This window comes from Sphaerisporangium sp. NPDC004334 (genome assembly GCF_053602655.1).
Genome location: NZ_JBSGDZ010000012.1, coordinates 114,071 through 170,398 on the forward strand (window position 1 = coordinate 114,071; position 56,328 = coordinate 170,398).

Consider the following 56,328-nt stretch of genomic DNA (forward strand, 5'->3'; position numbering starts at 1 on the left):
ATGCCCTGCACCATCCCCGCGTCGGGCGTCCGCCGGTAGGCCCTGACCGCGTTGTGGACGGCGTCCGGCGCGAGCGCGGTGTCGGAGTCCACGAAGAACAGCAGCGGGGCGGAACTGCTCGCCACGCCGAGGTTGCGCGCGCCGGCCGGGCCCTGGTTGCGCGGCGGCTCGACGATCGTGCACGGGAACTTCCGCGCGATGTCCAGCGAGCCGTCGGTGCTGACGTCGTCGACGACGATCACCTCGGCCGCCGGGTAGGTCTGCGCGTACACCGATTCCAGGCAGGCGCGGAGGGTCTTGTTCTTGTTGTAGTTGGGCACGATGACCGCGACATCACCACGCCAGGCCATCTCGTCAGGCATATCCGTTCCCTTCGTCGGTAAGGTCCCCGGCCGTGCCCCGCGCGCCGGTCAGGACACCGACATGACCACGCGCTGGGCCCGATGGTCGGACAGCCCCGCCGAGCCGGGCAGCTCGTAGCGGTGCACGGCCACGTCCGGGGTGGTGTACAGCCAGTCGATCCGCCACAGCTCGGCGGTCCCGGCCAGGTAGGTCGCCGGATAGAGGGACGAGAGCGCCGGCGTCCGGTCGACCAGCCGCTCGGGGAGCAGGCGGCGGATGCCCATCGCCGGGGAGGTGTTGAGGTCGCCGGCGAGCACCACGGGGTTGCGGTTGGCCGCGATGTCCGCGCTGATCGCCCGGAAGCTCGCCTCGCGCCGCAGGGTGTGACTGTGATCGAGGTCGCGCGACTCGGCGCTCCACAGCCGCCATTCGGTCGGCGGCTGGGAGATCTGGCCGTCGTAGAAGGAGACCACCTTCCCGCCGACCTCGATGTCGGTGCGCAGCGTCTCGACCGTGTAGCCCTCGGTCCAGGCGCGCAGCGCCTCGGGGATCGGCTTCTGGTCGGCCGGCAGCCACGGGCGCACGTCCAGGCCGCGGTGGGCGACGATGGGGAACCGCGACAGCGTGATCTGCTCGCCGGACACCGCGATGTGGTAGCCGGGGAACTCCCGGCGCAGCTCGGCCGTCTTGTCAATGCGCTTGGCCAGGTCGGCCGTCCAGCGCTGCGAGGACATGTCGCCCGCCGCGGTGTCGACGTAGAGGTACTCCATCAGCAGGTAGACATCGGCGTTCAGGCTGTGCAGGTAGGCGTAGAACTCGGGGGAATACCGGTCGCCCTCGGCGGTGCGCCAGTCCTGGTCCCAGAACTCGGTGTTCCAGGCGGCCACGGTGATGGCCCCCGGCGGCGCGGGCGGCGGCGTGTACCACAGGGTTTCGTAGTTCACCCCGCTGCGCCCGGCGCCGAGCAGCACGGTGACCAGCAGCAGCGACATGATGCGCCAGCGGACCGGACGGGCCAGCGGCGCCACGAGCATCAGCGCCACCGGGACCGCGAGGAACAGCAGCGGCGGGATCAGGTCGATCGGCGCCCACACTGAGGTGCGCCCGCTGGCCAGCAGGTGGCACACCACGAACACCAGCCACGCCACGGAGGCGGTCACGACGAGCTTGGTGCCCAGGCACCATCGCCGTCGCGGGCGGACAGCACGCCCGACGCGCGTCGCCCAGCCCGCACCGGGCTCGGACGGCGGGCTGACGGGCTGCTCCTCGATCACGGCGTCCCGGTCGCGCATCGACACCATCCTCGGAGAGATCGACACCATTCTCGGTGCGTGGGTCGGCGTCGAACGTATTGACGCGGTCTTGTCGCATCCTTGTCAGCCGCGCATCCTTGTCAGCCGCGCACCCTTGTCAGCCGCGCCGCCGGAGGCCCGGCCCGGAGGACGGACGCGACAAGAATGGGACAAGCCCCCGTGCTTAGCGTGAAACGGACACGAGGTCGGACACCCCCGTGTCGCGACCACGGCTTCTAGCCACTGGAGCACACCATGAGTCGGGAGCACCCCCTGGTCTCCGTCATCATCCCCAGCTACAACCGGTCCGACGTGTTGCGACTCTGCCTGGATGCGCTGAAGGCACAGACCTACCCGCACATCGAGGTCATCGTGGTGGACGACTGCGGCACCGAGGACGCGGCCGAGGTCGCCGCCTCCAAGGGCGCGAAGGTGCTGCGCACGGAGGTCAACGGCGGGCCGACCCGCGCGCGCAACCTCGGCGCCGAGCACGCCACCGGCGAGATCCTGTTCTTCCTCGACGCCGACATCGCCCTGGACCCCGACGCCGTGCAGAACGCGGTGGAGATCCTCGACGCCCAGCCCTCGGTCGGCGCGCTCGGCGGGATCCTGCTCCCCGAGTCGCTGATGTCCCAGAGCCTCGCCTCCCAATATCGCGCGCTGCAGATGTACCGCTGGTGGATGCCGGCCCACCGCCCGACCCTGGAGCTGCACGCGGCGGTGCTCGCCGTGCCGGCCAAGGTGTTCGCCGAGGTCGGCCCGTTCGACCCCGAGCTGCGCGAGACCGTCTCCTCCGACTACCGCGTGCGGGTGAACCGCGACCACGAGGTGCGGCTCACCGACACGGTGCGCGGGCGCAAGGACCACGACGCCACCGTGCGGACGATCCTGCGCAAGGTGTTCCGCCGCGCCCGCCTCAGCGCGATGGACTGGCGCCAGGGCGAGACGCCCGGCGACTCGGTGCCTCGCGCGGTCGGCGGCGTCCTGCTGCTGGCCGCGGTCCCGGCCCTGGCGCTGCCCCTGGTGGCCGGCCGCGCCGGCGCGCTGGTCCCGCCCGCGCTCGTGGCCGCCGCCGCCGCGCTGGACGGCACGACCTACCGGTTCGCCTTCGCCCAGCGGGGCGTCCCGTTCGGCGTCTACTTCTCCGGCGTCCATCTCGCCGTCACCTTCACCGGCGCCCTCGGCGGGGCGGTGGGCGTCCTGCAACGCCTGGCGCTCTCGCGCCTCACCAAGCCCGCGCAGCTGCTCGCCGCGCAGGACTAGGCGCCATGCGCGTCATCGGCACCGGGTTCGGCAGAACAGGGACGCTGTCGCTGAAGACGGCGCTGGAGCGGCTCGGCCTCGGGCCGTGTCATCACATGGTGGACGTGTTCCACCACCCCGGCCGGATCAGGCCGCTGCTGGAGGCCGGGCTCAGGCACGGACGGGACGTGAACTGGGACGACGTGCTCATCGGCTACGAGTCGTGCGTGGACGGGCCGACCTCCGCGCACTGGCGGGCGCTGGCCGAGTACTACCCCAAGGCGAAGATCGTCCTTACCGTGCGCGATCCCGAGCGGTGGCTGGACAGCATGCGCGGCACGCTGTTCATGCAGCGGCAGCGAATGAACTCGCTGCCGGGCCGGGCGGCGGTCGCGCTGTCGTCGCTGCTGGGCACCGATCTCGCCGCGTTCGTCAAGATGGTGGACACCACCCTCGACGCGCGCACCTTCCGGACCCCGGCCGACCGCGCGCCGGAACGCGCCATCGAACTGTTCAGGGCGCACACGGCCGAGGTCGTCGCCACCATCCCGGCCGAGCGGCTCCTGATCTTCGACGCGCGTGAGGGCTGGGAGCCGCTCTGCGCCTTCCTGGAGGTCCCCGTGCCGGACGAGCCCTTCCCCCGGGTCAACGGAGGCTCGGAGTTCACCAGGACCGGCCGGGGCCGCGCCGCGCCGCTGCTGCTGCGCCGGAGCGGGTGACCGGTGCCGCCGGGGACCGGCCGCCGGAGGCGCCCAGCCCTCGTCTCCGCCGCGCGTCCCGCGACGCCGCCTCCCCCTCTTCCGCGAAGAAGCGGCAAGTAACCGTCATCACCCTGCGGACGGCCCGAAAGGGGTCATCGATCATGGACGAACGAAGGCCGCTCGTCTCGGTCATCGTGCCGAACTACAACTACGCCCGCACGCTCGGGCTGTGCCTGGAGGCACTCGAGCGCCAGACCTATCCCCACATCGAGGTCATCGTCGTCGACGACCGCAGCACCGACGAATCGGTGGAGATCGCCCACCGGCACGGCGTGCGCGTCGTGGTGACCGACACCAACATCGGCGCCCCCGCGGCGCGCAACCTCGGCGTGGGACACGCGCGCGGGGAGGTTCTGTTCTTCCTGGACTCCGACCTGGCGCTCGCCGAGGACGTGGTCGAGCACGCGGTGGACCTGCTCACCGCGGACCCCGCGATCGGGGTGGTGTGCGGCACCTACGACCCCGAGCCGCTGATCGCCGACAGCATGGTGGAGCGGTACCGCAGCCTCCAGCTCCACTACTGGATCTCCGGCGACGAGGGCGACATCACCACCATCTACTCCGCGCTGTTCGCGATGCGGGCGGAGGTCTTCCGCGAGGTGGGGCCGCTCAACCCCGCGCTGCGGCACAGCGAGAACGCCGAGTACGGCCACCGCGTCACGCAGCGGTACCGCATCGTGCTGGACAACAGGATCATCGGCAGGCACGACCACGACGACCGGCTGAGCGTGGTGCTGTCGAAGTTCTTCCACCGCGCCCGCCTGCACATCCCGCTGTACCTGCGCCGCCCCGACTTCAACGGCGGCCCGGCCAACAGCAGCCGCGGGTGGGGGTCGCTGGCCGCGCTGTTCGCCGTGCTCACCGCTCCCCTGCCGGCGCTGCTCGGCCCCCTGTGGCTGGTCGCGCCGATCGCGCTGCTGCTCGGGTCGATCGCCTCCGACCTCGGCATGTACCGGTTCGTCCTGCGCTACGCGGGCCTGCCGTTCACCCTGTACTTCGCCGCGGTGCACTTCCTGGTGAACGTCACCGTCGCGGTGGCGGTGTTCGCCGGCGCCGCCCAATGCGTGCTGTCGAGCCGGTTCCGCCGCACCTACGACATCCCCGCCCGCTCGGCGTCGGTGGAGGTGTGACGATGACCGGCCACTCCCCGCTGGTGTCGGCGATCGTGCCCAACTACAACTACGCCGCCTCGCTGGAGCTGTGCCTGCGCGCGTTGCAGGGGCAGACCTACCGGCCGATCGAGCTGATCGTGGTGGACGACGGCAGCACCGACGACTCGGTCGAGGTGGCGCGGCGGCTCGGCGTGCGAGTCGTGCGCACCGAGCGCAACATGGGCGTGGCCGGCGCGCGCAACCTCGGCGTCGCCCACGCCACCGGTGAGATACTCGTGTTCGTGGACTCCGACGTCGCCGCCTACCCCGACTCGGTCGAGGTGGCGGTGCGGATGCTCGACGGCGATCCCGGGCTCGGCGCCGTGTGCAGCATCCACGACCCCGAGCCGCTGATCCGCGACAGCCTCGTCGAGGAGTACCGCGCCCTGCAGTACTACTACTGGACGGCCAGCTCCGAGGGGCCGATCTCGTTCCTGTTCCCGGCGCTGGTCGCCATGCCCCGCCGCGTGTACGACGAGATCGGGCCGTTCAACACCGAGCTGCGCGAGACCGAGGAGGTCGACTACGGTCACCGCCTCACCCAGCGGTACGAGATGGTGCTCACCACCGCCGTGCGCTCGCGGCACGACCATGACGACAAGCTGTTCAAGCTGCTGCGCAAGCTGTACCGGCGGGGGCGGGCGCGGGTGCCGCTCTACGCGCAGCGGCGGCGCTTCGCCCGCGGGTTCGAGACCGGAAGCCGGGCCGGCGGCAGCCTGGCCGCGCTCGCGGCGCTCGCCGCGGTGCCGGTGGCCGTCCTGCTCGGCCCGGCCGGCGCCGTGCTGCCGGCGCTCGCCCTGGCGGTGTCGCTCCTGGCCGATCTCGGCATGTACCGCTTCGTGCTGCGCAGGCGCGGCCCGTCGTTCCTGCTGTACTTCGGCGCCGTGCACTTCCTGGTGAACGTGACCATCGCGGCCGGGGTGGCGGCCGGGGTGGTGCGGTGGCTGTGCTCGGCGAGGTTCCGCAGGCTCTACGACACCGACCTGCTCGTGCGGCCGGCGGCCGCCGGGGAGGCGGCGACGTGACGGCCCCCCGGGGTCCGCGGCGGGGGCCCGCCGCGGGCCCGCGTCCGGTGCCCGGCCGGCGCCGATGACCGAGGGAACGCGGGTCGCGGCGCGGCCCGGCGGCTCCCGGCGCGTCCCGAGGGCGCGCCGGAGGGTCGGTCCGGTGACGGCGGCGGCGGTGGCCTGGCTGGTCGTCGCGGCGCTGCATCGCGCGCTGTCCGGCCGGGTGTGGTGGTGGCAGGTCCCCGAGCTGGTGCCGCCGCTGACGTTCGCGCTCGTCCCGGCCCTGCTGCTGGTGGCCGTCGTGGCGGCGCGCCTGATACGGCGGGCACAGCGGCCACAGCGGGCACGGCGGCCGGTCGCCGCCGTGGCGGCGCTGGCCTCCCTGGCGCTCGGCGCGGGAGTGAGCGGCATCAACCTCGCGTCGTTGTGGCACCGCGCCGTCCCGGCCCCGCCGGGCGCGATCACGGTGTTCTCCTGGAACACCTGGTACTGGGACCAGCGGGCGGACGCCGGGCGGGAGATGCCCCCGCCCACCGGCACGCCGCCCCAGGACGCCGCCGGCTTCTACCGGTACCTGCGCGCCCAGCACGCCGACGTGCTGCTGCTTCAGGAGTACGTCTACTTCGGCCCGGACTCGCGGCCGATCAGGGTCGACGGCCTGGACCGGCTGCGCCGGGAGTTCCCCGGCTACCACGTCGCCGAGGCCGGGGAGCTGGTGACGCTGTCGCGCTTCCCCATCGTCCTCTCGCGCGGCATCGACCTGCGCCCGTGGGCGGACGGCGACCGGGACGCCGTCGTGCCGGCCGGTTCGCACTGGCCCGGCTTCTACACCGTCAAGACCCTGCGCACCGACGTGCGCGCCGGCGGCGAGACAGTCTCATTCTACAACGCCCACATCAACTCGCCCCTCGACCCGTCCTCGCGCGGCCTGGACCCGCGCCGCCTGGACCGGACTCAGCACCGGGCGCGGGTGGCCAACCTCCGCGCGCTCGCGGCCGACATCGGCGCGAACCCGCACCCGGCCTTCCTGGCCGGCGACTTCAACGCCTCGCCGGCGATGGGCATCCTGCGCCTGCTGCCGGACCGGATGACCGACGCCGCCCCGGCCCTCGGGTCCCTCTACCCCGTCACCTGGGACGAGCGGCTGCCCTGGTGGCGCATCGACTGGGCCTTCACCACGCCCGGACTGACCGTCCACGAGTACCGGCTGGTGCGCTCGAACGGGCAGTCCGACCACAGCGGGCAGCGCCTGGTCATCTCGCCGAGCCGGTGACCTGTGCGAACAGCAGCTCGCGGGCCCCGGCCGCGCCGGCCGCCCGCGTCAGCGGGTCGCGGTCGCCGCGCAGGATGGTCAGGTGCAGGGCGCGCAGTTCAGGACCCGGCTCGATGCCGAGCTGCTCGGCCAGGTACCCGCGCAGGCGGGCGTACAGCGCCACCGCCTCCGCGGTGCGGCCGAGAGCGCACAGGCCGCGCATCAGCATGCTGGCGAGCGGCTCGGCGAGCGGATAGCGCGGAACCAGCGGCGTGAGCTCGGTGACCACCATGTCGGGCCGGCCGAGCCGCAGGTGCGCCTGCGCCCAGGTGACCAGGGCTCCGACGAACTGCTGCTCGATGCTGTAGCGCATCCGCGCGGCCCAGTCTCCGGGGACGCCGGTCAGCGGCGAGCCGCGCCACAGCTCCATCGCCTCGGCCAGCAGCGCGGCCCGGGTGAGGTCGTCCCCGGCGCGGGTCTGCGCCTGCTTGGCCAGCCGGCGAAACCGGTAGGCGTCCACCCGGTCGGGGTCGACCTCCAGGACGTAACCGCCGCCGCGGCGCTCGATGCCGATCCCGGTCGCCGTCAGCGCCTGGCGCAGGCGTGCGATGTGGGCGTAGAGAGAGTCCGTCGCCCGGTCCGGCGGAAGATCCCAGACACGCTCGATCAGCGTCCCCAGTGATACGGGGTGATTGGCGTCGACCGCCAGGGCGGCCAGCACCGCACGCCGCTGGGGAGGCCCCAGCGGAACGTGCCGGTCTTCGACGGTCACCTCGACCGGTCCCAGTAATCGGACGTCCATCGCCTTCCTTTCCGTGTCGCTGTCACAACGTGACCAAGGCCGCCAGGGATGGGTGGTGGACGAGCACGAGCGTCACGCCCAAGGTGGCGGCCCACAACATCGAGTTCGCGACCATGACCCGGTCCCGCAGCAGGATGCGGACCGGGTCACCGCCGTCTTGGTCCACGAGCTGGATCTGCAGGTACCGGAACAGGGCGAACAGCGCGAAGGGCGTGGACAGCATCATCGCCGTCTGGCCGTGCTGCGGCCCGAACGGGCCCTCGTCGCGCAGGTACATCAGCCCCGACACCAGTGACAGCACCGAGGCGATCTGCAGCAGCCAGTTGGTCAGCTCCATCGAGTAGCCGCGAAGCGCCGGCCGGTGCACGGCGCCGGTCCGCAGCAGCTCCTGCCGCCGCTTGCCGATCAGCAGCACCAGCGACATGGAGAACACCGTGATCAGCAGCCAGGCCGGCACCCGTCCTCCGGTCACCTCATACCCCTGGACGACGCGCAGGACGAAGCCGGCCGCCACCGTGCCGACGTCGACCAGCGGGATGTGCTTCAGGACGCGGCTGTAGGCGATGTTGAGCACCAGGTACACGTAGAGCGGCCAGTAGGTGCCCGGCGCGCGGGCGACGATGACCCCGAGCAGCGTCAGCAGGACCGCGCAGCACACCGAGGCGGTGCCGACCCCCACGCGACCGGCCGCGATGGGCCGGTGGCGCTTGACGGGGTGGTGGCGGTCGCGGTGGCGGTCGGCGATGTCGTTGCCGATGTAGACGGCGGCGGAGGCGAGGATGAACGCGACCGTGGCCGCGACGATCCCGGCCACCTCGGCCAAGCTGTAGGAGGCGGCGCCGATGAGCGCCACCGGCACCAGCAGGATCGCCTTGGCCGCGTGCGAGGGACGGATCAGGCCGGCGAGATCCGCTATCAGGTGCGTCCGGGCCTCCGCGGTGCGGCCCGGCGCCGGCTCGGGCCGCTGCGGGCTTTCTGGGACGTCTGCCGATTCGACGACGTGCATGTTTACCCCGGTCAGCTCAGAAGAACACTTTCGCCAGTGAGAGTGCGCCCTGCCGCCACGCGTCGCGGCTGGTCCGTCCCGCGCCGCGCGGTGAGCCGGCCGCGCGGTGTTCCCCGCGGTGTTCCCGCCACCATGAGTAGGTGCGGAGGATCGCGTCCCGGTTGGACAGCCGTGGCCGGAAGCCGAGGCGTTCGCGGGCCTTGTCGATGCTGACGTAGGAGTCGGCGAGCAGTTTGCGCGTCAGCCGCCCGTACACCGGGGACAGCCGGCTGCGCTCCAGCAGCCGCAGCCCGGCCAGCGTCGGGCGGGCGGGCAGCGAGACGACGCGTCCGCCGTGCCCGGCCGCGTCGAGCACCGCCTGGAAGTCCTCCCGCAGCGTGCCGAACTCGGCCGCGGCCAGGTTGTAGGTGTCGCCGGCGACGGCGGGGGGCGCGGTCAGGACGCCGGTCACCGCCTCCACCAGGTCCTCCACGGCGAACATCTGGATGCGCTTGTCGCCGCCGATGACCGGGAAGTTGCGTCCCTCCTCCGCCCATTCGAAGAGCATCGCGAACAGGCCCATGCGGCCCGGGCCGAGGAAGGTCTTGGGACGCAGGATCGGCACGCACATCCCGCCGGAGCGGTACTTCTCGGCCAGTTCCTCGGCCTCGCTCTTGGCCCTGGTGTAGGGGTCGACCGGTTCGCGCGGGTGGTCCTCCGGCGTGGGCACCAGCTTGGGCAGCCCGTACACGGCGGTGGAGGAGATGTGGACCAGTCGCTCCACCCCGGCCCGGCGCCCGGCCTCCAGCACGGCGTGGGTGCCGTTGACGATCAGGTCGTGGATCTGCTCGGCCGGGTAGCTCGGCAGCGCGCCCGCGCAGTGCACCACCGCGTCGGCCCCGGCCATCACCTCGGTCATCAGCGGCAGGTCGCGCACGTCCCCGAGCCGGTGCCGGACCCCGGGAAGCGGGTCGGGCAGCGGGCGCACGTCCACCCCGAGCACGTCGTGGCCGTCGAGCACGAGCCGGCGGGCCAGGTTCCCGCCGAGCATCCCGGCGCTGCCGGTGACTACGACCCGGAGGACCATCGCGACCCCACCTTCTCCCGGACGAACCGGCCGAGCAGCCGCGGCAGGCCCTTGGCCAGGGTCTTGTCCAGGCGGTCCAGGAAGTACTCGAGGTCCTCGGGCTCGACGGCGAGGGTCGGCGCGACGACGAGGGGGTTGTCGGCGTTCGGGCTGTAGTAGGAGACGATCCCGTGCTCGCGGTAGAGCTCGGCGATGACCGACAGGGTGATCAGCTTGGTGCGGAACTGCGGGTCGCCGGAGAAGCCCGGCGCGAGCTTGGCGGCCAGGTCGAGCACCTTGGGGCCGCCGGCCAGGAACACCCCCCACAGTGAGCCCACACCGCTGACCCGGCCGACCACGTCGGGGTGGCGCTTGTGGATGTTCTCCAGGCCCGGCCGCAGGATGCGCTCGATCTGCCGCGCCCGCGCGGGGTAGTCGTCCTCGACGACCACGTTGATCGCCTCGAGCGCGGTGACGGTCTCCTCGCCGAACCCGTAGTAGGTCGTGCTGTGCAGGATGACGTCGGAGAGCCGGTCGTAGGCCTTGCGGAAGACCGGCTCGCGGGCGGTGTACCCCGAGATCGACGCCTTGCCGCCGCCGAGCGACTTGGAGTACACCAGGATGTCGGGCAGCAGGTCGGGGTAGCGCATGAAGTAGAACAGGCTGCCCGTCTTGCCCCACCCGGTGTAGACCTCGTCGAAGATCAGCATGATGTCGTTGACGTCGCAGAGCCGGCGCATCTCGTACAGGTCGGCCTCCGACCACGCGCGCATGCTGGAGGCGCTGTACGGCTCGGCCATGATCGCGTAGACGTCGCACTTGCCGTCGGGGGTGCGCGCGGCCTCGATGGCCTGGCGCAGGGCCGCGATGTCGCCATAGGGGTGGACGACGATGCCCGGGAGCCCGGGGAAGCGGAAGGAGTTCTCGGCCGATCCGGTGAGGCTGCCCGCGCCGAGGGTCTTGCCGTGGAAGCTGATGTCGGAGCGCAGGATGGTGTTGCGCCGGCCCTCGTGGTACTTGTACGCCATCTTGACGGCGCCCTCGTTGGCCTCGGCGCCGGAATTGGGGAAATACGAGATGTTCAGATCCCCCGGCAGCAGTTCGGCCACGTTGTGGCTCAGCGCGGCCACGTACGGGGAGAAGAACGCCTTGTGCACCTCCATTCGCCGGCGTTCGGCGAAGCGGCGCCGCGCCTCGAGGATCCGGGGGTGGTTGTGGCCGTGGTTGAGCACTCCGACGCCGCCCGTGACGTCGAGGACCCGGCGGCCGTCGCGCGTCCAGATCCATGCGCCCTCGGCGCGCTCGACGAGTTCACGGCCGAAGCCGAAGGAGGTCATGAGGTTGACCTGACTGCGGCTGACGTACTTTCTGTAGAGGTCCTGGACCTGTTTCACCGAGAAGTCTTCACACTCGTCGATGCCGATCAGCTCAGACACGTCTGCCCTTCCCTTACGTGTTCGCACGAATTCCGCAAGGCGCCGGCCTTCTCCTCGCCGGGCGAGAAGAGAGGAGACATGTCATCGATGGTGTTGAGTGCGGCTATACCTCGCCCCATACGAATCTGTGTAGGTCGGCGGCATGCGGGCGGCCGCGCAGGAGAAAGAATCGCCCGGAAGGGGGCCGACGCGGATTCACCTGTCAGAACTCACGGTGAATGCGGATGATTTCCGGCGTGGCCGGTCAGCGCCCGTTTCAGCCGCTCGCGGTGGCGCAGGGGACCGGCGGCACGGGCGAGGTCCAGACGGCGTGCAGCGCCCGCCGCACGGCCCGCGCCTGGTCCTCCTCGGCCTCCTCTTCCCTGGCCCTTTCGCGGGCGAACAGGCGCAGCAGGTCGTGCATGTGGTAGCGGTCGTGGTCGCAGGCCTCGAGGAGCTGGGCGTCGGCGAGGTGGTCCAGCAGGTCCGCGGCGCGCGCCTCGGAGCGGTCGGCCAGGGCGGCGGCGACCGCGACGCTGATGTCGGAGCCGCCGAGCAGGCTCAGCAGGCGGAACATCCGCGAGCTCTCGGCGGAAAGGCTCCGGTAGCTCATCATGAAGCACGCCCGTACGGCCCGGTCGTCGGACTGGAGCTCCGACAGGCGGTCGTCCTCGACCGCGAGACGGTCGGCCAGGGCGCGCAGCGCGAGGCCCGGCCGGGCGACCAGCCGGGCGGCGGCGATCCTGATCGCCAGCGGCAGCCCGCCGCAGAGCCGGACGATCGCGCGCGCCGCCCGCCGGTCGGCGGCGGCGCGGTCCTCCCCGATCAGGCGGCCGAGCAGGGTGGAGGTCTCGTCCTCTCCCATGACGCCGAGGCGGAAGTGCGCCACGGCGTCCAGGGAGGTGAGCATGCGGCGGGCGGTGATCAGGACGCGGCAGGTGGGGCTGGCCGGCAGCAACGGGCGCACCTGGGCGGCGTCGCGGGCGTTGTCGAGCAGGAGCAGCAGGCGCCTGCCGTCGGTCAGCGAGCGGAACCGGGCGGCCGCCTCGTCGGTGTCGGCGCGCACGGCCGTGTGGTCGCCGAGGGAGCGCAGCAGGCGGGCCAGGACGTCGGCCGGGTCCAGCGGCGCGACGTCGGGCGTCGAGCCGTGCAGGTTCACATACAGCCGCCCGTCGGGGAACCGGTCGGCGACCCCGTGGGCGACGTGCACGGCGAGGGCGGACTTGCCCACCCCGGCGGCCCCGGTGATCGCGGAGATGGCGATCGCGCCCGGCCCCGGGGAGGTCAGCGCCGTCTGCAGGCGGGCGATCTCGGCGGCCCGCCCGGTGAAGGCGGGCGAGTCGATGGGCAGCTCGGCCGGGGCGAAGGACCGGCGGGCGGCGGACGCCCGCGGCGGCGCGAGGGCGGGGTCGTCGGCGAGGATCCGCTGGTGCATGCGCATCAGGTCCGGGCCGGGGTCGATGCCCAGCTCCGCCACGAGCATCCTCCGCGCGCCCTGGTACACCGCGAGCGCGTCGGCCCTTCGCCCTGAGCGGTACAGGGCGAGCATGAGCTGGGCCCGCAGCCGCTCGTTCAGCGGGTCCCTGCGGGTCAGCGCCTCCAGGTCGGCGAGCATCTCGCCGTGCTGGCCCAGCGCCAGCCGGGCCTCCAGCGTGGCCTCCACGACGGTCGCCCTCAGGCGCTCCAGGCGCGCCGCCTCGCCGCGCAGCGGCGCGGGCAGGGGCAGTCCCTCCAGGACGGATTCGGCGCGCCACAGGCCGAGGGCCCGGGTCAGCCGTTCGAGCGCCACGTCGTTGCGTCGTTCCGACAGCGCCTGGTGCCCCTGCGCGGCGAGCCGCTCGAACAGGGTCACGTCGATCTCGCCGGGCGCGACGCGGAGCACGTAGCCGTTGGAGCCGGCCTCGATGCGGGACGGGGTGCCGAGCACCCTGCGCAGCGCGGAGATGTAGGTGTAGAGGTTGGACTCGGCGTTGGCGGGCGCCCGCTCGCCCCACAGCCAGTCGAGCATCCGCTGGCTGGGGATCGCCTTGCCCGCGTTGAGCAGCAGCGCGGCGAGCAGGACCCTCTGTTTGCGCCTTCCCAGTGCGATCGGCTTCCCGTGGGCGGCCCGGACCTCGATCGGCCCGAGGATCTTGAAATCCATGTCATCACCCTGCGGCGCGGTGTTCGCCAGCATGAACCGTACAAATGCTTATATATCTGATTTGACGCGACCCATGATCGACGGGGATGGCGTTCGGACGGTACTCACCGGAAAGCGAGAAGAAGATTACGCGGCCGGCATTCCCGAACGGTTCGGACTTCCACGGAGGCGGCGGGCGGAGGTTCGACATCGGGACCGGGCGAAAACAATAGGAAACAGGCGGGATACCTGGAAGGCCGCCCGCGCCGTCTCGCGTAGTGAAAGTTTCACGGCCGGACGGAAAGGCATGTCCCGGCGTTCCCGCGGCCCGCTCACGCAAAGCCTTCCCTTCCGTCGCGCGGTCGGCCCGGGCCCGTCGGTGGCGGGGTGAACCCTGGCGGAGTGGCGGTCTCGGGCGCATCCACGCAGCAGCCCAACACTAGGTACGCCGCCGGAATTCTCGTACCATGGATTGCGCTTTTCATCATTTGTCACGAAATGACCGGTATCGACGGGACACCGCACTCAGCTGGACCGCCGGAGGATTCGTCATTCCGTACAACCGGACACCGGAAAACCGTATTTCGGCCTATTCCGGTCAGGGTGGCATATGTCATGACTTGACCGGTAACATCCCTTGGGACCCACGTCCCTGATCGACGGAGGGGCCCGCATGGGCGACCTGTTCTGGGTGCTGCGCAACCGGCTCGACGCCAACGCCCGCCGCGCCGTGGAGGTCTACGCTCGCGAGCTGGCCGAGTACCGGATGATGTCGACGGGTTCCCAAGGACGCACCTCCCTGATGGACTTCGCGGTGGTCCTGCGCCGGCGCATGCTCACCCTGGCCGAGGACGACCGGCCCTTCGACGAGGAGGACCTCGCCTACATCGCGGCGGTCGGCAGGGAGCGCGGAGAGCGGGGCGTGTCCCTTGCCTCGCACCGCAGGGTGCTCGTCCTGCACTCCAGCCTGACCCTCGACGAGATCCAGGACGCCGCCGGGCCCAACGACCTGTCGGCCCTGATGCACACCCTGGCATGGCTCGCGCCGCAGGGAGTGATCGCCCAGAACGCCTACACCCGCGGATACATGGAAGGGCAGGAGCACCGCCTGCCACTGGCCACCCGCGTGCAGTTGCTGGCCAAGCTGCTGCTCGCCGACGACCCCGCCGCCCCCGACCTGGCCGGCAACGTCGGCATGGACGTCCCCGAGCGCTATCTGGTGACCGTGGTCCGCGTCGCCGGGCGGCCGTTCGGCTGGGCCGAGCGGGTGCGCGACGACATCATCGAGACCCTGGTCGGCGGCCACCGGGTCCCCATGGCCTGGCCCACGCGGGAGGAGTTCGTGGCGCTGGTGCCGGAGACCGGGGACGGACGGGCGACGGCGGGCGAACGCGCGCTGTCCCTGGCCCGCGAGTTCGCCGCCGCCGTCGGCCGGCCCTGCTCGGCCGGCTCGGCCCCGGGCCGGCCGCACGCGCTGGCCGGAGCGCTGACCATGGCCCGGCAGGTCAGCCAGGTGGCGCCCGTCCACGCCGTCCCGCCCCGCGTCCACGGCATGGCCGATGTGTTCGTCGAGCTCGGCGCCGCGCAGCTTCCCCAGGTGGAGGAGTGGCTGCGGGGGGTGGCGCGGCGGCTGTCCGGCGGTCCCGACCTGCTGGCCACGCTGGAGGTGTACTACCGCTGCGACATGAACCGCCTGCTCGCGGCGACCGCGCTGCACATCCATCCCCGCACGCTGGACTACCGCCTGCAGCGGGTGCGCGAGCTGACCGGCCTGAACCCCGGGTCCACCCGCGGCGTCCGCGTGCTCAACACCGCCGTCGCCCGGGTGCTCTCCGGAGCCTGGCCAGAACTGGATTCCGGGGGCGCCTGACACGCCGTCAGCGCTCTCGAAAGTTTCGACACGACGGAAAGCGGGTCTTGACAGGTAGGGTCCCAAAATTTACATTGACGGCTTGTTCGGAAATGTCGCATACGTTACCGAAACATTTCGGCGAGCCACCTCGACACCTGTGACGAGCGGCATCAGCGCGTGCTGATCCAGGCTCGCCGGGCATCGCAATCGACGACCAATGAGCCGCGGCCACCCCCCGCCGGCGTTCGAGTACGGAGATCAGCGTGGAGCCCAGGACGACATCCCGCCGCACCTTCCTCAGCCTGTCGCTCGGCCTGCCCCTGGGAGCCGCGCTCGCCGCGTGCGGCACCTCCGGGCCGGGCACGAGCGGTGGCGGCAGCGGCGGCAGCGGCAGCGGCGCGAAGGCCACTTACTGGTACCTGTCCACGCAGCCCGCGGAGGGCATCCGCAAGGCGGCCGTGGACCGGTTCAACCAGGCCAACCCCAACGGCCAGATCACCGCCACGCCCTTCCAGAACGACGCCTACAAGACCAAGGTCAAGACGGCGATCGGCGCCGGCCAGGCTCCCACGCTGATCTTCGGCTGGGGCGGCGGCACCCTGCGCAGCTACGCGCAGGCCGGCCAGGTCGACGACCTGACCCCGTGGTTGCAGCAGAACGCCGCCGTCAAGGACCGGTTGTTCGACTCCGCCTTCCCCGCCGCGACGATCGACGGCAAGATCTACGCGCTCCCCATCGAGCGCGTGCAGCCGATCGTGCTGTTCTACAACAAGAAGGTGTTCGAGCAGGTCGGCGCCAAGCCCCCGGAGAGCTGGGGCGACATCATGGACCTGGTGCCCAAGTTCAACGCCAAGGGCATCGCCCCGTTCTCCCTGGCCGGGCAGTCGCGCTGGACCAACATGATGTGGCTGGAGTTCCTGTACGACCGCATCGGCGGTTCGGAGGTCTTCCAGGCCGTGTTCGACGGCGAGAAGGACGCCTGGAACAACCCGGCCTCCCTGGAGGCCCTGGGCAAGGTGCAGGAGCTGGTCAAGGCCGGCGGCTTCATCAAGGGCTTCTCCTCCATCACCGCCGACTCCAACGCCGACCAGGCGCTGCTGTACACCGGCAAGGCCGCGATGATGCTCCACGGAACCTGGTCCTACGGCGTCCAGAAAGACCAGGGCGGCGACTTCGTGCCCAGCGGTGGCCTGGGCTACATGAACTTCCCCCCGATCGACGGCGGCAAGGGCGACATCAGCGACACCGTCGGCAACCCCGCCCAGTACCTGTCCATCTCCTCCAAGGCCACCCCGGAGGAGAAGGAGATCGCCAAGAAGTTCCTCGCCACCGGGCTGTCCACCGACCAGGAGGTCAAGGACTGGATCGACAAGGCGGGGTCGGTGCCGATCGTCAAGGGCACCGACAGCCTGCTGGCCGCGTCCAAGGACGCCGAGTGGCTGAAGTTCCAGTACGACATCGCCAGCAAGGCCAAGGTCTTCGCGCAGTCGTGGGACCAGGCGCTCAGCCCGACGGCGGCCGAGGTGCTGCTGGACAACATCTCCAAGCTCTTCCAGCTCTCCATCTCGCCCCAGCAGTTCGCGACCAACATGAACGCGGTCATCGGCAAGTGAGCACGCTCGCGGCCCCCGCCCCGCGAGGGAACTCCCCTGCCGCCACGCGCGGCGGGGAGCGCTCCCTCGCGTGGCTGGCCCTCCCCGCCCTGCTCGTCTTCATCGCCTTCGCCGTGATCCCGCTGATCGGCGTCGTCGCGCTCAGCTTCACCACCTGGGACCAGGTCGGCGTCATCCAGCCGTCCGGCCTGACGAGCTGGCGCGCCGTCCTGTCCGACCCCGGGCTCCCGCACGCCCTGTGGGTGACCTTCCTGGTGGTGGCCGTCTCCTGGGCCGTCCAGACGCCGATGAGCCTGCTGCTCGGGGTGTTCCTGGCCGGCCGTCAGCGCTACCGCGCGGTACTGTCCGTGCTGTACTTCATCCCGCTCCTGCTCAGCTCGGCGGCCATCGCCGTCGCCTACAAGGCGCTCCTCGACCCGAACTTCGGCCTGGGCGCCGGGCTCGGGATCGAACTGCTCCGCCAGGACTGGCTGGGAGAGGGCCATCTGGCCTTCGCCGTGGTGATCTTCGTGGTGTCGTGGCAGTACATCCCGTTCCACTCGCTGATCTACCAGGGCGGGGTGCGGCAGATCCCGCGGTCGATGTTCGAGGCGGCCGAACTGGACGGCGCCGGGCGCGTCCGCACCTTCTTCAGCATCATCCTGCCGCAGCTGAAGTACACGATCATCACCTCCTCGACGCTCATGGTGGTGGGGTCCCTGACCTTCTTCGACCTGATCTTCGTGCTGACCGCCGGCGGCCCGGGGGACGCGACCCGCGTGCTCGCCCTGGACATGTACAAGCGGGGCTTCCAGGCCAACCTGATGGGCCCGGCCAGCGCGATCGCGGTCATCCTCGTCCTGGTCGGCCTCGCCCTGTCGCTGCTGCTGCGCCGGCTCGGCGGGGGAAACGACGGCACCAGCCAGATGGACGGAGCCTGACATGGGGACGACCGTCATCGAGGCCCCCGAGCGGACGGCCGAGCGCCGTACCCCGGGCCGCGCCGGCACGCCGACCCGCCGCCCCAACTGGCTGGGCGCCGCGGCCGGGTGGGTGTGGCTGGCCATCGTCATCGTGCCGATCTACTGGATCGTCATCACCAGCTTCAAGGCCCAGTCGAGCTACTACGCGGCCAACCCCCTCGCGCCCCCGTTCGAGCCGACGCTGCAGAACTACCGGGACGTCATCGCGGCGGACTTCGTCCAGTACTTCATCAACAGCGTCATCGTCACCGTCGGCGCGATCGTCCCCGCGGTGGTCTTCTCGTTCATGGCCGCCTTCGCCATCGTGCGCAGCGGCGGCGGCCGCTTCCTGACCGGGGTCAGGTGGCTGTTCCTCATGGGCCTGGCCATCCCGCTGCAGGCGGTGATCATCCCGATCTACCTGATCATCATCCGGCTCCACCTGTACGATTCCCTGCTGGCGATGATCCTGCCGTCGATCGCCTTCGCCATCCCGCTGTCGGTGCTGGTGCTGGCGAACTTCATCCGCGACGTGCCGAAGGAACTGTTCGAGTCGATGCGGATGGACGGCGCGAGCACCTGGGTGATCCTCTGGCGCCTGGCCTTCCCGCTCACCCGCCCGGCGGTGGTGACGGTGACCATCTACAACGGGCTGCACACCTGGAACAACTTCCTGCTGCCCCTGATCCTCACCCAGGACCCGACCAAGCGGACACTGCCGCTGGCCCTGTGGACCTTCCAGGGCGACCACGGCGTCAACATCCCGGGCGTCCTGGCCTCCGTCGTCCTGACCACCCTGCCCATCCTCGTCCTGTACATCGTCGGCCGCCGCCAGCTCCTCAGCGGCCTCACCGCCGGCTTCAGCAAGTAGCCACGCGCCACACGGCCGGCCCCGCCCGCGCCCGCGACGAAGCCCTGGCAGCCCGGCTGCCAGGGCTTCGTCCATGCCCGGGGAGCGAGAGCTCGCCGCGATCACCCCGAGGAGGACGCCGGTCGGCCGTCCTTCCAGACGCGCGTCACGAGGGGGACGCCCGGGCGGTAGGAGAGGTGGACGTGCGAGGGGGCGTCCAGCACCACGATGTCGGCGCGGGCGCCCGGGGACAGCCGTCCCACGTCGGTGCGGCGCAGCGCGCGGGCGCCGCCCATGGTCGCCGCCCACACGGCCTCGTCGGGCGTCATGCCCATGTCCCGCACGGCCAGCGCCACACAGAACGGGATGTTGGTGGTGTAGCTCGACCCCGGGTTGCAGTCGGCGGCCAGCGCCACCGTGGCGCCCGCGTCGATCAGGCGGCGCGCGTCGGGGTAGGGCGACCGCGTGGAGAACTCGGCGCCCGGCAGCAGCGTGGCCACCGTGTCGCCACCCGCCAGCGCCTCGACGTCGGCGTCGTCCAGGTGCGTCAGGTGGTCGGCGGAGGCGGCGCCCAGCTCGACCGCGATGCGCACGCCGGGGCCGCGTCCGAGCTGCCCGGCGTGCACGCGCGGCACCAGTCCCCGCTGCTTGCCGGCGGTCAGGATCGCCCGGGTCTGGTCGCCGTCGAACGCCCCCCGCTCGCAGAACACGTCGATCCACCGTGCGTGCGGGGCGCACGCGTCGAGCATCTCCCCCGCGACCAGCGCGGCGTAGGCGTCGGGGTCGCCCGCGTACTCGGGCGGCACGACGTGGGCGCCCAGATAGGTCACCTCGTCGGTGTGCTCGGCGGCCAGGCGCAGACCGCGCGCCTCGTCCGCCACGGTGAGGCCGTACCCGGACTTGCACTCGATCGTGGTCGTCCCCGACCGCAGCGCCTCGGCGACCAGGCGGCGCACGTTGGCGCGCAGCGCGTCGTCGCTCGCCTGGCGGGTGGCCGCGACCGTGGTGCGGATGCCGCCGGCGGTGTAGGGACGGCCGGACATCCTCGCCTCGAACTCGGCGGTGCGGTCCCCGGCGAACACCAGGTGGGCGTGGCTGTCCACGAACCCGGGGATGACCGCCCGGCCGCCCGCGTCGTACCGCTCGCCCCCCGCGCCCTCGGGGATGCGCGTCCGCGGACCGGCCCACGCCACCCGCCCGTCCTGGACGACGATCGCCGCGTCCTCCACCACGCCCAGCGACCCATGCCCCAGCTCCGGGTCATTGGTCACCAGCGACCCGATGCCGTCGACCACAAGACCGCTCATCCCCGCCCCCGCCTCCGCCCCGCGGCCCGGTCCCGCCGCCCCCGAAGACGGTACCGGTGGCTCACGGGTCCCGCCGACTCGGCGCCGCCCGCGGCGGGGTGCCTCACCGGCCGGCGGCGACCAGGTCGAGGACGATCTGCGTGCCTCGCCCTGTCTCGTATCGGATCATGTCCCTGGACAGGAAGAGGGCGGGAGGCGGCTTCTCTCCGCTCAACGGGGGGGTGGGGTACAGCAGGCCGGTACGTCCCGTGGCGATGTCGTGCACGGTGCTCGCATGCCGCCCGGCGCGATCCTGCTGGGCGAGCATGACGAAACGGCCCGAGTACAGGTTTCCGCGGGCGCTGCCCGGCAGCTTGCGCAGACCGGTTCCGTCGCGTCGCCATGCCTCGGTACGGGTGTAGCACCAGCTCGCCCCGCACCCTTCCCACGTTGATCGGCCGGGAGGAGGGGTCACGTCGCTCAGCGCACCGGTGAGGACGTTCTTCAGGTGCTCCATGGGGCGAGGGAGGGGGTGGTCGGCCGCCACCACGCGAGGCCATCCGGCCCACGGCCATTCGACCAGGTGGAAGCCTCTCGTGCCGCTGACCAGGGCGGCCTTCCCGCCCTTCAGCGGGGCCCGGTAGACACCGCCGTCGTACGGCGACCACACCGCCATGCCGTCCGCGATGGCGAGGTCGATGCCGTAGTAGGAGTCGTCGCTGGTCATCAGGGCCGTTACCGAGACGATCCGGCGCGGGACGCCGCCGGTGACCGGCACCGCCCAGATCTCGGTCCTGCGACCGGCCAGCGCCGACCAGGCCAGATACCCGTCACCGTGGACCAGAGGGGCCTTCATGACGTCGCGGTCCCTGAGCGGCGCCACGCGGGTGAAGGTACGCCGGTCCAGGTCGTACGACCAGATCCCGTCGAGCCGCTTCTGAGCGAACGCCCGGCCCGCGACGACCCGGTCGCTGACGAACACGTCCGGTATGAACGTCCTGCCGCCCGGGCCCTTGACGGGGATCTCGTGCACCGCGCGAGGCCAGACCTTCTCCATCGGCGGCGCGACGGAGCCGGTGGACGGCGTGGGTTTGGCCGCCGGGGCGGGCGGTGCGACCGTACGCGTCCCCACGACGGTGCCCACCACCACGGCCACGATGGCGGCCGCCACCGCCACCGGCGCCCACCACAGGCGCGCTCGCGCGCGCGACGCGGGCAGAGGGCGGGGCCACCCGTCGTCCCGCACGGTCTCGGCCTCGGCGGCCAGAGCGTCTCTGAGCCGGTCCTCGATGCTGCTCACGCCTTGCCTCCCAGTTCACGCTCAAGCCGGTCCAGGCCCCGTGAGACGTTGGACCGCACGGTGCTCTCCCTGACGCGCGTCGCCCGGGCGATGTCGGCGTCGGACAGATCGAGGTAGTAGCGCAGGATGAGGACCTCGCGCTGCCGCCTGGGCAGCCGGTCCAGGGCGGCCAGCATCTCCTGCCGCGACTCGCCCAGCAGCGCGGCCGTCTCCGCAGAATCCACCGGCTCGTCCGCCGTCCGCCCCAGCGCCGCCCTGGCCGCCACCCCGCGCCTGCGCAGGACCGAGCGGGAGGCGTTCAGCACGCAGACGCGGACGTACGCCAAGGTCAGGGCCCGCGGCCCCTTGGCGTGCAGCCGGGAGAACACGTCCTGCACGATGTCCTCGGCGCTCTCCAGGTCGCCGACGAGCAGCATGGCCAGGCGCACCAGGGCGAGCCGGTGCTCGCCGTACATGCCGGCCAGCACGGTGCCTGCCAGTACGGTGCCGGCCGGTGCCGGCGCGCGGGCGACCGTCTCGTTGTTCATGTCCTAGGAACGCCCGCCCGTCCCGATCCGCTGCACCGCCGCGCGGCGCGGCCGGTGGCCGGCCCGGCGCCGGAGGTGACGGCGTCGGCGGGCCGGGCACGGCCGCGAGGTCACCTGAGCGGGGTCAGCTGAGCGAGGTCATCTGAGCGGGTCATCGCAGCGGGGCGATGGCCGCGGACAGGGCGGCCGGGACGTCGCCGGCCGCGAGGTGGCGGCCGCCGGCGACGATGCGACGGCCGGCGACGACGACGTCGCGGACGTCGGCGGAGGTCGCGGCGAACACGACCGTCTCGACCAGGCCGTCCGGCGACCAGCCGGCCGTCCGCACGGTGTCCAGGGCGATCGTGACCAGGTCGGCCGGGGCTCCCGGCTCGATGCGGCCGACCTGCGGCCAGCCGAGCGAGGCGTGCCCACCTCGGGTGGCGGCGTCCAGCAGGTCGGCGGCGCGCCAGTGGCCCCGGCGCCGGGTGGCCAGGCGCTCGTCCAGTTCGACGCCGCGCGCCTCCTCCAGCAGGTCCACCACCGCGTTGCTGTCGCTGCCCAGCGAGAGCGGCGCCCCGGCTTCCGCCAGGGCGCGGGCCGGGCCGATGCCGTCGGCCAGGTCGCGTTCGGTGGTCGGGCACATGCACACCCCTGTGCCGGACGCTCCGAGCCGTTCGACGTCGGCGGTGGTCAGGTGGGTGGCGTGCACCGCCGTGGACAGCGGGCCGAGGGCGCCGTTCTCGTCGAGCAGTTCCGCCGGGGTGCGGCCATAGGCCGACATGCACGCCTCGTTCTCGGCGACCTGCTCCGACAGGTGGAAGTGCAGCGGCGCGCCCCGCTCGCGCGCCCAGGCCGCCACGACCCGAATCTCCTCGGGCGGCACGGCCCGCACCGAGTGGACGGCGGCGCCGATGCGAACGTGCGGCCCGGACGGAAGGGACGAGACGCGCCGCGCCCAGGCGGCGGCGTCGCCGTCGTCGAAGCGAAGCTGCGGCCCTTCGAGCGGCATCCCGAAGCCGCCGCGCAGGTAGCAGGCGTCCAGCAGCGTGATCCGGATACCCGCGTCGGCGGCCGCGGCGATCAGCGCCTCGCCCATCGCGTTGGGCGAGGCGTAGGGCCGTCCCCCGGTGTCGTGGTGGACGTAGTGGAACTCGCCGACACAGGTGACCCCGGCCAGTGCCATCTCGGCGTAGACGGCCCTGGCCAGGGCGTGGTAGCCGTCGGGGGTGAGACGGGCGGCGGCCCGGTACATCTGCTCGCGCCAGGTCCAGAACGTGCCGCGCTCGCGCTGGGTGTGCCCGCGCAGCGCCCGGTGGAAGGCGTGCGAGTGGGCGTTGGCCAGGCCGGGGACGGTGACGCCGCGCAGGTGCTCGGCGCCGGGCGGCGGCCCGTCCTGTCCGGGCAGTACGCGCGTGACGCGCTCCCCCTGGACCTCGATGACCACGCCGGCGACCGTGGCGTCCCCGCCGAGCCAGGCGTGGTCGGCGTAGAAGACGCTCATCGGCCGCCCTCCCGGGCCGCGGGGAGGGACGCTCACCGGCATGCCAGGTCCGCGAGGGCGGTGGCCAGGGCGCGGACGCCGGCCAGGCAGTCGTCGGTGGTGGCGTGCTCGGCGGGGCTGTGGCTGACGCCGGTCGGATTGCGGACGAACAGCATCGCGGCGGGCACCAGAGCCGACAGGATGCCCGCGTCGTGGCCCGCCCCCGTGGGCAGGGCGGGGACGCCGCCGAGGGCGGCCGACAGCCGATCGCGCAGCCCGCCGGGGAACTCCACGACCGGGGTCCAGGACTCCTGCGCCACCTCCACCCGCACGCCGTGCACGGCGGCGGCGTCCCGCGCCGCCCCGGTCACCTCCTCGACCAGCTTGCGGACGGTCCCGGCCTCCGGGGCGCGGGCGTCGAGCCAGGCGTCGACCCGGGAGGCGATCGCGTTGGTGCCGTTGGGATCGACCCTGACCTTGCCGAACGTCGCCAGGGCGCCCAGCCGCCCCGCCGCCTCCCGCGCGGCCAGGACGGTCGAGGCGAACGGCGGCACGGGGTCGTGCCGGTCGGCCAGCCGGGTCGTCCCCGCGTGGTCCGCCCGGCCGTGGAAGGTGCAGCGCCACCGTCCGTGCGGCCAGATCGCGGCGGCCACGCCGATCGGGGCGTCGAGGTCGACCAGGCCGCGTCCCTGCTCGATGTGCAGTTCCACGAAGGCGCCGATGCGGCCGAGGGCCTGCTCGTCGCGGCCGATCGCGCCGGGGTCGGCTCCGGCGGCCCGCATGGCCTCGGCGAGCGTCACCCCGTCGGCGTCGCGCAGGGCGCGCGCGTCGCCGGGGTCGAGGATGCCGGTCATCAGGCGGCTGCCGACGCACGCCACGCCGAAGCGGGCGCCCTCCTCGTCGGCGAAGTCGACCACGGCCACGGGGCGCTCCGGAGCGACGCCCCGCTCGCGCAGCAGGTCCACGGCGAGGAAGGCCGACACCACGCCGAGCGGCCCGTCGAAGGCCCCGCCGCCGGGGACGCTGTCCAGGTGGCTGCCGGTGACCACCGCCCCCGGGCCGGGGGTGCCCCACCAGGCCCACTCGTTGCCGTTGCGGTCGCGTTCCCAGGTCATGTCCCTGGCCTCGGCCTGCGCGCGGAACCAGTCGCGCAGCGCGAGGTCCACCGGCGTCCAGGCGAACCGCCGGTAGCCGCGTTCCCCTTCGTCTCCGATGGCGGCCAGGTCGCCCCACATCCGCTCGAAGCCAGGGCGGAGCCCGGCGGCGCCGGGTGCGGTCACCGGGACTCCCCGGACGCCATGGGGACGGCGACACCGCGCTCCGCCGCGACCTCGGCGGCGCGGTCGTATCCGGCGTCCACGTGGCGGATGACGCCCATGCCGGGGTCGTTGGTGAGGACCCGCTCCAGCTTCTGGGCGGCGAGGGGGGTGCCGTCGGCGACGGCGACCTGCCCGGCGTGGATGGAGCGGCCGATGCCGACGCCGCCCCCGTGGTGGATGGACACCCAGGACGCGCCGGAGGCGACGTTGACCATGGCGTTGAGCAGCGGCCAGTCGGCGATCGCGTCGGAGCCGTCGAGCATGCCCTCGGTCTCCCGGTACGGCGAGGCGACCGACCCGGCGTCCAGGTGGTCGCGGCCGATGACGACGGGGGCCCGCAGCTCGCCGGAGGCGACCATCTCGTTGAACCGCAGGCCCGCCTTGTCGCGCTCGCCGTAGCCGAGCCAGCAGATGCGGGCCGGCAGCCCCTGGAAGGCGACCCGCTCACCGGCCAGCTTGATCCAGCGGGCCAGCGACTCGTTCTCCGGGAACAGCTCCAGGATCGCCCGGTCGGTGGCCGCGATGTCGCGCGCGTCGCCCGACAGCGCCGCCCAGCGGAACGGGCCCTTGCCCTCGCAGAACAGCGGCCGGATGTAGGCGGGCACGAAGCCGGGGAAGTCGAACGCGCGGGTGTACCCGGCCAGCTTGGCCTCGCCGCGGATGGAGTTGCCGTAGTCGAACACCTCCGCGCCGCTGTCCATGAACCCGACCATGGCCTCGACGTGCCTGGCCATCGACTCGCGGGCGCGCAGGGTGAAGGCGGCCGGGTCCTTGGCCGCCTGCTCGCGCATGTCCTCGAACGCCACGCCGACCGGCAGGTAGGCCAGCGGGTCGTGCGCGGAGGTCTGGTCGGTCACGATGTCGATCGGGGCGCCCATGGCGAGCATCTCGGGCAGCACCTCGGCGGCGTTGCCGAGCAGGCCGATGGACAGCGGACGGCGGGCGTCGCGGGCCTCGGTGGCCAGGCGCACCGCCTCCGCCAGGTCGCCGGCCTGGACGTCGAGGTAGCGGTGCTCGATGCGCCGGGCGATGCGCGAGGGGTCGCAGTCGACGCAGATGGCGACGCCGTCGTTCATCGTGACCGCCAGCGGCTGGGCGCCGCCCATCCCGCCGAGCCCGGCGGTGAGCGTCACCGTCCCGGCGAGGGTGCCGCCGAACCGCTTGGCGGCCACGGCGGCGAAGGTCTCGTAGGTGCCCTGCAGGATGCCCTGCGTGCCGATGTAGATCCACGACCCGGCCGTCATCTGGCCGTACATGGTCAGGCCGAGCGCCTCCAGCCGGCGGAACTCCTCCCAGGTCGCCCAGTCGCCGACGAGGTTGGAGTTGGCCAGCAGCACGCGGGGCGCCCATTCGTGGGTGCGCATGACGCCGACCGGACGGCCCGACTGGACCAGCAGCGTCTCGTCCTGCTTGAGGCCCTGGAGGGTGCGCGCGATGGCGTCGAAGGACCGCCAGTCGCGGGCCGCCTTGCCGGTGCCGCCGTACACGACCAGTTCGTCGGGGTGCTCGGCGACCTCGGGGTCCAGGTTGTTGTGCAGCATCCGGTACGCGGCCTCCTGCTGCCATCCCTGGCAGGACAGCTCGGTGCCACGTGGAGAGCGGATCACCCGCCTCGCCTGCTCGCTCATCGCCGCTCATCTCCTCGCTGGATCGTCATCCGTGATGTTCCCTGGCGGTCCTGGTCGTGCTGGTCGTGCTCGTCATCCCTGTGTGACCTCGCGGCCGTCCCTGGCCCTTCCGGGGGGCCGTGCCGCCGGGTCCGCGGTCTCGTCTGCGCAGGTCCGGTGGTCGCGGCAGCCGGGCCGATCCCCGTGTCCTCGCCGGTCACGCCGCCCGGGCCGTCCCTGCGGCGCGCGGTCCGGCTGGTGCGGGACGGCCGGGGCGTGCGGTCAGCCGGGTAAGAAGAGGCGGCGCTCGCTGGCGCTGTTCTCGAACTCCTCGATCGACGACTGTTCCGGCGTCGGCAGCGCCCCGAGCATCGCGTGGACCAGAGCGGCGCACAGCACGCTCGGCGCGGCCTGCGAGTCGAAGGCGAACCGCGAGCTCACCGGCGCCGCCAGCACCGCGTCCGCGTGCTCGGTCAGCGGGCCCACGGCGTGGTCGGTCACCAGTGCCACCCGCAGCCCTGCCCGCCTGGCCCACACGAGCCCGTCGCGCAGCTCACGCGGGTAGCGGGGCAGGCCGAAGGCGAGCACCCACGCGGCCCCGGCGTCCGCCGCGCGGCTCAGCCGGTCCTCCATGGTGGACCCGGGGGCATCGATGACCCGGACGTCGGGGTGCGCCTTGGAGGCCAGGTAGCCGAACAGGTGCGCCAGCGGCGCCGACACCCGCAACCCGAGCACGGGGAGCGGCCGGGAGGCCGCGAGCGCACCCGCCACCTCGATGAGGCGGGTGGTGTCGGCGAGGCCGTCGCGCAACTGCTCCAGGTTGCGCAGCTCCGACTCGACCATGGCCTGCACCGGGTTCAGCGCGGCGGGCGCGGCCGGGACGTCCTGGCCGTCGCGCAGCGCGGCCCGCAGGTGGTCGCGGAACTCGGGAAAGCCGGCGAAGCCGAGGGCGAAGGCGAAGCGGGTGACCGACGGCTGGCTGATGCCGACCGCCTCGGCGATGTCGTTGCCGGTGAGGAACACCGCCTCGTGCGGCCGTTCCATGAGGTGACGGGCGATCCGCCGCTGAGAGGGCGACAGCCGGTGTCCCTCGACGAGCTCCTGCAGCCGCGCGGCCACCCGCGAGGCATCCTCGGCGCCCACCGCCGCAGCCCCCGGAGCGGCCGACATCACCGGATCGACCGTCCCCGGATCGACCGTCCCCGGAGCAGCCGCACTCGGGGTCCCGCTCATTCACGCCTCCCCTGTGCCCGCGCGCCGGCCGCCGGCGCGCGTTCAGCCCCTTGCCAAGCTTCGGTCCGCGTCGCACACCTGTGCGCACACATCGCCGAATGCAAACTTTCATGCACGATCGCCGATGCATGTTCCTATGTCAAGAGGCGAAGACCACCGCCACGGCAGCCCGATCTCGCCCCCGCACAGACCGTAGGGCCCTTAACGCCGCCCGGCAGGACGCCTTCTCCCCCTCGCCCTCCGCGTCCGCCCCGGCCGTGTCGCGGGAACAGGCCGAGAAGACGGCTCTGGCGAAGGTGCCCGGCGGCACCGTCATCTCCGCCGAACTGGACACCGAGAACGGCAAACAGGTGTGGGAGTTCGACATCGCCGCCACCGGCGGACCCGAGCACGACATCACCGTCGACGCCACCTCCGGCACCGTACTGGCCGACACGCAGGACGACGACGTCACCGGGGCCGACGGGGCGGACGACTCCGACGACGACTGATGTGATCATGTAAGTGAGCGCCTCCCGGTCGGGGTCTGACCCAACGACCGACGACGACCCACCGCGGGAGCCGGCCTCCGGGGGACCGCCGCCCGGTGCCGGCGCCGGTGAGCGAGCATGACCGTCCAGCCGCCGTCCGTCGCCCGTCGCCCGTCGCCCGTCGCCTTCTGATCGTCCTCTGGTCCGGAAAGGGCCAGTAATGTGGGTCTCGAGGGCTCATATATGACATTACGGACGATCACCCTGGGCGGCTCCCGGACCGGCCCGGCGGACATCGCGGGCATCGCGCGTGACGGCGCGCCCGTCCACCTGGCCGCGGACGGCCTGGAGCGGGCCACGGCGGCCTTCGAGGCGGCCGGGGAGATCGCGCGCCGCCGGCCGGTCTACGGGCGGACCACCGGCGTGGGCGCGAACCGCACCCAGCAGGTCGCGGCGGCCGAGGGGGACGCGCACGGGTTGCGTCTGCTGCGCAGCCACGCGGGCGGCGCCGGCGCTCTCGTACCCGCCGAACAGGCACGCGCGATGATGGCCGTCCGGGTGAACCAGATCATGGCCGGCGGAGCCGGGCTGCGCCCCGCCTTCGCCGAGGCCCTGGCCGCCGCCCTGAACTCCGGGCATCTGCCGCAGGTCCACGAGATCGGCGCCATCGGCACCGGCGACCTGACCGCCCTGGCCGAGACCGGCCTCACCCTGATCGGCGAGCGTCCCTGGAGCGACGGGCGGGGCGAACCCCCCGCACCGATCGCCCTGGCGGCCGGCGACGCGCTCGCCTTCTGCAGCAGCAGCGCGCTGACCATCGGGCAGGCGACGCTCGCCTGGGCGGACGTCGCGCCGCTGCTCCGCGCCACCCAGGTCGTCGCCGCCCTGTCCCTGCTCGCGGTGGACGGCAACACCGAGCCGTACGACGAGCGCGTGCACGCCGCCCGCCCGCACCCCGGCTCCGTCGAGGTGGCCGCCGCGATGCGCCGCCTCCTCACCCCGGCGCCCCCTCCAGCCCGCGAGAACGCGCCCTCCCCGCCCTCGCCCTCCTCCCCCGCGCCGCCGACCGGACAAGACGAAGGCGCGGCGTCCACGGCACCGGCGGCGCGGATCCAGGATCCGTTCGGGTACCGCTGCCTGCCGCAGGTGCACGGACCGGCCGTCGAGGCCGTGGCCGCGCTCGAGCGCGTCCTCGGCGTCGAGATCAACGCCGCGGCCGAGAACCCGCTGATCTCCGCGGCCGCCGGCACCGTCCACCACCACGGCGGCTTCCACCAGGCGCCCCTCGGCCTCGCCCTGGACCACCTGCGGGTCGCGCTCCTGCACACGGCGCACCTGTCCACCGCCCGGCTGGCCACGCTGGTCGAGCCCGCGTTCACCGGCCTGCGCCCCTTCCTCGCCGACGCCGCGGCCGGAAGCTCGGGCGTGATGATCCTTGAATACACCGCGAGCTCCGCGCTGGCCGAGTTGCGCAACGCGGCCCTGCCGGCGGCGCTGGGCCACGCCGTGCTGTCCCGTGGCGTCGAGGACCACGCCGCCTTCGCCTCCCAGTCGGCCAGGCAGACGCTCCGGGCCGCCTCGTCCTACCGCCTGGTGCTGGCCTGCGAACTGGTGGCGGCCGTCCGGGCGCTGCGCCAGAGCGACCTCGGCCCCGCCATCGCCGCCACCCCCGCCGGCGCCGCGTACACCCTCGCCGCGGCACGCCTCGATTCCCGCGACGAGGACCGCCCCCTCACCACCGACACCGAGACCGCCGCAGCGCTCCTGGACACCTTCGCCACGATCTGACGACGGTCACGAACAAGAACCGGCCGTACGGCGACTGGACAGCCGGCGGGGCCGGGATGAGACGCGCCGTGGAGGAGTGACCGTTCGGGGTCACATGGGTCCGGGCGACGGGGGAAGGACGAGGAACGAAGCGGAGGCGGTGAAGCGGAGGGTCTTCTGATGCTGCTGGTGGGGACCTCGGGGTGGCAGTACAAGCACTGGCGCGACGTGCTGTACCCCGCCGGGCTGCCGCAGCGGGTGTGGCTGGAGCGGTACGCCGAGTGCTTCGGCACGGTGGAGAACAACAACGCCTTCTACCGGCTGCCGGCGCGCGAGACGTTCGAGAGCTGGCGCGACCGCACCCCGGACGGGTTCGTGATGGCGGTCAAGGCCAGCCGGTTCCTCACCCACATCAAGCGGCTGAAGGACCCCGAGGAGCCGGTCCAGCGGCTGATGGACGCGGCCGAGGGCCTCGGTCCCAAGCTCGGCCCCGTCCTGGTCCAGCTCCCGCCGAACCTCAAGGCCTACCCCGAGCGGCTCGACGCCTGCCTGGCCCGCTTCCCGCGCCATGTGCGCGTGGCCGTCGAGCCGCGCCACGACTCCTGGTGGACCGGCGCGGTGCGCGAGGTGCTGACCGCCCACGACGCCGCCCTGTGCTGGGCCGACGTCCTGGGCCGCCCGGTGACCCCGCTGTGGCGCACCGCCGGGTGGGGCTACCTGCGGCTCCACCAGGGCCGCGCCCACCCCTGGCCCTCCTACGGCGATGCGTCGCTGCGGTCGTGGCTGCACCGGCTGGGCGAGCGGTGGACCCCCGGGGACGACGTCTACGTATACTTCAACAACGACCCCGGCGGCGCCGCCGTCCGCAACGCCGTCCGCTTCGCCGACCTGGCCCGCGCCGAGGGTCTTCCCGTCACCCCCACCCCGCCGGTCCCGCCCGCCTGATCTCTCGCCGTCGCCGTGGACGTCCGACCGCGCGTGGACCCGGAGTGATCCGCCCGTACGTCTCCGAGCGGTCACGGATTTCCCGATCACCCTGACGGTGGCCGACCTGGTTTGTCAGTATCCGCTCATGTCCCGGTCTCGCCGTCGCCTCATGGTCATCGCCGCGGCCTGCCTGTCCCTGCTCGGGCTCGGCACGGTCGTCGTCATGGTCCTGGTCAGGCTCGACCTCGGTGAGAAGCTGCACCTCGGAGACGCGGCGGGCGTCCTGCTCACGACGGTCACGCTCGTGGTGCCGCTGGTCCTGTGGCTCAGGCGGGCGTGGGCGGCCGGCCCGCCCGAGGACGTCGCCGAGGCCAAGCGGGTGCTCGCGGAGCTGGTGCACGACCGGTGGGCCGAGGAGCGGGCGATCCGCGCGCAGGGAGCCCCGACCATCCCGGTCCCCTGGCACCTGACCCGGCGCACCACGACGATGGACCACGCCCGGCTGGTCGCCGACGGCGACATCTCCGGCGACGCGGCCGACGACGAGTGGCTCGTGGCGACGTTCCGCGCCCTGCGCCGGCGTCGCCTGGTGATCACCGGCGGCGCGGGCACGGGGAAGACCACACTGGCCGTCCGGCTTCTGCTGCTGCTCATCGAGACCCGCACCTCCGAGGAGCCGGTACCGGTGCCGGTGTCGCTCGCCGACTGGGACGTCGAGGTCCACCCGCGCCTGCACGACTGGCTGGCCGAGCGGCTGCGCACGGACTACGGGGTGTCGCGGGGACGGGGAAAGGGCGCGGACGGCGCCGACCTGCTGGTGCGGCGCGGCCACGTCCTGCCGGTCCTGGACGGCCTGGACGAACTGCCCGAGCCGGCCCGGCCCCGAGTGATCGCCGCGCTGAACAAAACGCTGGCAGAGCGCGACCAGGTGATCCTCACCTCCCGGACCGACGAGTACGGCGAGGCCGTCAAGAAGTCCGGCCGGGTGCTGAAGGGCGCCGCGGTCATCGCCCCCAAGGCGCTCGACCTCAAGGTCGCGATCGGTTACCTGACCGACGACCTGCCACCGGACCGCACCCCGGCCTGGGACCGCACGCTGCGCGCGATGGAGAACGGCGAGGCGCCCGCGCTCGCCGCGGCGACCAGGACCGCGCTCGGGCTGTGGCTCGTGCGCACCGTCTACATCGAGCGGGGCGCCGATCCCACACCCCTGGCGACCGTCTACGCGGGCGACGACGCCGCGCTGCGCGCGCACCTGCTCGACGAGCTCATCCCCGCCCTGCTCGACCGGCCACCGGCCCGGCCGTCCGCCAACGACCCCTTCCGTCCGCGCCACACCTGGGACCCCGTCCGCGTACGCGGATGGCTGTCGTTCCTGGCGCGGCTGTCGACGGCCCACGGCACGCGTGAAGTGGCCTGGTGGCGCATCGCGCGGCAGGCGGCCACCCCGCCGGGGCGGCGGCGGCCGTCATGGCACGTCCGGGGATGGGCCGTCTCCTGGACCGGCATCCTGTACGGCCTGCCCGCCGCGCTGCCGCCGCTCGCGGCCGGCCGCGCCCCGCTGGGCCTGGCCCTGTGGTTCGCCTACGGCCTGGGTACGGCGTCGATGGCCTCGGACACGCCCGCCTTCTCCCGCCCGGCGCTGCCGGACCACCTCGCCCGCCTGGTACGCGAGCAGAGCGGGCCCTTCCGGCTCACCATGCTCTCCATTCCCGGCCTGGGCCTGCCGATGGGAGTCGTCACCGGGGCGGTCTACGGATTCTGGCAGGGGGTCGGCATGGCGGTGATGACCACGGCCGGCCTCTGGCTGACGATCGCCGCCCCGCGACCGGCGGAGCCGGACGAGGAGCGGCCGCCTCGATTCACCAGCGCCCTCACCCCGATGGCGGTATGGCGGGCCAACCGGGCGCTGACCGGCATGCGGCTTCTCACCGGGCTGCTCATCGGCACGGCGCTGGCCCTCGGCGCCGGCTGGGTGTTGCGGCAGATGGGCGGCGAACCGGGCGACCGGCTGCGCGAGCTCGGCCTCGGACTGTTCGTCGGCGGCATGCTCGCCACGTTGACGCAGCGGGGGCGGCGGGCCTGGGCGGCCACCGTGTTCACCCTGCCGCTGCTGGCCGCGACCGGCCGGCTGCCGCTGCGCCTGATGACGTTCCTGGACGACATGCACAAGACCGGCCTGCTACGCGCCGTCGGCCCCCTCTACCAGTTCCGCCACGCCGAACTCCACGACCACCTCACCGGCCCGCCCCCGTCCCCCGCGCGTTCCCCCGCCTCCTGATCACCGCCGCGGGTCGTCACAGCGGCCTGCCGAAGCCCGCCGAAAACGGCGTGGCCGCCACTGTCCGACCGTGATCGGCCTGCGCGATGATCTGGTCTCATGAAGAGATCGCTCACCGTGCTCACCGCGACCACGATCGCCGCGACCACGATCGCCGCGCTGCTGACCGCCGCCCCCGCCCAGGCCGCTCCGAAGGATCCGCTCACCGCGCTGAAGGCGCAGCTCGCCGCGGGGCGGGGCGTCTCCTTCACCGAGGTCTCCGCGATGCGCCGTGGCGGCAAGCCCGCCTTCGAACGCAAGGGCGTCCTGCGATTCGGAAAGGCCGGGATCGTGGCCTCCGACCTCACCGGCAAGGTCAACTCCGCGGACGAGTCCGACCAGGAGCATCCCGTGGGAAAGCCGGAACGGACCATCAGGATCGGCAAGACGTCCTACGTACGCGGCTTTCTCATCGGCGCCGGTTTACCGAAGGGGAAGACCTGGTGGAAGCAGTCTCCCGGGTGGACCGCGGGCGCGAGCGCCCTGTTCGGCGACTTCCTCAACGCAGCGGAACCCGCCACCCTCAAGGCCATGCTCTCCCGTTCCGAGCGGACCGGCGGCGCCTACCGGGGTGAGATGAGCCTCAAGGATCTGCTCAAGGTCTCGCCATGGACCCGCGCGACCGTGTGGTGGAAGGCCGACAAGGACGCGAAGATCGGCTGGCGGCTCGTGGTCGGCACCTCCGGCCTGCCTCAGCGGCTGACAACCTACGGACCGGGCGAGGTCAAGCGGTCGGAGATCCGCTACACCGGCTGGGGGACCGGGATCACCATCAAGCCTCCGCCGGCCGGTCAGGTCACGACCAAGCTGAAGGCAGGCCGCCCCTCGCCACTGCCGCCCGCTCCCCGTCGCTGATCAAGCGGAAGTCTCGCATCAGAACCCGGCCGCCCCGCCCGAGCGCCGGCCGGCGTCCTGAGCCGGCGGCGCGGACCGCGCGGGGACGCGCCAGCGGGCCCAGACCGTCTTGCCCGCGACGCCGGAACGCGTGGTGACGCCGCATTCGGTTGCCAGGGCCTCGACGATGGCCAGGCCGCGGCCGTGGACGGCCTCCACGCCCAGGTCCAGCCGGCGCGGCCGTCCGCGACCATGGTCGGTGACCTCGACCCGAAGCTCGTCGCCGCGCGCCGACAGGGCGAGCCCTATCGGCGGCGCGCCGTAGGCCAGCGCGTTCGCCAGCAACTCACCGGTCGCCAGCACCACGTCGTCCGCCAGCGCCTGGAGCCCCCAGGACAGCAGGGTCTCCCGCACCATGCCACGCGCCTTGCCGGCCATCGACAGGTCGTGCGGCAGTTCCCAGTGGACGACGCGGGCGTCCGGCGTGCTGTCGGGCATGTTCGCTCCTCGGGATGGACGCGGGGGGACGGGGAGCCGGGACGGCAGACTTACAGCGCACGTTGGCGGGAGCGGCGCGCGCGTGGGTGATGAGGAAGAGGCGGCTCCGGTAGGGCCGGGCGGCTCGGCCTCGCGCATGAGTGCCTGAAGTTCGTCGGCTGTGCGGGACTGAACGATCAGCGGCTCGGGTGTTCCCCAGATGGCGGCGGCGTAGAAGCACCGGGCGCCGACCCCGTACCAGACCGCCCAGGCCGGCTCCAGTTGGTCGAGTTGCCGGGCGGCGGCCCGCTTCGCCGGATCCCACCGCCCCGGCTGGACCAGGGTCACCGGAGCCCCCTGCCGATGCCTGCCACCCCGGCCCGTCCCGATCTCACGCGCTGCCATTCCACCCCCGTGACAGGTACGGCGAAGATCGCCCCGCGGCGCTGTCGTCCCGGTGACAAACCCCTAACCAGCTGCGTCGGCGACTGGTGGTCGCATCCCAGCTCTCCCCCACTCCGACAGCCATTCTTATCTCCTTATATTTGGACATAATGGACGACCTTTTGACACCCCTATATGGGACGCCCAATTGGGCGAGTGGACGGGGATCGCCCTTGCGACCCAGCTCCTCAAACTGCTTCACAGCCTGCTCCCGACCGGCTACTTTGTGCAGCGAAAGACGGGCCACATAGCCGGACGCTTTGTACTGCCGCTGTGCTCGCCGTGCTGAAGGAGTAGCGCATTCCACCCGACGGAGCCGTCATGCCCATTCCTCTCGACCCCGATCCGGCAGAGCGGCCGCTGGCCTTTCTGGGCGCCGAAATGCGCAAGCACCGACTGCGGTGCGACTTCACCCAGGACCGCCTGGCGCGGATCATCCAGTTCAGCCAGAGCCTCGTCGGGTTCATCGAGCGCGGCGAGCGCACCCCGAGCCAGAACTTCATGCAGCGCTACGACGACGCCGTGGACGCCGGCGGCGAGCTCGTCCGCCTCTGGGCACAACTGACCCGAGGCGCGAGCCCCCGCTGGTTCCGCGACTGGCTGGAAGTCGAGCAGGAAGCACACACCTTGCACAGCTGGGAGCCCCTGGTCGTGCCGGGCCTCCTGCAGACCGAGGACTACGCCCGAGTCGTCATCCGTGGTGAGCCTGGTATCAGCGAGGAACATGTGGAAACTGCGGTCCAAGCGCGAATGGATCGACAGAATATCTTGGTCCGCCCCAATTGCCCCATCCTTTGGGTGGTGCTGGACGAGGGCGTCCTCTGCCGTCCAATCGGCGGAAAGAAGGTGATGGGTCTTCAGCTTGAACGCCTCTTGGAAGCGGCCGAGTCACCTAGGGTCAGCGTCCAGATCGTCCCCCTGAGCCTCGGGGCGACCACCGGCACCTCTGGCGGATTTATCATCGCGCAACTTCCCGGAGGTGCGGATACGGTATATATCGAGTCCGCGACTCATGGGCACGTGACCAACCGGCCAGAAGATGTCGAGGCCATCCGCGCTCGATACGACAGAATTCGAGCCGACGCACACCCGCAACATGTCTCTATCAAGTTGATCAGAGAGGCGCAGGCATCATGGACGTGAACGACGAACTGAAGGCCGCAGCCTGGCGCAAGGCCACCAAGAGCGCGTCCAACCAGGGAAACTGCCTGGAAGTGGCTCCGCTGTCCGGAGGGCGGGTCGGACTGCGCGACACCGAGGCCCCCGAGAAGGCACCCTTCGTCGTCAGCGCCACCGTCTGGGACGCCTTCATCGACGGCGCCAAGAACGGCGAGTTCGACTTCTGATCCCCCAGCACACCATGGGAAGCCCTCGGCCCCACCGGCGGCTTCCCGGTACGCCGGTCCGCGTCGTAACGTGCCAGCAGGTCGGCGATCTCCACGGTCCGCTCATCGTCGAGAACATAGAGCACCACGTGGTTCCCGTGGAGGGGGTCCAGGACGGCGATGACCTCCCCCGCGCCACCTCTCGACGGCGAGCAGGGAGCCGATGTCCCGCCGCAGGCTCAGCACGGTTTCGTCACCGTCACTCCCGAACGCCCGGAACCCGGCCAGCACCGGCGCAGTTGGTCAGCGCGACCGTCCCCTGCCCGGGTCGGGCACGGCAGTACCCCGCCTGACGAGCCTCCCTGTCCCTACTACAGCTCCGCATACGAGGAAAAGATCCGGCAGTGCGTGCAAACCCTCCCTTGCAGCGACTGGGCCTACCCGTACAGCAAATTCGTGGTGAACGGCCACACCGATAATGTCGACAACTACTGGCGTAGGGGATGGCTCTAGGCAGACGTAGCCAGCGACCAGGAGGATCGAATGCCAACTCTAGTAGGCTTGGCAGCAGGAATTGTTGTGGTGCTTCTCGTGGGCAGCATCATGGCTATGATAAGCAGTCTAGGTCGGCTGGAAATAGCCTCCACCCTCCTTATCGGGGTCGCAGCAGGCGTCCTAGCAGGCATCTCGGCCAGCCGTAGGAGGCGCGCCTGACCCCCAGGGCGGTCCGGCGAACACCGGAGCTCTGCTTCTAATGGCTCGAGCTCCCCTGGCGATACGAGGCGCCCCGGCACCCGCGTTGGGTACCGGGGCGTACTCGCTTACCAGGCAGAGCGGCGACTCTTATGAGCGCTCGCAGGAGGTGTGGCGGCGGATGGTAGCGGGCCGCGGTTGACTTTCGGGTGGGGCGAGGGTGCAGGGTCGGTGCTGTGAGCGAGAGCGTGGAGCTTCACACCGTCGGCCGCATCGCGCGACGTACCGGCCTGTCGGTGCACACCATCCGGTTCTGGTCGGACATCGGCGTCGTGCCGCCGACGGTGCGCTCGGCCGGCGGGTACCGCCTGTACGACGCGGCGGCCGTCGCCCGGTTCGACCTCGTCCGGACGCTTCGCGACCTCGGCATCGGCCTGGAGACCGTCCAGGCGATCCTGACGAACCAGGTTTCGGTCGCCGAGGTCGCCAAGACGCACGTAGGCGCCCTCGACGCCGAGATCCGCACCCTGAGACTGCGCCGCGCCGTGCTGAACGGCATCGCGGAGCGCGGCGGCACAGCAGAGGAGACCGTGATGACGCACAGACTCGCCCGGCTGTCGGCCGCCGAACGGCAGCGGGTCATCGACGATTTCGTGGCGGAGATCTTCGCCGGGATAGGCCCGCGGGAGGACGCCATGATCGTGGCGGAGTGGATGCGGGAGCTTCCCGCCGAGTTGCCCGACGACCCGGACGCCCGCCAGATCGACGCGTGGCTGGAGTTGGGCGAGCTGGTCGCCGACGAGGGCTTCCGGGCCCGGCTGCGGCGCATCGTCCTGGACGGGGTCTTCGGGCCGCCGATCGAGGACGGCTTCGACCTGAGGCGGCGGGTGCTGAAGGAGGCCGGCCACGCCCTGGCCGGAGGCATCGCGCCCGAGACGGCGGCGGGCAAAGACGTCCTGGACCGCGTCGTCGGTCCGGACCTGCCGGCGGCGGAACGGGCCGAGTTGCGCGACCGCCTCCGGACGCTCGCCCACGTCCAGGTCGAACGCTACTGGCACCTGCTCGCCGTCCTCAACGGCCGCGAACCCGGCCCGTCGGTCATCCCCGCGTTCGACTGGCTCATCGCCGCCCTGCGCGCCCACGGCTGACCCCCGGCGGGGCCCGCCCGGCCCCGGCGCTAGGAACCGGCGGACAGTCGTCGGCGTTGAGGTCGAGGCCTTCTACGACTGAGCAACGGCGGCCAGGTTCACCACGCGGACGCCGCCGTCCTGCGTCCAGAAGATGACACCGCTACCTGACGGGGCCCGGACTGATGGAAAGCCCAACGGATATGGTTCTGACCTTTGGAATTCCTAGGAGGAGCACGGCCGCGAACGCTCGTGCCACTATCGAACTCACAGGGCGCGCCTCTGACCGGGCTCGCGTTCAGCCTCCTGGAGTTGCCGCCACTTCTCCATCGACCGCTTGATCTCCTCGCGTACGAACGCGAAGAACCGTCGGGTCTCGTCCAGCCGCCGTCCGGCGGGGGAGTCGGGACCCAGGACCGCGATGCCCTCGCCGGCGCCTTCCTGTAGCCGGGCCAGCACCGGGTCGGACTGGCTGACGTAGTGGCTCCAGGTGTGCTCGTGGATGCGGCAGAAGTCGTGTCGGCCACCGGGTTCGCGACCGCGTTCGACCAGTCGCACCTGCACCAGGTACTTGACCGCCCCCGAGATCGCTGACGCGCCGACGCCCAGTCGCTCGGCGAGTTCGGCGGCCGACAGCTTGCCGGAGTCGGTGACCAGCAGTGCGGCGTACACGCGCGCGGCCATTCGCGGCATGCCGGATTCGACCATGATCTGCGCGAACCGTTCCTGGTAGCCCGCAATGTCGTTCTCATCCGCTTGTGTCACCGAAGCTCCATATCTGCTCTTGCCTGTTGGGAGATGTTCGCGAACTTCACGAAATTCGTGAAATAAGTCTAGAGTAGCCGCATGGGAGACACCGAACTCGTCGGAGTGCAACAGACCCTGAGCCCCGTCCTCAAGGCCAAAGCGCTGGACAACCGGCTACCGGACCCGATCCTCGGTGACGGGTACGCCGAGCAGGTGATGCGCCGCCTCGACCCCGGCTACGACAAGCGCAGATTCGGCACCAGCCAGATGGGCCTCGCCGCCGTGGTGCGCACCAAGGCCCACGACGACTGGGCGCGTAGCTTCCTCGCCGAACACCCTGACGCGGTGGTCCTGCACCTGGGCTGCGGTCTCGACGCCCGGGTGTACCGGATCGACCCGCCCGCCACCGTCGACTGGTATGACCTGGACTATCCATCCGTCACCGACCTGCGGCGGCGATTCCTGCCGCCACGCGAGCACTACACCCTGATCGACTCCAGTGTCACCGACCTGACCTGGCTGGAACGCATTCCCCGCGGCCGGCCGGTGCTGATGATCGCCGAGGGATTGGTGCCCTATCTGACCGAGACCGACGTCCGGCGGCTGCTGATCAGCGTCGTCGATGCCTTTCCCGCCGGACAGATACAGTTAGACACGGTGTCGGTCTGGGCGTGGCGCACCTCGAAATGGCATCCCACGCTGCGCACGTACGGTACCCAGTTCCACTGCGGCTTCAACGACCCGGCAGAGCCGGCCGATTGGCACCCACGGCTCGAATACGTCGATGAGGCGCCGATGTCCGACTCGCCGGTCCTGATGGCCAAGGCGCCCGCGAATGTACGCCGCGTGTACCGCGTCCTGAATGCGCTGCCGGGCATGAAGCGGTCCACCCGCATCGTGCGGTTCCGCTTCTGACACGGCCGATGGCCGTTACCGCGGCCGTTCGCCGCGTTGCCCCGGTCCGCCGGTTCCTCGGCCCTGGCCCCTCAGACGGGGTCAGAGCTCGGCGAGGATTCTGGTGAGGGCCTTCTTGGTGTCGGAGGCGGGGACGGCGTCGATGCACAGGCGTTCCATGACGGCCTGGTAGCGGTCGAGGTCCTCGCGCTTGTCCAGGTAGATGGCGCTGGTGAGCTGCTCCAGGTAGACCACGTCGGGCAGGTCGCGCTCGGAGAAGCGCAGGAGGCTGAACGGGCCGCCGGCCGCCGCGTGGCCACCGGCGCTGAAGGGCATCACCTGGACGGTGATGTTCGGCGAGGCGATGGCCTCGATGAGGTGCCTGATCTGGCCGCGCATGACCTCGACGCCGCCGAGGGGGCGGCGCAGGGCCGCCTCGTCGACGACGGCCCACAGGTGCGGAGGGGTGGCCCTGCCGAGCACCTTCTGCCGGGCCATCCGCAGGTCGACCCGCCGCTGGACCTCCTCCTCGACGCCGTCCGGGTGGCCGAGCAGGACGACGGCCCTGGCGTACTCGGGGGTCTGGAGCAGGCCGGGGACGAACTGCACCTCGTAGCAGCGGATGCGGGTGGCGGCCTCTTCGAGCCCGACGTACGCCTCGAACCAGTTGGGCAGGATGTCGTCGTAGTTGTGCCACCAGCCGGGGCGGTTGGCCTGTGAGACCAGCGACAGCAGGGCCTCACGCTCGCGCTCGTCGCTCACTCCGTACAGGGTGAGGAGGTCGGCGACGTCGCGGGCGCGGAAGCTGACCCGTCCCAGCTCCATTCGGCTGATCTTGGAGTGCGAGGCGCGGATGGAGTGCCCGGCCGCCTCCAGGGTGATCCCGCGGGTCTCACGCAGCCGGCGGAGCTGGGAGCCCAGGAGGATGCGCAGGACCGTGGAACTGCCCCGTTCCCGAGCCATCAGATTGAGCGGGGTCTCGTCCCCTTCGGCTCGGGCTGTGATCATGGCCAGTCCTTAGAAGAGCAGCAGTTCAGATTCACTTCTCGCGGTGACAGAGAAGTTCACGATACCCCCGGGCGGCCAATCCGGATATACCCCAACATCACCCTTAGGCTACGATTTTGGACACTCCGTAGCCGTCGGATCGGTCAAAGTGCCAGGTCATCGAACTCGCCGTTCTTCGCCCCCTGGATGAAGGCGGCAATTTCTCCCCGACTGTAAATCAGGGCCGGACCGGAGGGATGGCGGGAGTTGCGCACGGCCACCTCGCCCCCCGGGAGCTCGGCGAGCTCGACGCAGTTGCCACTGGGGTTGCTGTACGCGCTCTTGCGCCACCGCACCCCGGAGAGCGCGGTCGCGGCCACGCCGTTGGAGATCTCGTTCATCCCTGCTCACACATCCCCGAAGCCGACGAATCTGACATCGTTCCTAAAAAGGGGCCTCATCCTGATGAGCGCCCCAAACGGGCTGCCTTCACCCGCGAGCCAGCATACCGGTGTGCGGATGCACGTGCATCGGTACTTGCATCTGCACATCGGGCCGGGCAATATGGGCATGAGGCGTAAACCCCCCGGCGATATGCCCTAAACCCCCTGAGGCTTCCCTATGAATGGGTGCAGAACACAGCTCGCCAACCCCGCTCAGACAGGGGACGAGAGGTGGGAGGGCTGGCTCGACGAGCTGGGCCGCGCCCTTTCCTCGGGCGACTCGCGGGTCGCGTCCGGCGCCCCGGGAGCCACCCAGGACGACGACGGGATCCGCCTCGAACGGTGCGAACTGCGCGGAGACCCCCAAGCGGCCCGCACCGCTCGCCGGTTCACCCGGGCCACGGTGCGCGAATGGGGCCTGGACGGCCTCGCCGACGACGCCGAACTGGTGATCGGCGAGCTGGTCATCAACGCCCTGCGGCACGGGCTCAGCAGCCGCGCCGCCGCCCCCGCCGCCCACCCGGTGCGGGTCGTGCTCGCCCACACCGGCGAGTCGCTGATCTGCGTCGTCACCGACCCGAGCGACCGCTCCCCCACCCCCCGCCCGCCCGACGCCGACTCCGAGGGCGGGCGGGGGCTCCAGGTCGTCGCGGGCGTCAGCCACCGATGGGGCTGGGCCCCCGGCCACCCCGGCAAGGCCGTCTGGGCCGGGTTCACCCTCCCCCGCGGCACCGCGCGCCCGGCGCGGCACCTGGAGATCTGCCGCTGACGGTGCGCGCTCCCCGCCGCGGCCGGACCCGCTCCGCCCCTCCGCCACGTAGTGCCCGGAACGATGGTCGCCGTCGTGTCCGCGGCGCTACCATCGGGTTCCGGCGAGATGGGGTGTGATGACGAGGTTCCCGAAACTCGAGCCTCTCGGCTTCGATCCGACGATCCCCAACCAGGCCCGCATCTATGACTACCTCGTCGGCGGCAAGGACAACTTCGCCGCCGACCGCGAGGCCGCGCGCTGGGCTCTGTCCGTCGCTCCAGAGCTGCCCATGATGTGCCGCGAGGGGCGCCGGTTCCTCGAGCGCGTGGTGCGCCACCTTGCCGGGCGCGGCGTCCGGCAGTTCGTCGACGTCGGGTGCGGCCTTCCCACACAGGGCAACGTCCACGAGATCGCCCAGGCCGCCGCGCCGGGGTCCCGCGTGGTCTACGTCGACAACGACCCGGTGGTCGTCACGCACGCCCGGGCCCTGCTGGAGGACGAGGAGCACACGGCGGTCATCGAGGCCGACATGCGCGAACCCGATCAGGTCCTCGGCCATCCTCGCCTGAAGTCGCTGATCGACCTGGGGAGCCCGGTCGCGATCCTGCTGTTCTTCGCGCTGGACGTGATCCCCGAGGACGAGTTGGCCGCCCACATCGTCGGCCGGTTCCGCGACGCCATCGCCCCGGGCGGGTACGTGGCCATCGGCCACAGCGTCTCGGACCTGCGGCCCGAGGCCACCGCCGGGCTCGCCGACCTCTACCAGAGCCGCGGCGTGGTCACCGGCCACGCCCACAGGGAGCAGCAGCGCACCAAGGCCGACGTCGAGGGCCTGTTCGACGGCCTGTCGCTCGTCCCGCCGGGCGTGGTGTACATCCCGGCCTGGGGGGCGGACGCCGGGCAGGACACCCTCGACCCGCGCGCGATCTGGTCGGTCGGCGGCGTCGGCCGCAAAGACGCCTGACGCGACGGCCCCCGGCGCCCATCACGCCGGACCGCGGCACCGCCCGACACCCCGGGCCGCGGCACCGCCCGACACCCCCGGCTGCGACGACGCCCGGCACGTCCGGGCGAGGGCGGCGGCGGCCCGGGGCCGGGCTCGGGCGGGCGGCAGGCGTACCGTGGCCAGGGACGGCACCGTCGCGCGCTCTTCCGGAGCCGACCGGCCAGGGGCGCCGCGGGGAACGGCCCCAGGGAGTCCGCCATGTCCGCTACCACCATCGCCGGCGCCCCCACCACGACCAGCCCCTCCCGGGAGCTGGCCACCGTGCTCGGCCTGGTCGCGCTGTTCGCACCGTTCGGCAGCGACATGTACCTGCCGGGACTGGCGTCGATGGCGGCCGAACTGCGCACCGGCACGGTCGGCGCGCAGCTGACCTTCTCGGCCTTCCTGCTCGGCATGGCCGCGGGCCACCTGGCGCTGGGACGGCTGTCGGACCGCTACGGCCGCCGAGGGCCGCTGCTGGCGTGCCTCGCGGTCTGCGCGGTCGCCGGGGCCGTGTGCGCGCTGGCGCCCACGATCGGCGTCCTGATCGGCGCGCGGTTCGCCCAGGGGCTGACCGGCGCGGCCGGCGTCGTGATCGCCCGCGCCGTCGTGTCCGACCTCGCGCGCGGACGCCGCGCCGTCCGCGTCTTCGCCGCCCAGATGTGGGCGCTGGCCGCCGTGCCCGTCGTCGCCCCGCCGATCGGCGGGGCGCTGGTCGCCGTGGCCGGCTGGCGGGCGGTGTTCGGCGCGCTCGCCCTGCTGTCCCTGCTGATGTTCCTGGCCGCGCTGATCGCCCTTCCCGAGACGCTTCCCCTGCATGCCCGGGCGGTGAGCCCGCCGCTGCGCCGCCGCGACCTGTCCCTTCTGCGCACCCGGGGCCGCCTCGCCCCCGTCCTGGCCTTCGTTCTGGCGTTCGGGGCGCTGGCGGCCTACCTGGCCGCGGCCCCGTTCTTCCTGCGGGCTCTCGGGCTGCCTCTCGCCGGCGTCGGGCTCACCCTCGGCCTGAACGCGCTGGCGCTGGTGCTGGCCGCCTCGGTGGGCGCACGGATCGCCCACCGCTTCCGGCCGCTCGCGCCGGCGCAGGCGGGAATGGCCGTCCTGCTCGCCTGCGCCGCCGTGCTCTGGGCACTGGCGGCGACCGGGTGGCTGACGGCCGACACCTGCCTGCCCCCGCTGCTGCTCGCCGTCGCGTCGCTGGGCCTGGTGCTGGGTGACACCTCGGCGGTCGCCTTCGGCCGGACGACCCGCGCCGCCGGGACCGCAGCGGCCCTGACCGCGACCGCGCAGTTCGCCTTCGGCGCGCTGATGGCCCCGCTGGCCGGGGTGGCCGGCGTACGCAGCGTCATGCCCATGTCGTTGATCATGGGTGTCTGCGCGATGTTCGCCCTTGTGGCGCTGGCCGTGAGTGAGGCGTCCATGATGCCGGGCGACCACTCGGGAACCGCAGGTGTCGGTGGCGGGTATTGCGATCAACCGGAGTGACGCCCACACTCGAATCGGGCGACGCCGTGTAATAGGCGCACGCACCCTTGGGGGGTGGTCCTGGTGGACGAAGGCTTCAGCACCCGGGAGACCTGGCCGTTCGAGTGCCTCCGCTGTCTTTCGGTGTGGGAGGAGCGGTACGTCGTCCGGCATCTGTCCGACAGTCACGGTAACGACGCCGACGCCTGGTTGCGCGCCGAGGCGTGCACTGACACGCGCGGCGCCGCGCGCGGTTGAAAAAAACTTCACCGCCGGAAAGAACGCAACTGTCAACGGCGGGCCCCCTCCGGGCCCTTCCGCGACCTCCGGCGCCCCCGCCATGATCTCGAATGATTACGGACCGTTGGTACCGTTCAGAGGATCGAGTCCTAATTTGTCACTGATGTCACGCGAGATGGGCCCGGCTCGCCCCGCGCGTAACGGCGAATCAGACTTAACTTTTGCCTCATACCCCGTAAAATCCGCCGATGTGAACGATGGTCATCAGGCTCCACAGGAGCTTCCGGTCCGCGAACGCTCGTTCCGGACCAGCTCCGGCCGGCATCGGCGGCCCGTGCCCGCGCAGCTCCCTCCGGACGCGCCGGCGCTCGTGCTCGCCGCGCCCGGCACCGGCGGCGACGTCCCCGCCGCGGTCAAGACCATCGTCAGTGTGGACCATCCCCAGCTCGACGTCCGGCTGGTCCACCTGGGCGACACCAAGACCAGCCTGGCCGAGACGCTCACCGACTGCGCCGCCGACCGGCCGAAGGAGTCGCCCGCCGCGATCGTGGTCCCGCTGGTCACCGGACCGCACCAGCAGGTGTACCGGGCCATCCGCGAGGCGGTCGCCGAGAGCGACGTCATGACGACCATCGCCGACCCGCTCGGGCCCCACCCGCTGCTCGCCGAGGCCCTGCACGTCAAGCTGTCCGACAGCGGGCTCGCGCGCGCCGACCGCATGCGCCTGTTCAACATCGCGGCCCCGGTGGACGGCATCATCGTCGCCACGGTCGGCGGCCAGGAGGCCGTGCGGGCGGCGGACGCCACGGTCGTCCTGCTGGCCGCCCGCCTCACCCTCCCGGTCGTCGCGGCCTCGCTGGACGCCCGGCCGGGCGTCGGCGACGCCGCCCAGCGGCTGCGCAACATCGGCGCCTCGCGGCTGGCGCTGGCGCCGTTCCTCATCGGCCCCGAGATCGACCCGCAGAAGATCACGGCGGCGGCCGAGTCGGTCGGAGCCGGATGCGCCGAGCCGCTCGGCGCGCACGGCGCGGTCGCCCAGCTCGTCGCCCTCAGCTACGGAAGCTCGCTCACCGGCATCGACGACTGAACCCCCTCGACGGCGGGCCAGGTGTGCACGGGATCGCCGCCGAAGGCCAGCTCGCGGTAACGCCCCAGCATGGCCGCCCGCGCGCCCGGCTCCTCGCCCAGGGCGGCCAGCGCCTCACGCTGCCAGACGGCGCCGGTGCGGCGCAGCCGGACGCGTTCGGCGATGACCGACAGATGGCGGCTCGCCTCGCCGGGGTCCACGCCCGCCGACAGCAGTCCGTCGTGCGCCACCGGCAGCAGGTCGGCGACCAGCCGGGACGCCGGGACGGTGTCCAGCCGGCCCGGCCAGGCCAGCTCGGCGTCCAGCCCGTTGCGCGCCGCCCGGTAGAAGTTGCGGTAGGCGTCGGCGAAGGGGAAGCCGCCGATCCACGCGGGCCGGGCCGCCATCGCCGTCACCAGGCCGAGCAGGAAGGCCGCGTTGGCCGCCATGTCCGCGCAGGTGGGCCCGGCCGGCAGGGCCCGCAGCTCCACCCGCAGGTGCCCTCCGTCCGCCGGGTCGTACACCGGCCGGTTCCACTGCCACACCGTGCCCTGGTGCAGGCGCAGCTCCGCCAGCCTCGGGACGCCGCCCCCGCGGGTCACCGCCAGCGGGTCCTCCTCCTCGTCCAGCACCGGGATGACCGGCTCGTACTCGCGGACGCTCTGCTCGAACACCTCACCGGCGCCGCTCTCCACCCAGCCGGACCCGAAGCAGACGCGGCCGTCCACCCGCCATGGCCGTTCCATGTCGCGGTCGTCGACCGCCGCCTCGAACAGCGCGATGCGCGTCTCCTCCCACAGGTCTCGCCCGAGGAAGGACGGGGAGTTGCCGCTGACCGCGAGCACCGGGCCGATGGCGAGCTGGGCGGCGTTGTAGACGCGGGCGAACTCCTCCGGCGCGGTGCGCAGATGCACCTGCCAGGAGGTGTTGGCGCTCTCCAGGATGACGTCCTCCACCTCCAGCTCCAGGCGCTCGTTGCCGTGGATCTGCACGCGGAACGGCTCGGCGCGCACCCGGCGGATCCCCCGGCTCATCGCGCGGTAGCGGGTCTCGTCGCTCATGGCGTCGCGGGTGAAGTCGAATTCGGTCAACGTGGGCAGGATGCCGATCGGCACCACCCGGCCGCCCTGCGATCGGGCCGCGTCGTCGACCAGGTCCATCAGCCGCCGCATCTCCTCCGCGAGCGCGCTGAACGGCTTGCCGGCCATCGGCGCCGGGGTCAGGTTGACCTCCAGGTTGAAGCTGCCCAGCTCCAGCACCACCCGGTCGTCGGCGGCGGCGTCGCGGACCTGCTTGTTGCGGCGCAGCGGGCGCCCGTCCTCGTCGATGAGGAAGAGCTCCAGCTCGGCACCGACGGTCGCCGGCCCGGCGCCGAATCCGGGCCTGGCCAGCAACTCGCGGAGCGCGATGAGCGAATCCTTCAGGCGCTCGCCGAAGCGCCCGTACTCCGCCTCGGAGAACCGCTCCTTGGCTACCTGCTGTCCCATCGTGTCGTCCCCCATGTGCGGCCTCGGGTCTCACCCCCTCCCTGTCCCGGCGCCGGGTTTTCATGCCTGGTAACAGGCGCGCCGTCGATCGTCGTGAACCATTGACTCCGCACAGCCGAGTCGGTATGCCTGGACAACGCCATTTGTGGGGTGAGGGCCCCTTGTGGGGAGGCGATGGCAATGCGGGTGCTCGTGCACGCCTATCCGTGGGACGTGATCGGTGATCCCCTGTTCACCGCGCGGATGCAGTCGCTCGGCGACGTCGGGGTGAACCTCGCCTCCGCCTACCACACCGTCAGGGCGGCGACCCCCTGGCATCCCGACCACGCCTACATGGACGCCCGGCACGCCGCGCTCTACCGCCCGCTCCGCCGGGAGGCCTGGGATGGGCGCCGCCTGGTGCCCGGCACGCCCGCCTGGATGCAGGACGCGGACCCGTTCGGCACCGCCGCGCGCACCCTGGCCGACGCCGGCGTCCCGGTGACGGCGTGGATCGTGCTGACGCACAACTCGCGGCTGGGCGAGGCGCATCCGGACGTGAGCGTGGTCAACTGCTTCGGGCAGCACTACCCGTGGGCGCTGTGCCCCTCGCGCGCCGAGGTGCGCGAGTACGCCGCCACGCTGGCCGCCGAGGCCGTGCGCGACATGCCGGTGGCCGGGGCGCTGCTGGAGGCCTGCGGGCAGCTCGGCGCCGACCACGGCGGCCACCACGACAAGACCGACGGCGCCTACGACGCGCGGGCACGGCGCATGCTGTCGGTGTGCTGCTGCGAGGCCTGCCAGGCGGGCTGGGCGGCGGCCGGCGTGGACCCCGTGCGCACGGTGCGCGAGGTCCGGGCCGCCGTGCGCTCCCGCGAGCACGACCTCGACCAGGCGACGTCGGCCGCCGTCCTGGCCGTGCGCCACCAGGCGGCCGACGCGCTGCGCCACCAGGTGATCGAGGCGCTCCCCCCAGGTCTGCGCATCAGCCTGCACGCCGGCCCCGACCCGTGGGCCACGGGCGCCAACCCCGGCCTCGGCCCGCAGGCGGGCAAGGACGTCGACGCCGTCGTCGTGCAGTGCTGGCCCACCGGCCAGGAGTCCGCCGACCGGGTGCGCATCACCCGGCACATGCTGCCCGAGCAGGTGGTGGTGGGCGCCTACGTGACCGCGCTGCCGCCGGTGCGGCAGGAGGACATGGCGCCCCACGTGCGGCGCCTGGCGGAGGCCGGCGCCCAGGAGGTGCACCTGTACCACGCGGGCCTGGCCGGGCCCGCGCGGCACGGCCTGCTCGCCGAGGCGGCCTCGACGGCGGCCAACCTGTGACGGCGCGGGCACCCGCCCTCCCCAACCCCTGTGGGAGATTAGCGGCGTCAACCCGGGGTTGACGGACGACGCGGCGTCAACCTATGGTTGACGCATGCAACCGACACCCGTTCGTCTGGACGACCTCATCGAGTACATCAAGACAAACCACGCCGCGGGCGGCGCCCTCCAGCAGCTCAGCGGGGCCGTGCTGCTCGGCGAGCACCTCGGCGAGGTGGCCGACCACCTCATCGGCCACTTCGTCGACCAGGCCCGCAAGGCCGGCGCCTCCTGGACCGAGATCGGCCAGAGCATGGGCGTGACCAAGCAGGCCGCCCAGAAGCGGTTCGTCCCCAAGGGAGGCGAACCGTTCGACCTCACCTCCTTCGCCCGGTACACCACCCGCGCCCGCAGCGTCGTCGTGGCCTCACAGGAGGAGGCCCGCCAGTCCGGGCACGGCCACATCGCCTCCGAGCACCTGCTGCTCGGCCTGCTGCACGAGCCGGACGCGCTCGCGGGGCGGGCCATCACCGAGCAGGGCGTGCCGCTGGAGCGGGTGCGCGAGGCCGCCCTGGCCTCGCTCGGCCCGACCGGCGAGCGGCCCGCCGGGCAGGAGGGCGCCGGCGAGGTGGCCTTCACCGCCGAGAGCAAGAAGGTGCTCGCCCTGACCGTGCGGGAGGCGCTGCGGCTCGGCCACAACTACATCGGCACCGAGCATCTCCTGCTCGCCCTGCTCAGCACCGAGGAGGACCCGGCCGCCCAGGTGCTGGCCGCCCTGGGCGTCACCCCGCAGGCCTCCGAGGCCTCGATCCTCGCCGCCCTCGGAGAGATCACGCGCGCCAAGGAGAACCCGCCCGGAGCCTGACGCGCCGGCGGGTGTGGGTCTTCGATTCGTGGTCGTCCGGGGCTTGGGCCCGGCCGCGGGCGACCACGCGCCGTCCCTGCACCACGGTCATAAGGTGACAGGTGTGGCCACGTCCGGTCATCCGGCATCGAGACGACGGACGCTGCCGATATCGTGATATATCAGGATATCGAGGAGGACTGGTGCAGCGTCTGACCCCTGAACAACTGAGAAGCCACCGGTGGTACGGCACCGACGGGCTCCGCTCCTTCAGCCACCGTGCGCGGACCCGTCAGCTCGGCCTGTCCGCCGAGGAGCACATGGGCCGTCCGGTCATCGGCATCCTGAACACCTGGAGCGAGCTGAACCCGTGCCACATCCACCTGCGCGAGCGGGCGCAGGACGTCAAGCGCGGGGTCTGGCAGGCCGGCGGCTACCCGGTGGAGCTGCCGGTGATGTCGCTGTCGGAGTCCTTCATGAAGCCGACCACCATGCTGTACCGCAACCTGCTGGCCATGGAGACCGAGGAGCTGCTGCGCGCGCATCCCGTCGACGCGGCCGTGCTCATGGGCGGGTGCGACAAGACCACGCCGGCGCTGATCATGGGCGCCATCAGCATGGACATCCCGGCGATCTTCGTGCCGTCCGGCCCCATGATCCCGGGCAACTACCGCGGCGAGGTGCTCGGCAGCGGCAGCGACATGTGGCGCTACTGGGCCGACAAGAAGGCGGGCCTGGTCGGCGAGGCCGAGATGAGCGGCGTCGAGGAGGGCATCGCCCGCTCCCCCGGCCACTGCATGACCATGGGCACCGCCTCGACCATGACCTCGGTCGCCGAGGTGCTCGGCATGACGCTGCCCGGCGCGGCCTCCATCCCGGCCGTGGCCTCGGCGCACAACCGGATGGCCGCCGCCACCGGCCGCCGCGTCGTCGAGATGGCCTGGGAGGACCTGCGCCCCTCCGCCATCCTCACCGCCGAGGCCTACGCGGACGCGGTGACCACCATCCTGGCGCTCGGCGGCTCCACCAACGCCGTCATCCACCTCATCGCCATGGCCCGCCGCAGCGGCGTGGAGCTGACGCTCGACCATTTCGACGAGGCCTCGCGGCGCGTGCCGGTGCTCGCCGACCTGCGCCCGAGCGGCGCCTTCGTCATGGAGGACTTCTACCTGGCCGGCGGCCTGCCCGGCCTGCTGAGCCGCGTCCGAGACCTGCTCCACCCCGACCGGCCCACGGCCGTGGGGGCCACCCTGGGCGAGACGCTGGAGCGGGCCGAGGTCTTCGACGACAAGGTCATCCGCACGCGGGACAACCCCCTGTCGCAGGAGGGTGGCCTGGCCGTGCTGCGCGGCAACCTCGCCCCGTCCGGCGCGGTGATCAAGCACGTCGCCGCCGAGCCGAGGCTGCTCAAGCACACCGGGCCCGCGGTGGTGTTCGACGGGCACCGCGACCTGATGCGGCGCATCAACGACGAGAGCCTGCCGATCACGGCCGACTCTGTGCTGGTGCTGCGCGGCGCCGGCCCGCACGGCGGCCCCGGGATGCCCGAGCACGGCATGCTCCCGATCCCCGACCGGCTGCTCAAGATGGGCGTGCGCGACATGGTGCGCATCTCCGACGCCCGGATGAGCGGCACCAGCTACGGCGCGTGCGTGCTGCACGTCGCGCCGGAGTCGCACGTCGGCGGCCCGCTCGCGCTGGTGCGCGACGGCGACCCGATCACCCTGGACGTCGAGGCGCGGCGCCTGTCGCTGGAGGTCCCCGAGGAGGAGCTGGAACGCCGCCGCGCCGCCTGGCGGGCTCCCGAGCCGGTGTTCCAGCGCGGATACGGCAGCATGTTCACCGCCCACATCCTCCAGGCGGACCAGGGCTGCGACTTCGACTTCCTGCTCGGCACCGGAGGCGCTCCGGAGCCGGACATCGGCTGAGGACGATCCGCCGTCCCCGGCACCGTGACGGCGGTCCAAGCGACCCTGGCACGGTGGCGGCGTCTCCTAGTGCGGTGACCACATACGGTCACCGGGCGCGGCTCTCCATCCCCGGCCACGTGCCGCAGTGATCGGCGCCGGGTCGGCGGGTCGTGGTACGGCGATGCCGGCGCCTGCTACGGCGCCCGAGCGGGTGAACGTTCGTGGACAGCGCACTAGGCGGGACGGAAGAAGACGGTGGAAGCGGTCTGAAGGGGCGGGAGGACGGTCGCTTCCCGGCGATTGCCTTTACATCGTAGATCATCGGCTTCGGTGGCCGGCGCCGCCGAGGCCTCGTCGCGGAGCGGCGTGAACGAGGGGGTGGACGTGCGGCACGATATACCGGTGTACAACATCTCGGAGGAACCGGTCCTGCGGCCCGTGGCACGGTCGATCACGCGCACCGACCTCGTGGCCGACTCCATCAGGGCCGCCATCCTGTCGGGCCGGATCAGGCCCGGCGAGACGCTCGTGGAACGCCGGCTCGCCGAGCAGCTCGGCGTGTCCAAGACGCCGGTGCGTGAGGCGTTGATCGGCCTGGCCTCCACCGGGCTCGTCGTCATCAGCCCCAACCGCGGGGTCAGCGTGCGGGTGCTGGACGCCGCCGACCTGCGCAAGGCGCAGGAGCTCCGCCTGCTGCTCGAACCGTGGGCGGTGGCCTCCTCCACGCGCGCGGGACGCGCCGGCACCCTCGCGGACGCGCGCGGGGCGCTCGGCGAGGCCGGCGAACTGCTGTCGGGCGAGGACCCGACGGCCCTGAGCCTGGCCAACCGCCGCTTCCACCGGGCGCTGTACTCGGGCTGCGACAACGAGCTGGTCTCCGCGCAGCTGGACAACCTGCAAGATCTCACCGCGCTCGGCACCGTCAGCGTGCTGTGGCGGCGCTGGCCCACCTGGCGTGAGGAGCACGCCGAACACGAGGAGATCCTGGCCGCCGTGGCGAGCGGCAACGCCGCCCTGGCCGAGCGCCTGACCAGAGCGCACGTGAAGCGCACCGTCACCCACCTCGCCCGCTCCCAGGACAAGGACTGACCTTCCGCGCCGACGCCGGCGATCCCGCGAATGACCGCCGGCCCGCCGTACCCGGCACCGTCCTGCGGCCGCCCGCGGACCCGGTCGCGGCGTTTCCCTCGCTCGTGGATCCGGTCGCGATGTTTCCCTCGCTCGTGGACCCGGTCGCGGCGTTTCCCTGGATAATGATCTGACGCGACGACGGCCACCACCCCGGTCCGCGCGCACCGCACGAGGCCGTGGACGAGCTCGCCGCCGCCCACGACCTGCTCGCCGTACCCGGCGACGCCTGGCTTCCCGAACCCCAAGGGCGTCCGCCCACCCCACCGACCACCGTGTGAACAGGTACCGCGCCCACTCGCGGACCCGCCGGCCGCGGCCACCCCACACCCGAGCTTCGCCCACGACCGTGACGGGCCCTACTCGGGCCGGCGGGAACCCCCCCGGAGGACGACACCATGACGCCAGCGCTGGAGATCAGCGGGCTGACCAAGAGATTCGGCGAGAACCTCGCCGTCGACGCCATCGACCTACGCGTGCCCCAGGGCTCCTTCTTCGGGCTCGTCGGCCAGAACGGCGCGGGCAAGACCACCACGCTGTCCATGGCGGTCGGCCTGCTGCGGCCCGACGGCGGCAGTGCCCAGATCTTTGGCGAGGACGTCTGGTCCGCCCCCGAGCGGGCCAAGGCCATGGTGGGGGTCCTGCCCGACGGGCTGGCCATGCCCGAACGGCTGACCGGGCGCGAGGTGCTCACCTACCTGGGTCTGCTGCGCGGCCTGGCCAAGGAGGTCGTGGCCCAGCGCGCCGACGAGCTGCTGGCCGTCCTGGAGCTGGACGGCGCGGAGCGGACGCTGGTCATCGAGTACTCGACCGGCATGCGCAAGAAGATCGGCCTGGCCACCGCGCTGCTGCACGCGCCGCGGCTGCTGGTGCTGGACGAGCCGTTCGAGGCGGTGGACCCGGTGTCGGCCGCCACGATCAAGACGATCCTGCGCGGCTTCGTCGCCGGCGGCGGCTCGATCGTCCTCTCCAGCCACGTGATGGCGCTGGTGGAGCAACTGTGCGACCACGTCGCGGTGATCGACAAGGGGACGGTGGCCGCCGCCGGCACGCTGGACGAGGTACGCGGCGCGCAGTCACTGGAGGACACCTTCGTCCGGCTCGTCGGCGACCGGGACACCGGGGTCAAGGAGCTCTCGTGGCTGTCGCGCTGACCATGGCCCGGATGAAGGTCGCGGTGCTGCGCCACGCCTTCCACGGCGGGCGCGCGCAGACCGCGGCCACGGGAGCCGCGCTGGGCGTGCTGTTCGCCGCGGGGACGATCTACCTGGCGTTCGCCGGCCCGGACCTGCTGGCGGCCGGGTACGCGGTGTGGATGCTGGGCTGGATGCTCGGGCCCGCCTTCATGGGCGGCGGCGACGAGACGTTGCGGCCGGAGTACTTCTCCCTGCTCGGCCTTCCTCCTCGCCGCCTGGCGGCGGGCCTGCTGGCGGCGGCCTTCGTCGGCGTCGCGCCGCTGGTCAGCCTGACCGCCCTGCTCGGCCTGCTGGTGGCGGGTGTACGGCTCGGCCCCGCCAACGCCCTGCTGGCCGTGCCCGCGATGGTGTTGCAGCTCGCGGTGTTCGTGCTGCTGTCCAAGGTGTCGGTCGCGGTGGTCGGGCTGGCGCTGCGCTCACGCCTGGGCGCCGTCGCCTCGGGGCTGCTCAACGGCGCGATCCTGGCGGCGCTCGGCCAGATCTGGGTCTTCTTCTGGGCCTTCGGCCAGACGGGCGTGCCCTCCGCGGTCTGGTACCTGCCTTCCGGGTGGGGCCTGCTGGCCGTCCAGGGCGACTGGCGGGCGCTGGCGGCGCTGGCCGTACTGGTGCTGCTGCTCCTGGGCGCGTGGGCCGCCCTGCTCGGCAGGCGCGCGGGCGCGACGCGGCCCTCCGCACGCGGCAGGCGCCCGATGACGGCGGCCACGGTCAACGGCGCGATCGTCGCCAAGGAGCTGCGCACCTGGTCGCGCGACCTGGTACGCAACCACCAGCTGACCTTCGCGCTGTCGTACGGCGTCTGTTTCGGGGCCAGCCCGCTGATCCTCGGCTGGGACGGCATGCTTCCCTACGCCGGCCCCATCTTCATCGTGATGGCCGCGGCCATGGCCGCCAACCTGTACGGGACCGACGGCACGGCGCTGTGGCTGACGCTGATGACACCCGGCGTGAACGACGTGCGCGGCAGGCAGCTGGCCTGGCTGTCGGCGCAGGCCCCGGTGGCGATCGTGATCACCGTGGCGTTCACCGCGATCACCGGCGGCCCGTGGCCGCTGATGCTGGCGCTGCTGCCCGCCCTGCTGGGCGGCGCGACCGGGCTGGTTCCGCTGATCTCGGTGTACGGGCTGGTGCCCGGCACCGACCCGCACCGCCGCGCGGGCAATCCACTGCGCACCAGTGAGGACGACGGCGGCCTGACCGGGCTGGCCTACCTGGCGCTCGCGCTGGTGCTCCTCACCGGTGTGCCGGCGGGGCTGGCCGCGTTGTGGTTCGGCTGGGCGGGCGTGGCCGTCGGCGTCGTGACCGGGGTGCTGTTCGCGTGGGGCTTCGGCCTGCTCGCCGAGCGGCGGCTGCGCTCACACGGCCCCGAATTGCTGGAGACGATGCGGACCGGACGCAGGCCGCGGCCGACGGCGAGGTCCCGCTTCTACGAGCTGTCCAAGACGAAGAAGGCGATCACCTGGTGGTGCTTCGGCTTCGGCGCCATCCCGCTGTTCCCGCAAGGCGTCGTCGCGGCCGTCTTCGTCGGCAACGGCATGCTGCGCCACAGCTGGTTCCTGGCCACGTACATGCCTTCCGGCCTGCAATACCCGGTGGCGGCCGCGTTCATCGTGCTCGGGCTCGCGATGTACGGCACGGGCCTGTGGACGCTCAAGCCGCGCTCATCCGGCTGAGGCCCGGCCTCCGGGCGGGCGGTGGTGGCCGGCGACGGGATGGGCCGCGGTCGCCCGACCGGCGCCGGCGGCGTTCTCGCCTTCGATGCGGGAACGCCGGAGCCGCGGTGAGCGGCGGTGGAGAAGGGGCCGGCCCCGGGGTGGGCCCGGGGCCGGCGGGGTGGGGCGAGGGTCAATCGGCGCAGATGGCGAAGACGCTGATGCCGACGTCGTTGTAGCCGTCCTGGCGGCCGAGCCCGATCCAGCCGCGCCCGTCGTCGGTCGGGAAGGAGCCGACCAGGATCGCGCGGTTGCCCCGGGCTTCGGCGCCGCCGCCGAGGACGTGCTTGGAGCCGGGGCAGTAGAGGGTGCGGCGCTGGAAGTTCGGGACGTTGGCGTTGGGCAGCGTGACGAGCTGGTAGCCCGGGGGCAGGGCGTGGACGGGCCCGGGCGGGGCACCGGCGGGGGTGGTGTCGGCGCTCGCCGAGGCGGCGGTGGCGAGGCAGGCGCCCGCCATCAGGACCGACAGGGCGAGGGCGGTGGACTTCTTCGGGTGCATCGCTCTCCTATTGGCGTTCCCCGGCGCTCGCGCGGCCTCACGGCGTCACAGGTTCGCCGGCGATGTGCCGCCGGGGCGCCCGAGTCACCGGGGATGACTTGCTGACACGCCGAGTATCCGTCTCCTGACTCTGCGTGTCCATAGCACAAAGTGAGCAAATGGATACTCTCCGTGTCCACATGGGGACGCGACCGGCCCGCCAAGCCGTCACCAAGGCTCAACACCAGCATGACCGGCCCTCGACGCGCTCGCGGCGCCCGGCGGCGCCCACGGCGGCCGGGCGCGGGTGCGGCGTCAGCGGGCGCGGTAGCGGCGAAGGGTTTCCTCGTCCGGCGGGTAGGTGCCGCGCAGCGGGGCCCCGCCCTCGACCTCGGCCTGGATGAACTCCTCCAGGTGCTCCTGCTCCAGGGCGTCGCGGGCCACCTCGGCCGCCAGATGGCGCGGCACGCAGACCACCCCCTCCGCGTCGGACACGATGACGTCCCCGGGGTACACCGGCACCTCGGCGCAGCCGATGGGCACCTGCAGGTCGATCGCGTGGTGCCGGGCGAGGTTGGTCGTCGCGCACACGCCCGCGGCGAAGGCGGGCAGGTCCAGCTCGGCGAAGAACGGCGAGTCGCGGACCGCCCCGTCGGTGACCAGCCCGGCGGCGCCTCGCCGCAGCAGGCGGGTGGCGAGGATGCCGCCGATCGAGGCGGCGCGGGTCTGGCCCCGGCAGTCCATGACCAGCACCTGTCCCGGGCCGACCGACTCGACCGCGAGCCGCTGCGGGTGGTCGTAGTCCTTGAACACCGACAGCACGTCGAGGTCCTCGCGGGCGGGGATGTGGCGCAGCGTGAACGCCTCCCCCACCATCCGGGTGCACGCGGGGTTGAGCGGGCGCAGC

50 protein-coding genes (2 of these 50 only partly in view) are annotated in these 56,328 nt (G+C 72.3%); 29 read left to right on the forward strand and 21 right to left on the reverse strand.

Annotation, left to right across the window (positions count from 1 at the left end; all coding sequences use genetic code 11):
* Together ACWEN6_RS17340 and ACWEN6_RS17345 are read right to left on the reverse strand one after the other, a co-directional pair.
* Positions 1-362, reverse strand: partial view of a glycosyltransferase family 2 protein gene (locus ACWEN6_RS17340; RefSeq protein ID WP_452571087.1) — the start only. The gene continues 721 nt to the left of window position 1, outside the view; only the first 362 of its 1,083 coding nucleotides appear in the window; its start codon is at positions 360-362; the stop codon falls past the left edge of the window.
* A 48-nt stretch (positions 363-410) separates the two neighbouring features.
* Positions 411-1,634 carry an endonuclease/exonuclease/phosphatase family protein gene (locus tag ACWEN6_RS17345; protein ID WP_452571088.1) on the reverse strand — a complete coding sequence of 408 codons (1,224 nt, stop codon included), beginning with the start codon at positions 1,632-1,634 and terminating at the stop codon, positions 411-413.
* A gap of 255 nt (positions 1,635-1,889) precedes the next feature.
* Between ACWEN6_RS17345 and ACWEN6_RS17350 the strand changes: the two genes are divergently transcribed.
* The 5 genes from ACWEN6_RS17350 (at position 1,890) to ACWEN6_RS17370 (ending at position 7,068) form a co-directional block, all read left to right on the forward strand.
* Complete coding sequence (locus tag ACWEN6_RS17350) at positions 1,890-2,897, forward strand: glycosyltransferase family 2 protein (protein ID WP_452571089.1); 1,008 nt, start codon at positions 1,890-1,892, stop codon at positions 2,895-2,897.
* A 5-nt stretch (positions 2,898-2,902) separates the two neighbouring features.
* Complete coding sequence (locus ACWEN6_RS17355) at positions 2,903-3,595, forward strand: sulfotransferase family protein (RefSeq protein ID WP_380830902.1); 693 nt, start codon at positions 2,903-2,905, stop codon at positions 3,593-3,595.
* 143 nt (positions 3,596-3,738) lie between these two features.
* Positions 3,739-4,767, forward strand: coding sequence for a glycosyltransferase family 2 protein (locus ACWEN6_RS17360; protein ID WP_452571090.1), 1,029 nt, complete (start codon positions 3,739-3,741; stop codon positions 4,765-4,767).
* 2 nt (positions 4,768-4,769) lie between these two features.
* Entirely contained in the window at positions 4,770-5,813 is a 1,044-nt protein-coding gene (locus ACWEN6_RS17365) for a glycosyltransferase family 2 protein (RefSeq protein WP_452571091.1), read from the forward strand.
* A gap of 142 nt (positions 5,814-5,955) precedes the next feature.
* The gene (locus ACWEN6_RS17370) at positions 5,956-7,068 is read left to right on the forward strand and encodes an endonuclease/exonuclease/phosphatase family protein (RefSeq protein WP_452571092.1); all 1,113 of its coding nucleotides are present in this window, start codon (positions 5,956-5,958) and stop codon (positions 7,066-7,068) included.
* Here the strand turns inward: ACWEN6_RS17370 and ACWEN6_RS17375 are convergent.
* From ACWEN6_RS17375 to ACWEN6_RS17395, 5 genes are all read right to left on the reverse strand, one after another.
* Positions 7,049-7,849, reverse strand: coding sequence for an AfsR/SARP family transcriptional regulator (locus tag ACWEN6_RS17375; protein ID WP_452571093.1), 801 nt, complete (start codon positions 7,847-7,849; stop codon positions 7,049-7,051). The two genes, ACWEN6_RS17370 and ACWEN6_RS17375, sit on opposite strands and share 20 nt — an antisense overlap.
* A 22-nt stretch (positions 7,850-7,871) precedes the next feature.
* On the reverse strand, positions 7,872-8,855 hold the full coding sequence (locus ACWEN6_RS17380) for a UbiA prenyltransferase family protein (protein WP_452571094.1): 984 nt from the start codon (positions 8,853-8,855) through the stop codon (positions 7,872-7,874).
* A 16-nt stretch (positions 8,856-8,871) separates the two neighbouring features.
* Positions 8,872-9,921 carry an NAD-dependent epimerase/dehydratase family protein gene (locus ACWEN6_RS17385; protein WP_452571095.1) on the reverse strand — a complete coding sequence of 350 codons (1,050 nt, stop codon included), beginning with the start codon at positions 9,919-9,921 and terminating at the stop codon, positions 8,872-8,874.
* Positions 9,903-11,336, reverse strand: a complete 1,434-nt coding sequence (locus ACWEN6_RS17390; protein ID WP_452571096.1) for an aspartate aminotransferase family protein — start codon at positions 11,334-11,336, stop codon at positions 9,903-9,905. Before ACWEN6_RS17390 ends, ACWEN6_RS17385 begins: the two co-directional genes overlap by 19 nt.
* Before the next feature lie 256 nt (positions 11,337-11,592).
* Positions 11,593-13,458, reverse strand: a complete 1,866-nt coding sequence (locus ACWEN6_RS17395; protein WP_452571097.1) for a BTAD domain-containing putative transcriptional regulator — start codon at positions 13,456-13,458, stop codon at positions 11,593-11,595.
* A gap of 652 nt (positions 13,459-14,110) precedes the next feature.
* Here ACWEN6_RS17395 and ACWEN6_RS17400 point away from each other — a divergent pair.
* The 4 genes from ACWEN6_RS17400 (at position 14,111) to ACWEN6_RS17415 (ending at position 18,714) form a co-directional block, all read left to right on the forward strand.
* Positions 14,111-15,307 (forward strand): PucR family transcriptional regulator, encoded by a 1,197-nt coding sequence (locus ACWEN6_RS17400; protein ID WP_452571098.1) that lies wholly within the window; start codon positions 14,111-14,113, stop codon positions 15,305-15,307.
* Positions 15,308-15,552: 245 nt separating this feature from the next.
* Entirely contained in the window at positions 15,553-16,902 is a 1,350-nt protein-coding gene (locus ACWEN6_RS17405) for an extracellular solute-binding protein (RefSeq protein WP_452571099.1), read from the forward strand.
* Positions 16,899-17,822, forward strand: a complete 924-nt coding sequence (locus tag ACWEN6_RS17410; RefSeq protein WP_452571100.1) for a carbohydrate ABC transporter permease — start codon at positions 16,899-16,901, stop codon at positions 17,820-17,822. Before ACWEN6_RS17405 ends, ACWEN6_RS17410 begins: the two co-directional genes overlap by 4 nt.
* 1 nt (position 17,823) lies before the next feature.
* Positions 17,824-18,714 carry a carbohydrate ABC transporter permease gene (locus ACWEN6_RS17415; RefSeq protein ID WP_452571101.1) on the forward strand — a complete coding sequence of 297 codons (891 nt, stop codon included), beginning with the start codon at positions 17,824-17,826 and terminating at the stop codon, positions 18,712-18,714.
* A gap of 101 nt (positions 18,715-18,815) precedes the next feature.
* Here ACWEN6_RS17415 and hutI read toward each other — a convergent pair whose 3' ends face one another.
* The 7 genes from hutI to ACWEN6_RS17450 all read right to left on the reverse strand — a co-directional run bounded on the left by hutI (position 18,816) and on the right by ACWEN6_RS17450 (position 27,427).
* Positions 18,816-20,000: an imidazolonepropionase gene (hutI, locus tag ACWEN6_RS17420; protein ID WP_452571102.1), complete on the reverse strand. Its 1,185-nt coding sequence runs from the start codon at positions 19,998-20,000 to the stop codon at positions 18,816-18,818.
* Positions 20,001-20,103: 103 nt separating this feature from the next.
* Complete coding sequence (locus tag ACWEN6_RS17425; RefSeq protein WP_452571103.1) at positions 20,104-21,279, reverse strand: hypothetical protein; 1,176 nt, start codon at positions 21,277-21,279, stop codon at positions 20,104-20,106.
* A complete protein-coding gene (locus ACWEN6_RS17430) occupies positions 21,276-21,806 on the reverse strand; it encodes an RNA polymerase sigma factor (protein ID WP_452571104.1) in 531 nt (176 codons plus the stop codon). Before ACWEN6_RS17430 ends, ACWEN6_RS17425 begins: the two co-directional genes overlap by 4 nt.
* Before the next feature lie 151 nt (positions 21,807-21,957).
* Positions 21,958-23,289 (reverse strand): formimidoylglutamate deiminase, encoded by a 1,332-nt coding sequence (locus tag ACWEN6_RS17435; RefSeq protein ID WP_452571105.1) that lies wholly within the window; start codon positions 23,287-23,289, stop codon positions 21,958-21,960.
* Between the two features lie 32 nt (positions 23,290-23,321).
* Positions 23,322-24,503 carry an allantoate amidohydrolase gene (locus ACWEN6_RS17440; RefSeq protein ID WP_452571220.1) on the reverse strand — a complete coding sequence of 394 codons (1,182 nt, stop codon included), beginning with the start codon at positions 24,501-24,503 and terminating at the stop codon, positions 23,322-23,324.
* A gap of 41 nt (positions 24,504-24,544) precedes the next feature.
* Positions 24,545-26,215, reverse strand: a complete 1,671-nt coding sequence (gene hutU, locus ACWEN6_RS17445; RefSeq protein ID WP_452571106.1) for a urocanate hydratase — start codon at positions 26,213-26,215, stop codon at positions 24,545-24,547.
* A 261-nt stretch (positions 26,216-26,476) separates the two neighbouring features.
* A complete protein-coding gene (locus ACWEN6_RS17450) occupies positions 26,477-27,427 on the reverse strand; it encodes a MurR/RpiR family transcriptional regulator (RefSeq protein ID WP_452571107.1) in 951 nt (316 codons plus the stop codon).
* A 257-nt stretch (positions 27,428-27,684) separates the two neighbouring features.
* Here ACWEN6_RS17450 and ACWEN6_RS17455 point away from each other — a divergent pair, with 257 nt between their 5' ends.
* The 5 genes from ACWEN6_RS17455 (at position 27,685) to ACWEN6_RS17475 (ending at position 33,766) form a co-directional block, all read left to right on the forward strand.
* Positions 27,685-27,918 (forward strand): PepSY domain-containing protein, encoded by a 234-nt coding sequence (locus ACWEN6_RS17455; protein WP_452571108.1) that lies wholly within the window; start codon positions 27,685-27,687, stop codon positions 27,916-27,918.
* A gap of 222 nt (positions 27,919-28,140) precedes the next feature.
* Complete coding sequence (locus ACWEN6_RS17460; protein ID WP_452571109.1) at positions 28,141-29,685, forward strand: aromatic amino acid ammonia-lyase; 1,545 nt, start codon at positions 28,141-28,143, stop codon at positions 29,683-29,685.
* Positions 29,686-29,844: 159 nt separating this feature from the next.
* The gene (locus ACWEN6_RS17465) at positions 29,845-30,609 is read left to right on the forward strand and encodes a DUF72 domain-containing protein (protein ID WP_452571110.1); all 765 of its coding nucleotides are present in this window, start codon (positions 29,845-29,847) and stop codon (positions 30,607-30,609) included.
* Between the two features lie 127 nt (positions 30,610-30,736).
* Positions 30,737-32,872: an NACHT domain-containing protein gene (locus ACWEN6_RS17470; protein WP_452571111.1), complete on the forward strand. Its 2,136-nt coding sequence runs from the start codon at positions 30,737-30,739 to the stop codon at positions 32,870-32,872.
* A gap of 99 nt (positions 32,873-32,971) precedes the next feature.
* Positions 32,972-33,766, forward strand: coding sequence for a hypothetical protein (locus ACWEN6_RS17475; protein ID WP_452571112.1), 795 nt, complete (start codon positions 32,972-32,974; stop codon positions 33,764-33,766).
* 18 nt (positions 33,767-33,784) lie between these two features.
* Here the strand turns inward: ACWEN6_RS17475 and ACWEN6_RS17480 are convergent, their stop codons facing one another.
* A complete protein-coding gene (locus ACWEN6_RS17480) occupies positions 33,785-34,243 on the reverse strand; it encodes an ATP-binding protein (protein WP_452571113.1) in 459 nt (152 codons plus the stop codon).
* Between the two features lie 744 nt (positions 34,244-34,987).
* Between ACWEN6_RS17480 and ACWEN6_RS17485 the strand changes: the two genes are divergently transcribed.
* From ACWEN6_RS17485 to ACWEN6_RS17495, 3 genes are all read left to right on the forward strand, one after another.
* Positions 34,988-35,809: a helix-turn-helix domain-containing protein gene (locus ACWEN6_RS17485; RefSeq protein ID WP_452571114.1), complete on the forward strand. Its 822-nt coding sequence runs from the start codon at positions 34,988-34,990 to the stop codon at positions 35,807-35,809.
* On the forward strand, positions 35,800-36,012 hold the full coding sequence (locus ACWEN6_RS17490) for a DUF397 domain-containing protein (RefSeq protein ID WP_452571115.1): 213 nt from the start codon (positions 35,800-35,802) through the stop codon (positions 36,010-36,012). The genes ACWEN6_RS17485 and ACWEN6_RS17490 overlap by 10 nt, the downstream gene beginning before the upstream one ends.
* 908 nt (positions 36,013-36,920) lie before the next feature.
* On the forward strand, positions 36,921-37,832 hold the full coding sequence (locus tag ACWEN6_RS17495) for a helix-turn-helix domain-containing protein (RefSeq protein ID WP_452571116.1): 912 nt from the start codon (positions 36,921-36,923) through the stop codon (positions 37,830-37,832).
* Between the two features lie 246 nt (positions 37,833-38,078).
* Here the strand turns inward: ACWEN6_RS17495 and ACWEN6_RS17500 are convergent, their stop codons facing one another.
* On the reverse strand, positions 38,079-38,576 hold the full coding sequence (locus ACWEN6_RS17500) for a GbsR/MarR family transcriptional regulator (protein ID WP_452571117.1): 498 nt from the start codon (positions 38,574-38,576) through the stop codon (positions 38,079-38,081).
* Positions 38,577-38,657: 81 nt separating this feature from the next.
* On the opposite strand from ACWEN6_RS17500, the gene ACWEN6_RS17505 reads away from it, so the two are divergent.
* On the forward strand, positions 38,658-39,473 hold the full coding sequence (locus ACWEN6_RS17505) for a class I SAM-dependent methyltransferase (RefSeq protein WP_452571118.1): 816 nt from the start codon (positions 38,658-38,660) through the stop codon (positions 39,471-39,473).
* Between the two features lie 81 nt (positions 39,474-39,554).
* Here the strand turns inward: ACWEN6_RS17505 and ACWEN6_RS17510 are convergent, their stop codons facing one another.
* Together ACWEN6_RS17510 and ACWEN6_RS17515 are read right to left on the reverse strand one after the other, a co-directional pair.
* A complete protein-coding gene (locus ACWEN6_RS17510; protein WP_452571119.1) occupies positions 39,555-40,460 on the reverse strand; it encodes a helix-turn-helix domain-containing protein in 906 nt (301 codons plus the stop codon).
* Between the two features lie 143 nt (positions 40,461-40,603).
* Positions 40,604-40,840, reverse strand: coding sequence for a DUF397 domain-containing protein (locus ACWEN6_RS17515; protein WP_452571120.1), 237 nt, complete (start codon positions 40,838-40,840; stop codon positions 40,604-40,606).
* A gap of 220 nt (positions 40,841-41,060) precedes the next feature.
* Between ACWEN6_RS17515 and ACWEN6_RS17520 the strand changes: the two genes are divergently transcribed.
* The 5 genes from ACWEN6_RS17520 to ACWEN6_RS17540 all read left to right on the forward strand — a co-directional run bounded on the left by ACWEN6_RS17520 (position 41,061) and on the right by ACWEN6_RS17540 (position 45,406).
* Positions 41,061-41,651 carry an ATP-binding protein gene (locus tag ACWEN6_RS17520; protein ID WP_452571121.1) on the forward strand — a complete coding sequence of 197 codons (591 nt, stop codon included), beginning with the start codon at positions 41,061-41,063 and terminating at the stop codon, positions 41,649-41,651.
* 118 nt (positions 41,652-41,769) lie between these two features.
* The gene (locus ACWEN6_RS17525; protein WP_354849172.1) at positions 41,770-42,597 is read left to right on the forward strand and encodes an SAM-dependent methyltransferase; all 828 of its coding nucleotides are present in this window, start codon (positions 41,770-41,772) and stop codon (positions 42,595-42,597) included.
* A gap of 240 nt (positions 42,598-42,837) precedes the next feature.
* Positions 42,838-44,100 carry a Bcr/CflA family efflux MFS transporter gene (locus tag ACWEN6_RS17530; RefSeq protein WP_452571122.1) on the forward strand — a complete coding sequence of 421 codons (1,263 nt, stop codon included), beginning with the start codon at positions 42,838-42,840 and terminating at the stop codon, positions 44,098-44,100.
* Positions 44,101-44,154: 54 nt separating this feature from the next.
* Positions 44,155-44,337 carry a hypothetical protein gene (locus ACWEN6_RS17535; RefSeq protein WP_452571123.1) on the forward strand — a complete coding sequence of 61 codons (183 nt, stop codon included), beginning with the start codon at positions 44,155-44,157 and terminating at the stop codon, positions 44,335-44,337.
* A 232-nt stretch (positions 44,338-44,569) separates the two neighbouring features.
* The gene (locus ACWEN6_RS17540) at positions 44,570-45,406 is read left to right on the forward strand and encodes a sirohydrochlorin chelatase (RefSeq protein WP_354849180.1); all 837 of its coding nucleotides are present in this window, start codon (positions 44,570-44,572) and stop codon (positions 45,404-45,406) included.
* On the opposite strand, the gene ACWEN6_RS17545 is transcribed toward ACWEN6_RS17540, so the two are convergent.
* Entirely contained in the window at positions 45,373-46,872 is a 1,500-nt protein-coding gene (locus ACWEN6_RS17545; RefSeq protein ID WP_452571124.1) for a glutamate--cysteine ligase, read from the reverse strand. The two genes, ACWEN6_RS17540 and ACWEN6_RS17545, sit on opposite strands and share 34 nt — an antisense overlap.
* Before the next feature lie 180 nt (positions 46,873-47,052).
* Here ACWEN6_RS17545 and ACWEN6_RS17550 point away from each other — a divergent pair, with 180 nt between their 5' ends.
* The 6 genes from ACWEN6_RS17550 to ACWEN6_RS17575 all read left to right on the forward strand — a co-directional run bounded on the left by ACWEN6_RS17550 (position 47,053) and on the right by ACWEN6_RS17575 (position 54,904).
* The gene (locus tag ACWEN6_RS17550) at positions 47,053-48,177 is read left to right on the forward strand and encodes a hypothetical protein (RefSeq protein ID WP_452571125.1); all 1,125 of its coding nucleotides are present in this window, start codon (positions 47,053-47,055) and stop codon (positions 48,175-48,177) included.
* A gap of 94 nt (positions 48,178-48,271) precedes the next feature.
* Positions 48,272-49,021 (forward strand): Clp protease N-terminal domain-containing protein, encoded by a 750-nt coding sequence (locus tag ACWEN6_RS17555; RefSeq protein WP_354921336.1) that lies wholly within the window; start codon positions 48,272-48,274, stop codon positions 49,019-49,021.
* Between the two features lie 182 nt (positions 49,022-49,203).
* The gene (gene araD, locus ACWEN6_RS17560; RefSeq protein WP_452571126.1) at positions 49,204-50,928 is read left to right on the forward strand and encodes an L-arabinonate dehydratase; all 1,725 of its coding nucleotides are present in this window, start codon (positions 49,204-49,206) and stop codon (positions 50,926-50,928) included.
* 348 nt (positions 50,929-51,276) lie between these two features.
* Positions 51,277-51,999, forward strand: coding sequence for a GntR family transcriptional regulator (locus ACWEN6_RS17565; RefSeq protein ID WP_354921342.1), 723 nt, complete (start codon positions 51,277-51,279; stop codon positions 51,997-51,999).
* 437 nt (positions 52,000-52,436) lie between these two features.
* Entirely contained in the window at positions 52,437-53,192 is a 756-nt protein-coding gene (locus tag ACWEN6_RS17570; protein ID WP_452571127.1) for an ABC transporter ATP-binding protein, read from the forward strand.
* Positions 53,177-54,904, forward strand: coding sequence for a hypothetical protein (locus ACWEN6_RS17575; RefSeq protein ID WP_452571128.1), 1,728 nt, complete (start codon positions 53,177-53,179; stop codon positions 54,902-54,904). Before ACWEN6_RS17570 ends, ACWEN6_RS17575 begins: the two co-directional genes overlap by 16 nt.
* Positions 54,905-55,076: 172 nt before the next feature.
* Here ACWEN6_RS17575 and ACWEN6_RS17580 read toward each other — a convergent pair whose 3' ends face one another.
* Entirely contained in the window at positions 55,077-55,442 is a 366-nt protein-coding gene (locus tag ACWEN6_RS17580) for a hypothetical protein (RefSeq protein ID WP_354839683.1), read from the reverse strand.
* Positions 55,443-55,736: 294 nt separating this feature from the next.
* Positions 55,737-56,328, reverse strand: partial view of a ribonuclease activity regulator RraA gene (locus ACWEN6_RS17585; RefSeq protein WP_452571129.1) — the 3' portion only. It continues 182 nt past the right edge of the window; only the last 592 of its 774 coding nucleotides appear in the window; its start codon lies off the right edge, out of view; its stop codon occupies positions 55,737-55,739.

What these genes read in the sequence shown, in the direction of transcription:
- ACWEN6_RS17520 (WP_452571121.1), top strand. Translation starts at nt 41,061, where the DNA reads ATGAATGGGTGCAGAACACAGCTCGCCAACCCCGCTCAGACAGGGGAC.
- ACWEN6_RS17430 (WP_452571104.1), bottom strand. Translation starts at nt 21,806, where the DNA reads ATGAACAACGAGACGGTCGCCCGCGCGCCGGCACCGGCCGGCACCGTA.
- ACWEN6_RS17415 (WP_452571101.1), top strand. Translation starts at nt 17,824, where the DNA reads ATGGGGACGACCGTCATCGAGGCCCCCGAGCGGACGGCCGAGCGCCGT.
- ACWEN6_RS17450 (WP_452571107.1), bottom strand. Translation starts at nt 27,427, where the DNA reads ATGAGCGGGACCCCGAGTGCGGCTGCTCCGGGGACGGTCGATCCGGGG.
- ACWEN6_RS17545 (WP_452571124.1), bottom strand. Translation starts at nt 46,872, where the DNA reads ATGGGACAGCAGGTAGCCAAGGAGCGGTTCTCCGAGGCGGAGTACGGG.
- hutI (WP_452571102.1), bottom strand. Translation starts at nt 20,000, where the DNA reads ATGAGCGGTCTTGTGGTCGACGGCATCGGGTCGCTGGTGACCAATGAC.
- ACWEN6_RS17385 (WP_452571095.1), bottom strand. Translation starts at nt 9,921, where the DNA reads ATGGTCCTCCGGGTCGTAGTCACCGGCAGCGCCGGGATGCTCGGCGGG.
- ACWEN6_RS17485 (WP_452571114.1), top strand. Translation starts at nt 34,988, where the DNA reads ATGCCCATTCCTCTCGACCCCGATCCGGCAGAGCGGCCGCTGGCCTTT.
- ACWEN6_RS17355 (WP_380830902.1), top strand. Translation starts at nt 2,903, where the DNA reads ATGCGCGTCATCGGCACCGGGTTCGGCAGAACAGGGACGCTGTCGCTG.
- ACWEN6_RS17350 (WP_452571089.1), top strand. Translation starts at nt 1,890, where the DNA reads ATGAGTCGGGAGCACCCCCTGGTCTCCGTCATCATCCCCAGCTACAAC.
- ACWEN6_RS17530 (WP_452571122.1), top strand. Translation starts at nt 42,838, where the DNA reads ATGTCCGCTACCACCATCGCCGGCGCCCCCACCACGACCAGCCCCTCC.
- ACWEN6_RS17375 (WP_452571093.1), bottom strand. Translation starts at nt 7,849, where the DNA reads ATGGACGTCCGATTACTGGGACCGGTCGAGGTGACCGTCGAAGACCGG.
- ACWEN6_RS17360 (WP_452571090.1), top strand. Translation starts at nt 3,739, where the DNA reads ATGGACGAACGAAGGCCGCTCGTCTCGGTCATCGTGCCGAACTACAAC.
- ACWEN6_RS17395 (WP_452571097.1), bottom strand. Translation starts at nt 13,458, where the DNA reads ATGGATTTCAAGATCCTCGGGCCGATCGAGGTCCGGGCCGCCCACGGG.
- ACWEN6_RS17505 (WP_452571118.1), top strand. Translation starts at nt 38,658, where the DNA reads ATGGGAGACACCGAACTCGTCGGAGTGCAACAGACCCTGAGCCCCGTC.
- ACWEN6_RS17510 (WP_452571119.1), bottom strand. Translation starts at nt 40,460, where the DNA reads ATGATCACAGCCCGAGCCGAAGGGGACGAGACCCCGCTCAATCTGATG.
- ACWEN6_RS17435 (WP_452571105.1), bottom strand. Translation starts at nt 23,289, where the DNA reads ATGAGCGTCTTCTACGCCGACCACGCCTGGCTCGGCGGGGACGCCACG.
- ACWEN6_RS17460 (WP_452571109.1), top strand. Translation starts at nt 28,141, where the DNA reads ATGACATTACGGACGATCACCCTGGGCGGCTCCCGGACCGGCCCGGCG.
- ACWEN6_RS17490 (WP_452571115.1), top strand. Translation starts at nt 35,800, where the DNA reads ATGGACGTGAACGACGAACTGAAGGCCGCAGCCTGGCGCAAGGCCACC.
- ACWEN6_RS17365 (WP_452571091.1), top strand. Translation starts at nt 4,770, where the DNA reads ATGACCGGCCACTCCCCGCTGGTGTCGGCGATCGTGCCCAACTACAAC.
- ACWEN6_RS17470 (WP_452571111.1), top strand. Translation starts at nt 30,737, where the DNA reads ATGTCCCGGTCTCGCCGTCGCCTCATGGTCATCGCCGCGGCCTGCCTG.
- ACWEN6_RS17550 (WP_452571125.1), top strand. Translation starts at nt 47,053, where the DNA reads ATGCGGGTGCTCGTGCACGCCTATCCGTGGGACGTGATCGGTGATCCC.
- ACWEN6_RS17400 (WP_452571098.1), top strand. Translation starts at nt 14,111, where the DNA reads ATGGGCGACCTGTTCTGGGTGCTGCGCAACCGGCTCGACGCCAACGCC.
- ACWEN6_RS17345 (WP_452571088.1), bottom strand. Translation starts at nt 1,634, where the DNA reads ATGCGCGACCGGGACGCCGTGATCGAGGAGCAGCCCGTCAGCCCGCCG.
- hutU (WP_452571106.1), bottom strand. Translation starts at nt 26,215, where the DNA reads ATGAGCGAGCAGGCGAGGCGGGTGATCCGCTCTCCACGTGGCACCGAG.
- ACWEN6_RS17465 (WP_452571110.1), top strand. Translation starts at nt 29,845, where the DNA reads ATGCTGCTGGTGGGGACCTCGGGGTGGCAGTACAAGCACTGGCGCGAC.
- ACWEN6_RS17475 (WP_452571112.1), top strand. Translation starts at nt 32,972, where the DNA reads ATGAAGAGATCGCTCACCGTGCTCACCGCGACCACGATCGCCGCGACC.
- ACWEN6_RS17580 (WP_354839683.1), bottom strand. Translation starts at nt 55,442, where the DNA reads ATGCACCCGAAGAAGTCCACCGCCCTCGCCCTGTCGGTCCTGATGGCG.
- ACWEN6_RS17525 (WP_354849172.1), top strand. Translation starts at nt 41,770, where the DNA reads ATGACGAGGTTCCCGAAACTCGAGCCTCTCGGCTTCGATCCGACGATC.
- ACWEN6_RS17570 (WP_452571127.1), top strand. Translation starts at nt 52,437, where the DNA reads ATGACGCCAGCGCTGGAGATCAGCGGGCTGACCAAGAGATTCGGCGAG.
- ACWEN6_RS17380 (WP_452571094.1), bottom strand. Translation starts at nt 8,855, where the DNA reads ATGCACGTCGTCGAATCGGCAGACGTCCCAGAAAGCCCGCAGCGGCCC.
- ACWEN6_RS17440 (WP_452571220.1), bottom strand. Translation starts at nt 24,503, where the DNA reads ATGTGGGGCGACCTGGCCGCCATCGGAGACGAAGGGGAACGCGGCTAC.
- ACWEN6_RS17515 (WP_452571120.1), bottom strand. Translation starts at nt 40,840, where the DNA reads ATGAACGAGATCTCCAACGGCGTGGCCGCGACCGCGCTCTCCGGGGTG.
- ACWEN6_RS17480 (WP_452571113.1), bottom strand. Translation starts at nt 34,243, where the DNA reads ATGCCCGACAGCACGCCGGACGCCCGCGTCGTCCACTGGGAACTGCCG.
- ACWEN6_RS17555 (WP_354921336.1), top strand. Translation starts at nt 48,272, where the DNA reads ATGCAACCGACACCCGTTCGTCTGGACGACCTCATCGAGTACATCAAG.